Genomic DNA, 57,671 nt, shown 5'->3' with positions numbered 1-57,671 from the left:
GAAAAAACAGAAGAAAAGCAAGCTGAATCAGAGCAAAAGCAGCAAGAAGAGCAGAAAGAGAAACAAGAACAAAAAGTAGAAGAGAAGCCGAAAGAGGAAAAGCCGCAGGCACAACCAGAGGTAAAGAAAGAAGAGAAACAACAGGAACAACCGAAAGAACAGCCGGCTGTAAATAAGCAACCAGAGCAGCAACAAGCACAAGAAGAGAAACAACAACCGAAAGCACCAGAAGTAAAAGAAGAAGCAAAGGTTGTGAATCAGCCGAAAGAAACACCGAAGCAGGAGCAAAAGAAAAAGTCAGAGGAGAACAATAGTGTACCAGCTCCACCAACACCGGTACCACCACCAAATCCAGTGCCACCACCAGTACCACCAGTACCTAAAGCAAAACAAGTAACAATCTCGGTAAAAGGAAATAACGGATATATAATGGGTGCGAAAAAGATGGATGTACAAGATGGCGATACTGTGTATAAAGTATTACAACGTACAGGATTAGATGTTGATGCAAGCGGATCTAGAGATAGTATTTATGTAAAAGGTATTAATGATTTATATGAAAAAGATATTGCGGATACTAGTGGATGGAAATATCGTGTGAACGGTGCTTTTCCAAACCATAGTGCTGGTGTAGCTACGGTAAAACCAGGAGATACAATTGAGTGGGTATACGTATTACAATAAGAAAGGCATTCGGTAAAGGGCTATGAAAATAAGTTTTTCTTCTTTACATCCTTTTGTGAATTTTTTCTATTATATCGGGGTGATGATACTATGTATGATGTGTCTTCATCCTCTTTTTTTAATTGGAGCAATAGTATTAATTATTATGTTAAATGTGATGCAAGGAAATAGCGAAAAGATAAGAAAGATGTTACCGAGCACAATTGTTTTCTTTTTTATGGTAATTTTATTTAATTCGTTATTAACGCATAGAGGTCGAACTACGTTGTTTTGGTTAGGTGATAGCCGTATTAAGCTTGAGGCGATTATGTTTGGAATAGTAATGGGGTTATTACTAGTTGCAGTTATGTTTACGTTTGCGTCATACAATGATATTATTTCCAGTCATAAATTTTTATATTTGTTTTCAAGAATTTCACCGAAAGTTGCATTGTTAACGATGATTACAGTGAGATTTGTTCCTTTGTTTATAAGGCGATTAAAGAAAATCACACTTGTTCAAAAGACGAAAGGTGTGCAGGTAGATTCAGGTTCGATAATTGAACGCGTCAAAAATGGTATGCAATTGCTGCAAGTATTATTAATTTGTTCATTGGAAGATGCACTGCAAACGGCAGATTCTATGCAAGCTCGTGGATTTGGTGTAACGAAACGTACGACATATATTCGCTATAGAATGGAAAAACGAGATTGGTATACGCTCAGTTATTTAAGTATTCTATTTATAATTGCTATCATATGTAGTACGTATGGCGGAGGAAAGTTAATCATTTATCCGAAAGTCGAATCTATTTTATTTCAGCAATACGATGGGATGATGTTTATCGTATTTACGATGTTTATTAGTTTACCAATTATAATGGAAGGAAGGGAATGGTTATGGTGGCGCATGCAGAAATAAACAATTTATCATTTGTATATGCTGATGAAAACGAAAAAGCGTTACAGCATATTTCTCTTTCTGTTCAAAAAGGAGAGTTTATTGCACTTGCCGGCGGATCAGGATCCGGGAAGACGACTTTATTAAAACATTTTAAAAAAGAATTACTTCCAATTGGTAAGCGTACTGGGGATACATATTATGATGGTACTTTATTAGAAAATGTACCTGATTTGTTATCTGCTCAAGAAATTGGTATGGTATTTCAAAATCCAGAAAATCAACTCGTAATGGATACAGTTATTCAAGAATTAGCATTTTCTTTAGAAAATATTGGGTTACCATCACATATTATTCAAAAACGAATAGCAGAGCTTATTAGCTTTTTAGGATTTCAAGATTTATTGCATCAATCTGTTCACACGTTATCTGGTGGGCAAAAGCAACTTGTTAATTTAGCTGCGGTATTAGTTATGCAGCCAAAGTTATTATTATTAGATGAACCGACAGCACAATTAGATCCAATTGCTGCAAAAGAGTTTTTAGGATTATTAAAACGGATTAATGAAGAACTTGGAATTACGATTATTTTAAGTGAACATCGTTTAGATGAAGTTATCCCGCTTGCAACACGCGTTGTTTGTATGGATAATGGCTGTATTATGTATGATGGTAGTCCTAAAACTGTTATTACGAATATGTGGGGAGTAGAAACATTCCGTCCATTTATTCCGCAAATTCCAAGGCTATTTTTAGAGTGGAATGTGAGAGATATTCCGTTTACGGTGCGAGAGGCGCAAATGAAAATGAATAATTTTTCAGCGATATCATATGTAAATGAGCCAATAGCACAAAGTGAAAAGCAAGAGGTAATTTTAAGCGCAGAGCATATTTCATTCCAGTACGAAAAAAATAGTCCGCTTATTTTACGTGATTTATCAGTTTCGATTGAAAAAGGAAAATGGGTAGCGCTCGTTGGGAAGAACGGTACAGGTAAGTCTACACTGTTAACAATTTTAGCAGGATTACAAAAAGCGAGAAGAGGGAAAGTAAAGTGGAACGGGAAAGTGATACATAAAATCGATTCGAAAGAACGGTTTAAAAGTATTGGGTATGTATCGCAGCATCCATATTATCATTTTACATTTGATACAGTGTGGGATGAGGTGTATGAACGTGCACGTGAATTATATGGAGAACAAGGAAAAGAAATAGCAGAAGATACGCTAAAACAGTTTTGGTTGTATTCGCTTAAAGAACGCCATCCGCATGATTGTAGCGGAGGAGAGCAACAACTTCTTGCATTATGTACAACGTTATTATCAAAGCCAACGCTATTATTACTTGATGAACCGACAAAGGGGTTAGATCCATGGAAGAAAGAAAGAGTAGGAGAACTATTTAGGGAGCTGCAAAAAGAAGGTACAACAATTGTAATGGCAACGCATGATATTGAGTTTGCAGCGAAATACGTGGATCAATGTATGATGTTATTTGATGGAGCAGTTATTATGAATGATGCACCGAAAGAATTTTTTAGTGGTAACTTCTTTTATACAACATCTATTAATCGATTCATTCGAAAAGAATTGCCATATGCATTAACGTGGGAGGATGTGTACGAAGCGTGTCCAAACGATATGTTGCATTCATAATAGGTATTTTTGCAGTAATAATAGGCACATTACTCTTTACTACACTTATTATGGACGGTTATTACATGTTAAGTAGTTTGTTTTTATTAGTTGTTATTATGTTACCTTTCTATATCCGTTTTGAAAGGAAGGCGTTTGTTTCACGTGAAATTGTTCTCGTTGCTGTATTAGCGGCAATTGCAGCAGTTAGCCGCGTACCATTTTCTATTTTACCGAGTGTACAACCAACTTCTTTTGTTATTATCGTTTCTGCAATTGTGTTTGGAAGTGAAGCGGGTTTTATGATCGGTGCAACAGCAGCGATTGTGTCTAACATCTTTTTAGGGCAAGGTCCGTGGACGCCGTGGCAAATGTTTTCATGGGGTATGATTGGTTTTATAGCTGGATTATTGCGCAATACATTTTTAATGAAAAAGCTATGGGGAAGACTCCTGTACGGATTGTTTGTTGGATTTTTATTTGGCTGGATTATGAATTTCTGGGGACTTCTCGGTTTTATACGAGAGGCAACGTGGGAAACAGTCATTTCGTATTACATCGCAAGTTTTTATTTCGATTTGAGCCATGCAATTTCGAATGTTGTCTTCTTACTATTATTTAGTACTTCTTGGATTACGATTCTCACAAGATTTAAAAAGAAATACGGTATATTAGATAAGCATAACATAGCATAGAAAAGCATACTCATATAAGGTAGGGTCGCGACTTACATATTCGTTTGCCTCTTTCATGCTTCTTACATATTGTAAGGAGCATTTTTTATTGTCAAAAAATAGTCCAATATATATCCGTTACTATATAAAATTATTCGTATAATAATAGGTGAGAACTACTTTCAAAAGGGAGGTGTATAGTTAATGAAGTTAGTTATTCCGAAGCAACATGGTGCATGGGCGATGCTTGCTATACCATTTCTATTAAGTGTCATACTTGGAAAACCTACTATATATCACATTCCATTGTTTATAGCTTGGTTCTTTATCTATTTAGCTACGTATCCATTCCTTATGTACATAAAACAAAAACGAAAAAAAGAGTATTTACATGCTTCAATTGTATATTTTATTATTGCGTTCGTATTTGGGATGATTTCTCTATTATATGAATGGCGCATTCTTTTATTCGTAATAGTCATGATTCCACTATTTATAGTAAATATGCATTATGCTCGTCAAAAAAATGAAAGGGCACTATTAAATGATATTTGTGCGATCATTGTGTTTTGTGTTGGTGGGTTAATTAGTTATTATTTTTCAATGAAACAAATCGATCATACAGCATTATTCATTGCACTTATTTCATTCTTATACTTTTTAGGTAGTACGTTTTATGTGAAAACGATGATACGTGAGAAAAATAATCCGAAGTATCGTTTTATATCTTGGGGTTATCATATTCTATTAACAATCATTGTATTTGCAATTAATCCGTGGTGCTCCCTTATTTTTATACCAAGTGTCATTCGAGCCATTATATTGTATGGCAAAAAAATTTCTATTATAAAAGTAGGGGTTTTAGAAATTGTGAATTCTGTATATTTTTTAATCATAACGGCAATAATTATGAAGTATGCCATTTGAAAAAACTTCCCACCTTATGATGGGAAGTTTTTTCAATCTTGTTCTAAAATGTGAACGGTGTAATCGCAGCGTTGAATAGCTTGTTCGATCGCATAAAGGGATTGCTCAATACGAGCGCGATTAAAATCTTTTTCAACAGTCTGTAGTGCTTCTTCTAAACAATGTTTTGCTTCTTGTAATGATTGAAAAGAATCTTGTACATATCCGCGAGCATTTTGATGCATTTCATAATCCTCCTTGCATATTCATATATGTATAGTATGAACAGTAAAGAAGAAAATATTATTTGTTATATTTGTTTGACAATTAAAATGAAATTACGTATAGTAAGAATTAAGTGAATATTTTCTTATCCAGAGAGGTGGAGGGACTGGCCCGATGAAACCCAGCAACCGCGATGCAGGTGCTAATTCCAGCAGAACATATTTGTTCTGGGAGATAAGACGAAGATATATACGTAACTTCTTCTTATCGGAGAGGTTTTTTTGTTGCAAAAAAACCGATTACGAAAATTTATATTAAGAAGAAAGGGGTTGCGCATTGCTGTGACACTCGAAAAATACGTAAAACTGCGTAGTACAGTTTATGAATATATGATAGAGCAAGATAAGCCAATATCATTGTTAGATATTCAAGAACATATCGTTTCGCATCATGAAGGAAAATTCACGAAAAAGATGTTACATCAATTTTATTTATCAAGACTATTAGATGAACTGAAACTGGATGGGAAAATTACATTAGCTGATGAATATCTCTATACTGAAAAAGGGGTATTTTATAAGGCGAGAAAAGGGAGCTAAGCTCTCTTTTTTTTAAAATAACGGAGTATGTAGAGTAAAAGACTGCTTAAGCAGCCTGATACAGGGAATGGTGTTGAGTGTGTAGTGTCAAAAATTGAATGTGCCTGAAAGAGGCAATTCGTATCGGCTGCAAATGAAAAGAGACACCTTCGCCGAATAGGTGTCAGTCGTTTTGCAAAATAGACTTGCTATTTAACAGTTCTTAGAATAACATGCAGGGTTTTGGAAGTCAAAAGGGAATTAAAGGAAGGGGTACAATTATGTACGCTTACTTATTAAAAGATATAACGAAATGGATCCCAAAGTACGTTGTAGATAAGGGATATGAATATTATGAAGATGGACATGTAGAAGATGTTGAAATACAAGATAACAAAGTGTTTGCTTTCGTTACTGGAAATGCAGGGAATTATGAAGTAGTTATCAATCTCGAAGATTTTTCAAAAAGTAGTTGCGAATGTCCTTATGAAAATTATTGTAAACATATGGCGGCAGTTGTTTATGATATTCAAGGTGCTGGTGAGAGTGCAGTTAAAGAGAAACTGAAAGATTTAGAAAAAGAAGAGTTACTTACTGTATTAAATCGACTGTTGCAAAGTTCGAAAAACGTACAAATTGTAGAGAAGTTATTAAAGAAGGGGTAATTTTAACGATAGAGGGAGTTGTTTTGTAGTGAACGTACTGATTATATACGCTCATCCTAGTCCTTCAAGTTTTAACGGGGCAATTTTAGAGCATGTGCAAAAAGGGCTACAGGAAACAAATCATTCGGTTACGTTGCTTGATTTATACAAGGAACAATTTGATCCGGTACTTGTATTCAATGAAGAGAAGAAAAGACGTGATTTAATAAATGAAGAAGAGACAGCGCGGTATAGAAAATTAGTGGAAGAAGCAGATACACTTCTCTTTATATATCCGATATGGTGGTGGGGGATGCCAGCTATTTTAAAAGGTTTTATTGACCGTATTTTCGTAGCTGGATTTGCTTATAAATATGAAGGGGCTCTGCCGAAAGGATTATTGCAAGGGAAAAAAGCGTGGGTTATTAATACGTTAGACTCACCTCTATGGTACGTCGCATTGTTATATCGATCAGCAGATTGGATTATGATGAAGAGAGGTGTTTTACGTTTTTGTGGCATTCGTGATATAAAACGGTCAGTGTTTCAATCTGTGAAAACGAGTAAAGTATCAAAGCGTGAAAAATGGTTATTACAAATAGAAGAAAAGGCTCGTACATTATGAATGAAGTCGATCGTATTATAAACTGTTGTCAGTATGATAACGAACTTTTTCGAAAGTATATTACGTGTTTACTTCAATTGAAAAAATGCAGCGATACATTTCAACAAATTCAAATAGAGTTAAGAAATGATTATTTAATAAGAGGGATTTGTGAAAGAGAAGTTGATGAGGTAGTACGGGGAAGTAAAGAATATGAAATGCATTTTCTTCCTAAAGTATTACAGTGGAATTTCTTGAGGGAAAATCCACATTTAATTGAAAGAGTGTGTGAAGATTTTTTTGCGTTTGAGTCATTACATCTTACGGACATAGAGTGGAAGATAGTTATAAATTGCATGGGAAATGAATGATTTATTATGTAAAAAAGCTAGTATAAAACTAGCTTTTCGTTTAAATAAATAAAAAGCATAGACTAATGATGAAACCTGCATATAGTAAGTTAATAACGCAAAATCCCATAATGTCACGAGCACCTAAACCAGCTATCGCTAATGCTGGTAATGCCCAGAAAGGTTGAATTAAATTCGTCCAAGCATCGCCCCACGCAATGGCCATTGCAGTTTTTGCAGCAGGTACACCAAGTTCAGCGCCAGCTGGAATCATAATTGGTGCTTGCACGGCCCATTGACCGCCACCAGATGGAACGAAAATATTAACGATACCAGCACTTAAAAAAGTAAAGAGCGGGAAAGTTGATTCGTTTGAAATGCTAATAAAGAAATTAGAAATAGCTCCTCCAAGTGAAAGTCCTTCACTATTTGCTCCAATCATCATGCCCATAATTCCTGCGTAAAACGGAAATTGAAGTAAAATGCCAGAGGCACTTTTCGTAGAGTCTGAAAAAGCGCGAATATACTGAATCGGAGTGCGGTGGAAAATAAGTCCAGCAATTAATAACATAAAAATCACGATATCGAGAGTAAGATTAAATCCTTTCGTATAAAAGTAATTGAAAATATAAATGAGACCTAACAATCCAACACAAAGTGTAATAATGATGCTATTTTCCATTTTTTCAGCGAATGTATTTTTTTCTACTTCTTGAGCAGCAGCTTCTTCATGGAACACGCTAGGATCTACAGTTATCGTATGTTTTTCATCTGGATGCATCGCTTTATTAATGAGAGGCATCGTAACGAGAAAAATAATAACTGGAACGAGAGCGTATGGTGAGAATAACGTTTCTGTTATCGGAATTGCCTCTTTAATACTTCCAGCAGTCGTTTTAATTAACGTTTCACCGCCTGTTGCTAACGTAAGAGGGATAGAGGCAGAAAGACCGGCATGCCAAATGAGAAATCCAGAGTAAGAAGAGGCAATTGCTAGTCTATAATCTAATCCGTCCAGTTGCCTTGCCACTTCTTTTGCGTATAAAACAGATACAACAATTCCAAAGCCCCAGTTTATGTATGCACCAAGTAAACTTACAATGGAAATGGCAATAATACCTTGTCCATTCGTTTTCGGTAGTCTGGCAGCTTTCGTTAATCCTTTTTTAATAAGAGGAGCATTTGCTAAAGCAGATCCAGTCACGAGTACAAGTGCCATTTGCATAGAAAAGGCGAGGAGTCCCCAAATTCCATTACCCCAGTGATTAATCATTTCTACAGGTGTTTGGTGAGTCGCAAACATACCAAAGAAGATAACGAAAACAGTTAGTAAACATGATAAAATAAACGGTTCTGGCAAGAAGCGCTGCACTAAGGCGACGCAACCATTTGTAAAGGAACGAAACAAAATAGATCAACCTCCTTATGTATATGTATTACAATTATTCGAGGTTGTTTCGTTCATAACCTTTTAGAATCGGAAAATTCAGATATTTTAAAAGGGATTGAAATATTTTCAATAAGAGTAGTACCATCATCACCCTGACAAAAAAATGATGGTAGCGGCATATAAGTAAATATTCTATACCGTAAGTGCTGAGCTACCTAACAATCCATCCAATCTGTTTGATAATAGTGTTTACTTTTGATGAGTTAACTCGTAAAGGAGTAAGTCATTCAGCTCCACCTGTTATGGTTTCAAATGTAGCTTATGGTAGAACGATTTATGTAAAATTAGAAACAACATCTAAGAGCAAAGATGTACAAGCTGTTTTTAAATCCTTACTTAAGGATAACAGCGTTGAAACAAGTGGACAGTATAAAGATATTTTTGAAGAAAGTACCTTTACTGCTGTAGTATTCATATTTCTTATGGCTGTATCAATGTTTTTAATGATTGCATTTCCCATTATTAAATCCCCATAAATATAGTCTATCTTAGGTTGATAGTGATGCATGGTGCCTCCATGTATGTAAATGCATCTTGTCGAAATTATTAAAAAGGGGAATCTTTCTATTTGAAGAACTAATAATTGATTGTCAATATGTATTAGAAATCTCAATCTAAACTAAAGGAGAACAAAATGGGACAAAACAATAAGGGCTTTTCTGAAACAGGATTGCGCAAAATGCGCAATATATTGGCGCGGCATGTCGATTCTGGAAAGATTCCTGGGCTCGTCGCCTTAGTCAGCCGAAACGGCGAGACGCACGTTGAAGCACTTGGAACAATGAGGCATGATGGTGGTGCACCAATGCGTCGGGACACGATTTTTCGATTGGCGTCCACTAGCAAGCCAATCGCAGTTTCACCAGTAATGGTTTTGCTCGATGAGTGCAAACTGCATTTAGACGACCCAGTAGACAAATGGCTACCGGAACTCGCCGACCGGCAAGTGTTGAAACGACCCGATGGCCCGCTAGAAGAGACCGTCCCAGCACGGCGTCCTATCACTGTACGAGACTTGTTGACCTCCACATTCGGGCTCGGAGTGGATCTCACGTTGATGGGTTCTCCAATCATGAACTCGTTCTTCGAGAGTGGGATATTCGACACGCCAGGGCAGGATATGCCCGATCCAGATGAGTTTATGCGTCGCCTAGGTGCACTTCCGCTAAGCTATCAGCCCGGAGAGCGGTGGCAGTATCATATCAGTATAGAAGTAATCGGCGTTCTTGTTGCCAGGGTCACGGGTCAGACGTTCGAGTCGTTCTTGCACGAACGCATATTCGATCCGCTAGGAATGAAGGACACTGGATTCTACGTACCTCAGCTCAAGATTGATCGGCTTCCACCAGCCTTCACCCCCAATCCGGAGACAGGTGAATTCATCGTGTGGGATGAGGGGGCGGGTGGACGTTACAGCAAACCTCCAGCATTCCAAGCAGGCGGTGGTGGACTGCTTGGAACCGTCGACGATTATCACGCGTATTTGCAGATGCTTTTGAATAAAGGGATGCACGGCACTAAACGGATCCTGTCTAGGCCCGCAGTACAGCTGATGACCACCAACCGTCTTACTCCGGAACAACAAGTATACCGAGACGATTTGGCCAAAAATAACGTCCATTTGTCGTTCGGACAAGGGATCCAAGGTGGCTGGGGCTTTGGGATGGCGGTGCGTACCTATCTTGGAGACTACGCGTCTATCGGTCAATTCGGCTGGGATGGTGGAACCGGTACTTCAGCTTACGCTGATCCAGATAAACAGTTTATTGGAATTCTGTTCACCCAGGTTGGGATGTCGACTCCGGCCCCATCGCATCTTATCCAAGACTTCTGGACCACGGCCTATCAAGCGATCGAAGACTAGGGTATCGTTTAAAGGAAAACGCCAAAACGGATAGATAATCATAGGCTTGATGGGCATGATCACCACCATGGTTAAAAGTGAAGTACTGCGGTAACAGTTAGGCATTATTAATAATAGCACAACAAAAACTCCTCTTGAATGCAAGAGGAGTTTTTTATTGGGAATAGTAAGGATGAGGGGAGGTGCATTACATATGGGAAAAGGTAGAAGTAATAATGCAGGTAAAAAGCAACCAAATTTCGATGATTCATCTAATTTCGCTAAACAAAGCCAACCGACAGAAAAGAAGAAGAAATAAAAAAAGGATCTCTCTATATCAAGAGAGATCCTTTTTTATTATATTGACGTTTTAGCACAACAGATTGAGTGTTCAATTAAATAGCCATAACTGTGCAAGGTTTAAACTCCTGCTTCCACTACCGTGGAAGCTTCTCTAAATGATGTGCAATATCAATATACATATTTGAGTAAACTGAATGTATTTCATTACTTGGCGTAGCGTTAGAAGAGAAGTGGACAATTACCATATTTGCTTTCGGATCGATGTAAAGTGTTTGTCCGTAACTACCTAACACTTCAAAAGCACCTTGTTCATTGTGCGGAATCCACCATTGATTATGATAAGAAATGGAAGCTCCAGGGCTAATTGCAAGTTCACCTTCTTGGACATTTTTTATATCTTCAGTAATAGAAGAAGGGAGAATTTGTTTTCCGTTATATTCCCCGTTGTTTAATAGTAATTGCCCGAATCTCGCCATATCTCTAGCAGTTGCATTTAAGCCAGCGCTTGCTTGTTCTATTTTCGTTTCATCTGTAACGTAATACGCGTTTTCTTCCATACCAATTTGAGACCAAATTCGTTCGCTAACATTTTCAGCTAATGATTTACCAGTGATAGTTCGAATAACCCAAGCGAGCGTTTCTGTTGATCCGTTATTGTAAGAAAAGGCAGAACCAGGCGGTGCAGTTTCTTCGGCTTCTCGTAACATATCATAAATTTTCATCGGACCATCGTAATTTTTGCCGCGGGGTAAAATATTGCTAGCTAAATATAATTGTGCATCTTGATTTTCTAGCCCAGGTTGCTCATATCCATGAGTAGGATATTCAGCTGAAACTTGCATGTCCATTAATTGCTGAAGTGTGGCATTACCGAACGGTGTATTTTTTAATTCTTTTATATATGTGTCAGCTGTTTTTTCTAAGTCAATACGTTTTTCTTCAGCGAGAGATTGTATAATTGCCCCGGTAAAGACTTTTGCTAATGATGCCATACCATGAGGTTCATTCTGTTTATACCCATTGAAATATCGTTCATATACAAGTTGTCCATTATGTACAACGACAAAAGCATCTGTTTTGTTATCGTCTAAAAGTTTTTTTAGAGGAGTTGTATTTCCGAATCTACGCTCCACAGCAAAATCGTCTAAGTTTTGCAATGCGAAAGGGAAGTGAGCAATTTGGTCAGGCTTGTTTTTTACGTCATTAACTAAAGTGAATTCTTTCATATGGGTATACGACCAACGTAAGTAAGGGTCATTTAACCAGTTTTCTTTTGTCACATTATGTTTTGATGGGGTCGTTTTATTTTGTTTGAAGTAAGTAAACCCAAGCCCTGTAATTACAAATATGAATGTTAGTAAAAGTAAGAGTAGGGGAGATTTTTTTAGTTTCATATATGGCCCTCCTTTTTATTTCTACTATAAGTATACGCTCGTCTTGAAGGAAATACAAAATAAGGAAAGTAAACGGGGAAGTTTACTTTCCTTATTAACGTTAAGCGGAAATTTTTCCGTCTGTAGGTTGTTTTTTGAATTTTTGTTTTCGTCCGTGTAATCCATAATATAAAAGTAAAGTGAAAGCAACGATAATAGCTGCGATAAAATACATATTATGATAACTAGATTTCGCTGCGACAATACCTAAAATGAAAGAACCAAAGCCAATACCACTATCAAAGAATGAGAAATACGTAGCTGTCGCAGAACCACGTCTATGGTTTGGAGCAGCAGAAATCGCAATCGTTTGGAAACTCGGAATTAATGTTCCGTAACCTAAACCGATTAGCATACCTGCGCCAAGGAACCAAAATGAAGTTTGTGCTTGGCTTAATATGAACATTCCGATTGTGAAAATAATGATAGCAGGGTAAACAAGTACATTTTCACCGAAGCGATCAAAAATCTTTCCTGTAAATGGACGAGAAATGACAACGACAAGTGCATATACAATGAAGAAATAACTTGCAATTTCACTTAAACCGAGTTCTTTCGCATAAATAGGAATAAAGGATAAAATACCACTATAAGAAAAGGCTAAAACAAATCCTGTAAGTGCAATCGGAATAGAAGATGGTTCGATTAAGTCTTTCCATTTCATTTTTTCACGTTTTTGTTTGCTCACAGGTGCTTCATGCGGAATATTTACAAGTAGTCCTAATAAAAATGCAAGTAATGAAAATACGGAACAAACGATAAATAACACAGTAAACGAAAAATGAGAAATAATTGTTAAACCTAAAAAAGGACCAATTACCATCGGCAGACTCATAAATACGCCGAAATATGCAAGTGCTTCGCCTCGTCTATGAGCTGGCGCAACATCAGTTACAATCGTACCAGTAGCTGTCGTTGCCATCCCGAACCCAATACCGTGCAAGAAGCGAAGGGCAAGTAATAAGAATAAACTTTGCGCACCGAAATACATAACAGTAGCGGCTAAAAATAATGAAAGTGAAATAAATAATATTTTCTTTCTTCCTAAATCATCGAGCCATTTTCCTGTGAATGGTCTACATAAAACAGAAGAAATAAGAAACACAGTTGCAACTAAACCAATTTCCTCAGGTTTTCCTTTTAGGCCGTCTATGACATAGACAGGCAGAGTAGTCATAAGCATGTAAAATGTTAAGAAGAGAAATAGACTACTAAAACAAGTTCCGAGGAAATCCTTCGTCCAAAGTTTCTCACTTTGCATCGTCATCCCTCCAATTTAATCTAAATTTTTAATAATTTGTTGTAACACTTGAAATGCTTGATGTAAATCATCTTCATTAATACCTTCTAGCGTTTTTTCTTCGAAAGTATCAACTTCTTCTTGCCATACTGGAATCATCTTTATCGCTGTTTCGGATAAAGAAATGAGCTTCTCGCGGCGATCTTTACCTTCTGTACGAATAATCCATCCCATCGTTTCCATACGTGTTAACGTACGAGTCATCGTTGGTGATTCAACATTTAAATATTGGCATAATTCTGTTTGCGTACAAGAACCAGTTTGATTAATGCGGAAAATAACAGCCCACTGCGCACTAAATAACCCAGTTGGAGATACACGTTCATTAAATTTCTTCGTAAACTTTCGAGAAGTCTGGCTGACGATATGAAAAAAATGTTGTTTTTCGTCCATGTATTTTGATCCTTTCAAATTAGTTACCTAGCTAACTATATACTTTTTTATAATAATTGTCTAGTAATAGACATGTTGATTTATGTAAAAAATTCTTATAGGTTTTATGTTGCGAACGTATATTCTACGTGCTATTCTTTAATTAAGTAAAGAATTTTCTTTCTATTAAATAGAATGGGGGAACTTGTGATGATTAAGCCTGCAACAATGGAGTTTGTTTCACTATCGAACGGAGAAACGATTGCATATCAGGAAGTTGGAAGGCGAAATACAGATATTCTGGTACTCATTCACGGGAACATGACATCGTCACAACATTGGGATTTAGTTATTGAAAAGTTGCAAGATCAATACCATATTTACGCTCTTGATTTAAGAGGGTTTGGACAATCAACGTATAATCAGTCGATAGATTCACTACAAGACTTTGCAGAAGATGTAAAATTATTTATCGACGAGTTAAAGTTAGAGAAATTCTCATTAATGGGCTGGTCAATGGGCGGTGGTGTTGCGATGCAATTTACAGCGAATCACCCAACTTTTGTAGAAAAGTTAATTTTAGTAGAATCAGTAGGAATGAAAGGATACCCAATCTTTAAAAAAGATACGAATGGGCAGCCAATCGTATCAAGTTTAGTAAAGACGAAAGAAGAAATTGCGCAAGATCCAGTACAAATCGCTCCAGTATTAGACGCGATAAAAAATATGAACAAACTATATTACCGTACAGTATGGAATCTATTAATCTATACACATAATCAACCTGAACCGGACCGTTATGAAAAGTATTTAGATGATATGTTAACGCAACGTAATTTCGTAGATGTGAATTATGCGCTCATTACATTTAATATTTCAGATGAACATAATGGGGTTGTAGAGGGAAGTAAGCAAATTCATCATATTAAAGCTCCAACGCTTGTCATACAAGGTGATAGAGATTATGTCGTACCGCAAGTAGTCGGTGAGGAATTAGCGAAACATTTGCCAAATGCAGAGTTGAAGGTGTTAGAAGATTGCGGACACTCACCGTTTATTGATTGTTTAGATGTATTTATAAAACATGTAGAAGATTGGCTAGAATAGAAAGAATCCCCAAAATGAAAAGTTTTGCATATACTATAACATTTGTATGTATAAGGGGAGATTATCAATGCATAAACCATCCTTAATCGCTTATTCGCCATATGATCATCATATCTATACAAAAATAATGATAGATCCGATGTATATGCAAGTTTCACCAGCTGTAGTCCCTTTACAAATGCAACAGCCACTAACAGCTCATATGCAACATTACTTATATGGATCTTCATTTTATGAAAATCCATATTTTAAACACTTTCATTACAATGTGAAAGCGCAAGTTTGGGAAGGGTAGGAAGCTAAAAGGTTCATTCTTTTAGCTTCTTTTTTATTGTGAATATTCGTACACGCATTTGAAAAAACAGTTTATAATGAAAAGTGGAAGCGTGAGAAGGAGAGGGACAAAGGATGTCAATGCGTTTTACATTTTGGATTATGGTTGGGATTGTAGCAATTTCTGGTTTATCACAAGGAATGCTCTTACCTGCCATTGCAATGATTTTTGAACAAGAAGGGGTTAGTTCAAGTATTAACGGTATTCATGCGACGGCATTGTACATCGGGATATTAGTTATTTCGCCGTTTCTTGAAAAACCGATGCAAAGGTTTGGAATGAAGCCAATTATTGTTATAGGTGGGTTTCTCGTTATTATTTCATTATTCTTTTTTACACAAACATTTTCGTTTTGGGTATGGTTTATCCTTAGATTTCTAGTTGGAGTCGGAGATCATATGCTTCATGTCGGAACACAAACGTGGATCACGACAACATCAGACCCAAGTAAAATAGGGAGACAAGTATCGATATACGGTGTATTCTTCGGAATTGGTTTTGCTGTTGGTCCGTATTTAGCAAGCACTGTGCAGTACGGTCTTGCGACACCATTTATTATATCTACTATACTTTGTTTAATAGGTTGGCTTTTACTACTTCCAACAAAAAATGCATTCCCAGCGCAAGATGAAAGAGAAGTGAAGAGTGAATCATCATTTTCTCGTTATAAACAAGTTGTTGGATTAGGGTGGATTGCGTTACTAGGACCACTTGCATACGGTGTACTTGAGGCGATGTTAAATAGTAACTTACCAGTATACGCACTTCGTAAAGGGTGGTCTGTTTCAGATGTATCCTTCTTATTACCAGCATTTGCAGTTGGGGGTATTATTACACAGATTCCGCTCGGTATATTGAGTGATAAATACGGAAGGGATCGTATATTAACGTGGACGTTTAGCATAAGTACGGGCATTTTTCTACTTGCCGCCGTATTTGATCAATATTACTGGATCGTCTTTGCCTGCATGCTTTTAGCGGGTATGGTTATTGGATCGTGTTTCTCTTTAGGGCTTGGATTTATGACTGATTTATTACCGAGACATTTACTACCGGCAGGTAATATATTATCCGGAATCGCTTTTAGTTTAGGAAGTATTATGGGGCCTGTATTAGGCGGCGTATTTATAGAGAAAATACAGTATACAAGCTTTTTTATTGCGGTTATGATTATAATGGGAATTCTAGCAATGTTATATATGGTCTACATGAAGAATCAATTCGCATCAAGAAAAATAGAAAGTAGGTTAGGGCATGACAAAACAACCTAATAAAAAGAAATTTGAAGTACTAGAAAATGAAACAATTACAGACTGCTTAACACGTATGGAGCAAGAAGGCTACGCTCCGTCTCGTCGTATGGAAGAGCCGATCTTTCATGAAGTAAAGAAAGACGGCAAAACAGTAGTTGAGCCGTGCGGTAGGAAGATTGTTTTTGAAGGGAAATTGAAGTAATCCAATAACAAATTCTCTTTATCGTATAGAGCCATCCAATAGCTGGGTGGCTTGTTTTTTTATTAATCAATGAAGGAAGGAATTAATTAATTAAAATGAATCTCCCTTTCATTTCTCCTAATTGGCTTCTTTATATGGGTCAAAAGATTGCTACTTTTTTTGTATATTGGTAAAATAAGTTCTTGGGTCTTACTTATTGTTATCGGTATAATGTTTGTCGCTTAACGTAAAGAAATTAGTTACAATGATTCCATAATATTTAAAGGGGGTACAGCAACGATCCCCTCTTTTTGGAGCCACTCACAAACGTAAAGCAAGAGAAGAGGCTATATGAACTATTCTTCTATCTTGTTTAGATTAAACGAGTTACTGCAATTGGAACAGGTATATGAAACTAGTCGACATCCTGATGGATCATGTTTCTCTAGCAATCTATCAATTCTGATGGAATTGATAGATTGCTAGAGAATGGAAAATGATTATCTGTATATTCCGAAGCAGATGTAACAGAGTGTCCTTCCATAATTAAGGGCAAAACCAAAATACGTTGTTTTAAAGAATGATTTGTTAGAACTGGTTATAAGTAATAAAACAGAAAAGAGGATCACATGTTAGATACTTTACAGAGAAGTAAAAAGTTTTTTTTATTATGTCTTATTTTTTTAGTGCTTTTAACTGCTTGTGGTAATACAGATGTTAAGACATCTAAAGCTTCATTACCACCGGCTGAATCTAATATAGATACATCATTAAAAGCACCAAATTGGGTAGAGAAGAGTCCTATCCAACAGTCTCCTAATTTTACGGAAGATAAAAAAGTAAAATCGGTTGTGAATTTACTAGCAACGGGTGATAATTTATATCATGACGCAGTAATTAAAGATGGCAAACAAAAAGACGGTTCATATGATTATAACTATATTTATGAAAATATCAAAAAAGCTGTTAAATCAAGTGATCTTGCTATCGTGAACCAGGAGACTCCAATTGCAGGAAATAATCTAAAAGTACAGGGATATCCGACTTTCAATACACCTGAAGAAGTAGGCCAATCTTTAGTGGACACTGGATTCAATATAGTGACTCAAGCGACAAATCATGCTATGGATATGGGTATTAAAGGTGTTGCGAATACAAGAGAATACTGGAAGAAATATCCGGATGTTATCCCAGTAGGCATTAATGAGAGTCAAAACGAGCGTAATGAAATAAAAACGATTACAAAAAATGGTATTCGCTTTGCGTTACTAAATTATACATATGGTACGAATGGAATTAAAATTCCGGCTGATAAGTCTTGGGCTTTAAATTTAATTGATAAAAAAGCGATACAAAATGATGTGGAAAAGGCAAAGAGTAGCTCTGATATGGTGATTGTTATGGTGCATTGGGGAGTAGAATATACATCTACACCTTCAAAGCAACAAAAAGAAGTTGCTCAATATTTAACAGATTTAGGTGTAGATGTAGTAATTGGAAATCATCCACATGTAATTCAACCAATTGAGTGGAAACAAAATAAAGATGGACATGAAACGCTAATCTATTATTCTCTTGGAAATCTTATTTCTGCGCAAGAAAAATTAGAAACATTGGTTGGAGGATTATCTTATGTACAATTTGTTGAGTATGAAGATAAAACTTTTGGTATACGACAAGCGGCAATCGTACCGACAGTAACCGACTACGCTGATGGTAAGAAACAATTTAAAATTCAATTTTTAAAAGATTATTCGGATGAAGAGTCTAAAAAACATGGAATTAAAAAATTTGTCGGCCCCGTTTCTTTGAAGGATTTCAAGGAGATTCCTAGAGACGTGTTGGGAAATTGGTATAAAGACTAATAAACAAAAAGGGAATGAGATACAATTAAAAAATTTATAATTTTAGCATTGGTATTGGCAATGGGATGGAGTCTTGCTGCTTGTAGTGGAAAGCAAACATCTCAGGAAACTACTAATAATAACGATAAAAATAAAAAAGAGATACATGCGAATAAAAAAGATGTTTTACCTATCTCTGATCCTAATGATTGGAGAATTATTCTTGTAAATAGAGAGCATATGTTATCAAAGGAACTAGGAATTGAATTAACAAGTATTACCCAAAATGCTAAGCCGAATATGAAAATAGATAGTAGAATTGCAACTTCCTATCAGGATATGGTAGCAGCTGCAAAAAAAGAGGGAATCAATCTTTATTTAAGATCAGGTTATCGAGCTATAAAATTACAACAAACGTATTATGATGCTTCAGTTAAAAGCTATAAATCTCAAGGTTTGTCGGACAAAGAAGCTAGTGCTAAAGCATTGGAATATCTTCAGTATCCTGGTGCAAGTGAACATCATACTGGATTAGCGTTAGACATTATTTCAGTTGAATGGCAGAATACTGTAGAAGATTTAAATGCAAAATTTGAAACTACCGATGCATTCAAATGGTTAGATAAGAATGCTGCAGAGTATGGATTTACTCTCCGCTATCCAAAAGATAAAGAGAATATTACTGGCATTAAGTATGAGCCATGGCACTATCGTTATGTAGGAAAAGAAGTTGCTGTTTATCTAAAAGAAAAAGGGTTAACTTTAGAAGAATATAACGAAAAAATTAAGTCTGGTAAGTAAAAATACACTTTGATTCTATTAAAAAGTCAGATTTGGAGGGTGTGTTAATCTTCCTCCTAGAATTGCGAAAACAGTGTATGATAATGTAAGCACGTATGAACCAGTTATCGTGTGAAACGATGTATGTATAAAAAAGTTACATTTATAAAAGAAGCAATGAAAAAGGATCTGATATTCATATCAGATCCTTTTTCATTCACAACATAGAATACTTACTTAACTAAGCCTTAAAGACTGCCTGCTTTTCAGGTACTACAATAGTAACCTCGCTTTTTTATTTTGGATGTTCGTTTTTCTTAGCTTGATAGACATGTGGAAGTAGTTCAAACAATGCGATTAGCATTTTTTTGTTTGCATGATTTGTGCACCGGATATTCACTATTGATTTCAGTTCAGTAATAACGAATTCTACAATAGATGACAGAACGTATATTTGGTATAATGGAAATATACTACTTAAAATAATGTACATGAGTTATAAAATCTATGTAAAGAGGTAAGGACTACATAACAATAACTAAATGTAAAAGTTCTAGTACATATAGGGTTCAGTTCATGTTAAGCAAATTCGTTATGAGAAAGGAAAAGATGTAATGAATCAAATTTCATTTGAAGATTTATTTGAAGACGAAAAAGAAGATAAAAAAGAAAAGGTAGAGGTAGCCGAAATACCTGCACCTTTATCAGCATTGCAAAAAGATATATTGGAATTAATGGATTCTGAAGAAATAAGTGCACTGGAGTTATGCGAACAATTAATACGATCTGGTAAAATATCAGATGAAAGATTTACAACGAATAAGCCAAAAGCATATGGACAAGTATGCTTAGCATTGGAAGGTTTTGTTACAGAAGGAAAGCTTACTTTTGTTAAAAACGATGAGAAAAGAGATAGGGTGTATAAAGTGAAAGAAGAAATTTCTAACATATAAGTTGTAAAGAGGGAAATGAATTATTTTTAGGGAGGTAGTTCATTTTCTACTTCTACATTAAAAAAGGTGCCAATCTTTCTTGATTGACACCTTTTTTAATAATCTAACATCTAACGTATTTACGTTTGAAACCAACTCTTCCTCTATCGACTTCTTTCTGAATACTTTCGGAAGCATTTAACAAACTGCTTTTTTTATTATCACGTTTTACTTCAACTATACCAACTTCTTTTGCAGTCTCGATTGCTTTTTCGTGTAGTGGCACATATGAAATTGCTACAGTATTTATAAAATTATTCATAGCAGATTTTGTTCGTTCTGGCGCAGCATGAATTGTATTTTTTACAATTTCAAGCATATCGGAAATTTTGCTTTCGACAAATTCATTGTCTTTGCGATTTCCTAAAAGCCAGCAGTAGCAACTCCAGCCCGCTGACATTCGTAGCTCATCCCCACTTGCAATCCATTTATCCGCAACGTCTTGGGCGATAGTTGACTCCGATAAAGTTACTGCTACCACATAATCAGATAGCATATAAAAATATGCCCCGTCCATCCAGAGATCAAAATCAGACTCATTCATAGCTTTTGGATCTGCAATAATGCCTGCAAAGTACATAGCATCGTAGTTACCTGTAGCATAAAGTTCCTCAGCTAACTCTTGATTTACTTTTATTTTCTTAGCGATTGGTTTCATAGCACCTGTAGCTACGCCAAAAACTGGCTCGTGTGCACCGTTAGAGATGTATGTTTTTTTCGTTCTTTCCTTACCAAGGGCTTCAAGCTCTTGCATGACTGTTTTAAAATCCATAGCTGTGCACTTCCTTCCTTAATATAAGTAATCATCTAGCTTATATATTTTCAATTCTAATACTAATCGTATGTGAGTAGGATGTCTACTTTCTATAATATTCCCGTATTAATTTTGAAAGCCTAGCTATTCATACTTATGAGGATACTATATTAATGTAAAGGGAGGGACAATACGGATGTAAATAATATTTTATCTTTGGCTCTTTCTCTGTATTATCATGTTATTTTATAATAAGGAAATAAATAGCATTTTAAATTAAGTATGTGAGGTTAGTTATAAATGATAAAGAAATTTACTAGAGTAGTATTAACTATGGTTATGCCAATCAGTCTTATTACAGGTTGTGGAGCTGCTGAAAAAACTGAAGCACAAAAGCCGAAAGGGGTACAAAAGGAGAAAAAGGACTATACGGATTACTCATATGGTAGCAAAGGTATACTAGTAAGCGGAAAAGCGAAAGAACGGCAACAATACGAGATTGGATATATAGATGATAACAAGTTAATTGGGATTGATGAAAATATTGAAGACTGCATTATTTTAGATAATAAAGATGAAGTAGGTCTCATTTGGAAACAAATAGAGCGTGGATCTATTATTGAAGTGCAATACGGTAAGGATCGCAATGATATTGTAGGCGTGCAATTCGTAGGAGATCGTGAGCCATACGAAATTAGTGATAAGTTTGATCGAAATACGATAAACGAAATTGTCGGACAAGTTAAAGGTAATTTGTAATAGTATATAATGTGAAAGAAATAGCATTTACTATAGCTATTAAAGTGTGGATCGTTGAAAATGCTTTTGACGGTATTGGTAATTAGTTGTAAAATAATTTTTGTTGACGGATTTTGTAAAAAGTATGTTAGATGAAATTCATTTGTAGGGATGACATATAAATATTTTCTTAATGGGCATAAAATAATATAATTTAAATATATAAATAAAAAGAAAATATATTAGAAGTACATAGTAGATTCGTATTTTTAAAATTAATATGACAACAAAAGGAGGTTGAGATATATACACGGCGAAAATGTGTGTATATCTATTTATAATAATGAATAAGACAATCAAACAACAAGTAATCGCACTATCAACAAGTCTAGTGATTTTAGGGAGTGTACCTTTATCAGCATCAGCAGAAGAGATAAACAAATCTCAAACTGATCAACTAAATATTGCCCAAGGAGAACATGGAACGAGCGGATTAAATTATTCTAATTTCAAGTTGGAAGTTCCTGATCATGTACAAGTTAACGAAGCAGAAGTATCTGAAAATGAAAAAATGCTTTTAGAAGAATATAAGCATAAACATGATGAAACAGAAGAATTAAACAAAATGAAAGATGCAAAGAAGGGGCAAGTAGCAGAAAAGGAAGCTATTTCAAATATTGAAAAGGCATTTGAATCTGTAGATGGTCGAAATGATGGATCTGATCGTCAAATGAAACCTGTTGCAAAGCCAAGAGGTATTCAATATAGTGCACCGAGTACGAAGAAATATGGAACACTTGCAGGAGTTCCATTTGTAGAGTGGATTGTTCCAGCAGGAAACTCTGATATTCGTCCTGCAAATACGATGAAAGCACGTTACATTACAATCCATGAGACGGCAAATACGGCCGCTGGTGCTAATGCTGAAAATCATGCGAAATATCTATATAAGCAAGCAACGGAAGGCACTTTCCGAACAGCTTCATGGCATTTTACTGTAGACGATAAACAAATTTATCAACACTTACCAACAAACGAAAACGGTTGGCATGCAGGAGATGGAGATGGATCAGGAAACAGGGAGTCTATCGGTATCGAGATTGCGGTTAACCAAGACGGTGATTACAATAAAGCGTTAGAAAATGCAAAACGACTTGCAGGTTATTTAATGAACAAAGAAGGAATTGGTGCAGATCATATTTACAAGCATCAACAATGGAGCGGGAAAAAATGTCCTGACATTTTAATTTCACGTGGTAATTGGGCTGGTTTCGTACAAGGAATTCAGTGGTATGCAAATATAAATGCGCAGATTGATACGCCTTTACAAGATAAAAATGAATCATTTGATCCAAATGAAAATAATCCAGCTGAACCTAGCATGGAACTAGTGGTAAATGGTAGTGGCATCAATGTACGTAGTGATGCGGGTATTGAACATCGTGTTGTACGTAAAGCTTCAAACGGAGATCGTTACAAAGTATTAGCGGTTAAAAATGGTTGGTATAAAGTAGGTAATGGAGAATGGATTTTCTATGACCCAAGTTGGATTAAAATTAACTACAATGTACCAAAGGAAGAAGTACAAAAGCCTAAGGAAGAAGTACAAAAACCAAAAGATGATATTACAGGTGGCTGGTTTGAAGGGCATATTCGTAAATTAAACAGTCTAGGTATTATGCAAGGTGAAGGCAATGGTGTATTTGCGCCATATCGAAATGTAACGAGAGCGGAGTTTGCGAAATTAATCTCGAATGCTCTTAAACTACCAGAGGGAAATAAGTCATTTGTAGATATTAATGAGGCACATCCATCACTTCATGACGGTATTAAACGTTGTGCAAGTGCAGGAATTATTAATGGTCGTGGTGAAGGGATTTTTGATCCTAACTCACCAATTACTCGTGAAGAAGTATCTATTATGATTGACAAATCATTACGATACAAAGGAATTACAGGTGAGTTAGTAGCATTACCATTTACAGATAAGCATTTAATAACATACAAAGAATCGGTTCAACGATTATACAGCTTAAAGGTAGTTAATGGTGTTGGAAATAATGAGTTTGATCCCCAAGGTACAGCAACTCGTGGTCAGGCAGCTGCCTTTATTGTGAAGATGTTAGATTCAATGCAAAAATAAAATAAAACTTTAATCAGTGGGGCCACTCGCGTTGCAATCGAGCAGTTTATTCACCGAATTTTGAAATGAGAGTTTTACTGCCTGCAAATAGCAGAATAAATTGTATGTAGAAGCTGACATTGGTAGAAGTAAAAAATAGGAAGAATTTGAAAGGAGCTATCCAAAATAATAATTTGGAATAGCTCCTATTTAGTAGGAAGAACAAATTGTATTTCATAGATTGTAATGCAGAATGCCCTTCCAAGCCCCTCATAAGCCCCTACCAAGTAATAAATCACTAAGAAAAAACAAAAACAACTACAAGAACAAAACAAGCACGAAAAAATGAAACCGGCGTTGTAGTAGTAAAAAAAATTGTAATTCGAATGCCAAAACCATTCCCGCATTCCTATTTTTATAATGAAGGATTAAAATCTTCTTATTTACTAGCAAAGAGTGGAGGGAAACATATGGCGGTATACCGTAATGTGCAGGTGAACTTTTGGCAAGATGAATTCATATTAGATTTAACGCCAGAGGAGCGTTATTTTTATATATATTTGTTAACTGGTACGAAAACGAAGCAATGTGGTATTTACATATTACCGAAGCGTGTGGCAGAGCTTTCATTTAGCGGAGCGCCGATTGGTTATGAAGATGAAGAAGATGTATGTGTATTTGACATTCAATTTTATAAAGCAGGTACGGTAAATCGTGGTTCATATGAATACGATGAAATTGATGATGAAAGACGCATTGTACCAAAAGAAGTAGATAAACGCTTCTTTAGTGAAATGTTATATGATGTGCAAGTAGCGACAGGTGCAAATCTTGGGCATAATGAAAGTTGGCGTAGCAAACGATAAGAAAGACCCCCTTCATTGGTAGGAAAATGAAGGGGGTTTTTTAATGTTTTTAAAAGGTTCATTCTCAAAAAGAAGCGAATAGTGTGAGAAAGGGGTGGTTATATGGAGGTAGTTATAAAGAAGAAACGAAAAAGGGGAAGAAGAATTTTTATTTGGGCTAGTAGTATCGTTCTCTTGTTAGTTATTTCCGCTGCGATTTTTTTGAACATATATACGCTGAAATCTATGCCAAAGATAGATGGAACGATAAAGCTAGAGGATTTACAACAGGCTGTTACGGTGAAGCGTGATAGTAAAGGTGTACCGCATATTAAATCGGAAAATGCACATGATTTATATTTTTCACAAGGATATGTGCAAGCGCAAGATCGTTTGTTTCAAATGGATTTAAGTAGAAGACAAGCGTCTGGTATGTTAAGTGAAGTTGTTGGGGAAGCAGCTGTTGACCGAGATAAATTGTTTCGAACACTCGGTTTACGGCGAGCGGCCGAAGCTTCAGTTAGTCAATATAATGGAGAAGCGAAAGATGCCCTGCAGTCATTTGCTGATGGGGTGAACGCTTTTATACGTGAGGCGAAAAAGGAAAAGAAATTACCAGTTGAGTTTACTATATTAGGTTATGAACCTGCTGAGTGGTCAATTGTTGATACTTTAACGATTGGGAAGTATATGGCATTTGACTTAGGAGGACATTGGCACGGACAGGCATTTCGATATTGGGCGCTGAAAAATCTTCCGAAAGAGCAAGCGAATGAGCTATTTCCTGCATATCCGAAAGATGCTCCTAGATTGCTAGCTGAACTGAAAAATACAAATGTGGACGTAGCACAAAGTTTTTCAAAAACGATAATTCCGCCGGAGTTTAACGGTAGTAATAACTGGGTTGTGAGCGGTGAGAAGAGTGCGTCAGGTAAGCCAATTTTAGCAGATGATCCTCATTTATCTCTTGCGACGCCTTCTATTTGGTATCAAACGAGACTTGAAATGAAAGGTTTAAATGTGAGTGGCGTTATTTTCGCTGGAGTACCAGGTGTTATATTAGGCCACAATGACAAAATAGCGTGGGGCGTTACGAATACGGGGCCTGATGTGCAAGATTTATATATTGAGAAGAGAAATCCTAATAATGAAAATGAATTTCTGTATAACGATAAATGGGAGAAAGCTACGGTAGTTGATGAATCGATTAAAGTAAAAGGCGGGAAGACAATTCCTTATAACGTTACGATTACGAGGCATGGGCCAGTAATTTCAGAGTTTGCGGATAAGGGGAAGGAAACAGTATTCTCTTTAAAGTGGACTGCTTTAGAACCGTCAGCTGAGCTAAAAGCTGTATTAAATATGAACAAAGCAAAAGACTGGACGGAGTTTGAAACCGCTCTTCAAGATTTCCATACACCAACGCAAAACTTTGTGTTTGCATCAAACGATGGCACGATTGCTTATAAAGCGAATGGAAATATACCAGTGCGTAAAAAAGGCGATGGTAGCTTGCCTGTTCCAGGATGGACAGATGAATATGAATGGGAAGGATATATTCCATTTGATCAGCTGCCGAAAGTTATAAATCCGAAAGAAGGTTTTATTTCAACTGCGAATAATAAAATTGTTGATGATGATTATCCGTACCATATTAGCAATACGTGGGCACAGCCATATAGGCAAATGCGTATTCAAGAATTTTTGCAAGAGAAGGAAAAGTATACGGTGAAAGATTTAGAAGAGTTACAGATGGATCAAAAGAATTTATACGGGAAAGAGTTTACTCCTATATTTTTAAAAGAGTTAAATAAAGCATCTTTAAATGAGGTAGAGAAAGAAGGTGTAAACCAATTAACAAAGTGGAATTTTTACGATAGTAAAGATGAAGCGGCACCATTAATATTCCATTTATTAATGAAAGAGATTTCAAATACGTTATTTTCAAAAGAAATACCGAAAGATGTAATGGAGTTATTTAAAGGGAAGTCACAAGTTGTGGATGAATTAATCCGGAAACAAGTAGCAGGAGAAAATAGTGCATGGTTTTCTAAGTACGGAGGTTTCACAAAAGTTGTGCATACATCGTACGAGAATGTAATGAAGAAATTGCAGAAGGAATATGGACCCGATGTTGGGGCCTGGAAGTGGGGCGATTATCATCAACTCGCTTTTACACATCCAATTTCGAAATCATCTAGTATGTTAGCGTTACTCGCTTTTAATCGTGAGAAACCAGTTCCAATTGGCGGAAGTCAAGTTACCGTTCAAGCAGCGAGTTACGGCGATAACGGCATTGTAAATCACGGGGCTTCTTGGCGATTTGTTATTGATACGAAAGATATGTCAAATGGTTATCATATCGTAGGGCCAGGACAGTCGGGACATTTTAGAAGCGATTGGTATCATGATCAAATAGATGATTGGGTAAGTGGAACGTATCATACGACTACATTGAATACGGAGGGAATAGAGGGTAAGGTGCTAAATTTAGAACCGAAGTGATAGGGTGTTTTTGTTTGTGGAGGGACTAGTAATAATCTTTTTGATAATGAAAGCTTATCATTTAGAACATAACCCAGTTCTTAAATAATTTTAACAGCCAGCCTACTATCATTTAATTTGATAGTAGGCTGTTTCCATCTTCGAAATACGCTGTAGCAACTTCTTCAGGATTACGATTATTTCCACATGCTGCAAGTGCTGTAACAAATAAAGCCATTACAACTATTAACATGATTATTTCAGTTTTGAGGGGAATTAGTTAACAAAGACCAGGTATTATTTGCAACAGAACGGTCCCTCTGTACCCCTTGTTTCGTCATTTTTCTAGGCCATCCAACTTGACAAATGTTTTTTTATCAAACTACAATGAAAACCATTATCAATAATATAGGGAGGATACTTTTGTCAATAAATGAAAAACAATATATTTATAGGTTAATAACCAGATCTTGTTAAGTCGTATGTACTATTTTTAGTTTAGCGTTGCCCAGAATGTACACCAATTAATCTCGCGAATTACAAGAAAACTATTATTGAAATGAGGCGTGCATTGTGAAGTTGGACGTGAATGAGTTAGCAGAGTATCTTGCCAATAATCCTTTCCGAGTAGAAGGAGTATATCGTTATGCTAAAAATCCAGGTGTGCCTTGTGCTGAGTCTACAGATTCTTTCCCAGGATTTGTATTTCCACTTACAGGGAAGACGCAATTTAAATTTAATGGTACGCCGTATATCCTTTCCCCAGGAAAAGTTATACATGGGGGTGCAAAAATGACATTAGCCCATAAAATGCTTGGTGAAATAAACTGGGAATATATTCTTGTTTTATATCAGATAAGCAATTCAGAACGAGAAGACTCTTGCTTTACTCATCAGCATTTTGAATTATTAACAGGACAATCTCCTCGTCTTGTCGAATTACTTATGCGTCTTTGGGATGTGTATAATCAGCGTGGAGGCATTTCGATGCTTCAGACCGAAATGCTGTTTCGCGAAGCGTTGAATGAAGCTTTATTAAGTGTTGTCAATAGAGAAAACAACTATGAGTCGCATACTTTATTCGAACGAATATCTAGTTACGTTCGTAAATACTATTATAAAGATATTACAATTCATACACTTACAGAACAAAATAATGTTAATCGAAATCGTCTTTCTTACGTGTTTAGAAAGCATGCAGGTATGGGGGCAGCAGAATATTTATTGAACTATCGTATAAAGATGGCTCAAAAAATGTTATGTACAAGTGATGTGCCTGTACAACAAATTGCGCAGGCTGTTGGAATCGCAGACCCTTTTTATTTTAGTAGAGTTTTCAAGAAGCGAGTTGGCATTTCGCCTACTAAATATCGCGAGAAGTTCATCAATAATCCATACTAATGTCAACAGGGGTCCATTCTTATTTGAAAATCACTGTTCTATACTTATGGAGAGTTAAAGGAAACATTGGATTGAAAGTACTTTCATTGAAATCACTCCTTTGTACGATCTGAATGAAAAGTTCTGGCCGGAGCATTTTCTTTTTAAGCGTAATAACGACTTTTTTACTTATATTACTGTAATATAGTGGAATTTGAAAGTGAGGAGGGATTATTATCCATTACCAACCTATTAAACTAAATGACGAGTTATCTAAAATTAACGATTATTGGTATCCACAAGTGATTGGTGAAATGAATGACGATCAAATTCAGCTTTTTAAAGCTAATGGAGATTTTATATGGCATGAGCATCCTAATACAGATAAGCTATTTATTGTGCTTGAAGGGGAGATGTTCATCGATTTTCGTGATGGACAGGTGAAAATTTCTAAAGGCGAGATGTTTATTGTCCCGAGAGGCGTTGAGCATAAACCTTTCACTGAAAAGGAATCCCATATCATGTTGGTAGAGCCTAAAAGGGAAATGGATTGATAATTGTAAAAAGATAAAAAAGGAGCGGAAATCCGTTCCTTTTTTATTTATCTTACTATTTTTAGGAGCTTAGTATGAGTAAGATGTGAATAAAGGATGAATAGCATTTTTATCAATAAAAATTTATTGGATTTTTTGTGGAATATATATGAAACGTTGTATAAAATAATCAAGAAAGCCAAAAATTATAGGGGGAAAGTTGTGAAGAAAAATAAGAGTTTAATAAGTTTTTTAGGAGTGTTTCTTATGTTGTTTTCTTTTTGTTTTCAAGGAAATGTACAGGCAGATGTAAATACTGTTCAATCTGGAAAAATCAAATCAGGAAACGTAACAGTATGGGAAGTTGGAAATGTAGCGAAAGTGTTAGCTGATGTAGAGCGCTTAAATTTAAATACAGTAAATGTACCGATTCAAGTAGATATCCCAAATGTGACTTCTACGAACATGGTAATTAATCAAGCGCAAAAGCAACAAGCTATTATTTTAATTCAAGAATTATTAAAGCGTAATATTCAAGTTATAGTGGAACCGTTCCCGTATATTCAGCAGGGGAATGTTGGAGAGACAGAATGGAACCCAAGTAACATTAATGATTTCTTCTGGAATTGGAAGACGGTTATTCTGCAAGATATTTTTAATTCCATTACAAGTAAATACAATGTGTATGGACTAAAGATTGCTTCTAATTTCGTGAATATGGAGTATGCAGAAGGATACTGGAGCGATACAATTGATTTTGTTCGTAATCAGTATAAAGGAAATGTTTTGTATCAAATGAACTGGTGGTTAACAGCAAGCTGGGACCCTTCTTATGAAGCGAAGTTTAAAGAAAAAATCAATCGCCCGTATTTAAAAAAGGTGGATATTGTTAGCATAGACAGTTGGTTTGAAGTTTCAGGAAAAAGAAATCCAACATATGAAGAAGTGAAGCAAAGTTTATTTGCGACAACAGTATATAATCGTGGGCAAAATGTTGTTCAGCAATTGGAACAATTACATAATGCAACAGGAAAGCCAGTTTACTTCGGTGGATTTAACGTTCCAGCACGTGAACTTGGATTACAAAATCCATGGAATCCAGATGTTTCAAATGTGTTTTCGAAGGATGTGCAATTAAATGGATGGCGTGCTTACCGCGATGTATTAGAACCGAAACCATATTTTAAAGGTTTTTCAATTTGGTTTATTGGCTCTAATGATAGTACACATGCGTATCAAATACATAGTAAAGAAGCAGAGGCAGTTATTAACGGGTGGTACAGAAAATAAATTTTATAAAATAGGTAAGTTTTAAAGTTTACTACATATATTTCTAGTGAAAGGCCTTTCACCATCTTATCACCTAGGGGGCAATCATAATGAAATTTTTGTCTTACCTTACAGTAATTTTGGTGATTCTTGGCGGTTTGAATTGGTTATTTGTAGCGTTAGATTACAATGTAGTTGAGAAATGGTTTGGTTCTATGCCGGCGCTTGTGGACACTATTTATTGGCTCATTGGTCTCTCTGCTATTTATCAAATTTTTGATCGGTTCTTTACGAACGATTAGCTATTATTCTTTCATTATTAGAGTGTTAAGTACGATTATGTACTTAACACTTTTTTATATGTCCATAAAAAAGTCTGCACTTGCAAGCGATTCCATCGCGTCTTGCGCCCTAATAATAGAAAACAAATTGACCACATATTATATTTTAGGTTATAATTCAGAAAGTTTAAAAAATAATCCGATGAGAAATAGGGAGGTTATGAGGGTAATGGAGAGAGTCTATAATTTTTCAGCAGGACCATCAATACTCCCTTTGCCAGTTTTAGAGAAAGTGCAAAAGGAGCTATTAAATTATAACGGGACAGGCATGTCTATTATGGAAATGAGTCATCGATCTTCTTATTTTCAAAGTATTATAGAGGAAGCGAGTAACTTACTTCGTGAATTAATGAGCATCCCTGATGAGTATGAAGTTTTATTTTTACAAGGCGGTGCGTCATTACAATTCTCTATGATACCGTTGAACTTAATGAATACGTATAAAAAAGCTGGATACGTACTAACTGGCTCATGGTCTAAAAAGGCATTGCAAGAAGCCGAAAAAGTTGGGGAAGTACAAGTGATTGCTTCTTCCGAGCAAGAGAAGTTTACTACGATTCCTAAACTGGACGGTTTATTAAGTGATGAAAAACTAGATTATGTACATATTACAACGAATAATACAATTGAGGGGACAAAATATGTGGACATTCCACATGTAGAAAAAGTGCCGCTCGTTGCGGATATGTCCTCAAATATTTTATCAGAGCGATATGATGTTTCGAAGTTTGGTCTTATATATGCGGGGGCGCAAAAGAATTTAGGACCTGCGGGCTTAACGATTGCTATTATAAAAAGAGATTTAATTGGGGGAGCAGATCGCTCTTGTCCGACAATGTTAAATTATGAAACTTACAGTAAAAATAACTCCTTATATAATACACCGCCGTCCTTTAGTATTTACGTAACGAAACTTGTACTAGAGTGGTTGAAAGAGCAAGGCGGAGTATCTGCGATTGAAGAACAAAATAGAATGAAATCTTCACTTCTTTATCATTTTTTAGATGAATCTAAATTGTTTACTTCACCAGTTGATCCTACGTATCGATCACTTATGAACATTCCGTTTACAACACCGTCAGAAGAGCTGAACAGTGAGTTTTTACAAAAAGCGAAAGAACGAGGACTTGTTACGTTAAAAGGGCATCGATCAGTCGGTGGTATGCGCGCTAGTATTTACAATGCGATGCCAGTACAAGGCGTACAGCAATTAGTAAATTATATGAAGGAATTTGAGCTTGAGAATAGATAGGGAGATGGGGATATGTTTCGTGTTCAAACGTTAAATCAAATTGCAGAAAAAGGTTTGCAAGTTTTTACTGAAGAACGTTATGAAGTAGGAGATAGAATCAAGCATCCAGATGGAATTTTGCTTCGTAGCTATTCTTTACATCAAGAAGAGTTTTCAAAAGATTTAAAGGCGATTGCAAGAGCTGGCGCTGGTGTAAATAATATTCCTGTCGAGCGATGTACAGAAAAAGGAATTGTAGTATTTAACACGCCGGGGGCAAATGCAAACGCTGTAAAGGAACTCATTATTGCCAGTCTTATTATGTCTTCACGTAACATTATTAATGGTGTAAGTTGGACGAAAAACTTAGAGGGTGAAGAAGTACCACAGCTTGTTGAATCAGGAAAAAAACAATTTGTTGGATCAGAAATTGCAGGGAAACGTCTAGGTGTTATCGGACTTGGCGCAATCGGTGCTTTAGTTGCGAACGATGCGTTAGCGTTAGGGATGGATGTTATCGGATATGACCCTTACATTTCAGTTGAAACAGCTTGGCGTCTTTCTACACATGTGCAAAGAGCATTTAGCCTAGATGAAATTTTTGCAACATGTGATTATATTACATTGCATATTCCTCTTACGAATCAAACGAAGGGGATTATTGGGGAACACGCTGTAGAGAAGATGAAAAGAGGGATGCGTCTATTTAATTTCTCTAGAGGAGAACTTGTAGATGAAAAGGTTCTTCAAAAAGCATTAGAAGAAGATATTATTACACATTACGTAACGGACTTCCCGAATGAAAACGTAATAAAGATGAAAAATGTAACAGCGACGCCTCACCTTGGTGCATCTACGTCTGAATCAGAAGAAAATTGTGCAGTAATGGCAGCACGTCAATTACGTGAATATTTAGAGACAGGAAATATTCGTAATTCAGTAAACTATCCAAACGTAGAGCTACCGTATATCGGAAAGAAACGAATTACAATTATGCATCAAAACGTCCCGAATATGGTAGGGCAAATTACAGGATGCTTAGCGGAACATCATATTAATATTGCCGATATGATTAATCGTAGTAAACATTCTTGGGCATACACAATGATTGATATCGATAACGGAATTGATGATATAATAAAAGAGAATATTGTAGAAAATATAAGCAAAATTACAGGTGTTGTAGCCGTTCGAATGATTGTGTAAAGGAGAGAGGAATGTGGCAAAAATACGACCGTTTCGGGCCATTCGTCCAGTAGAGGAAAAAGCGGCACAAGTGGCAGCTTTACCGTATGACGTATTAAATAGTGAAGAGGCAAGGGAAGTTGTAAAAGGGAATCCATATTCTTTCTTGCATGTTGATAAAGCAGAAATTGATTTAGATCCTGAACTGTCACCGTATGATGATCGCGTGTATGAAAAAGCGGGAGACAATTTAAAGCAATTTATACGAGAAGAAGTGTTCATACAAGATGAAGAGCCAGCGCTATATATTTATGAACTGACGATGCAAGGAAGAACGCAGTCAGGCCTTGTCGTTTGTACATCTATTGATGAGTATGAAGATGATACAATTAAAAAACATGAAAGAACACGTCATGAAAAAGAGCTAGATCGTATTCGCCACGTAGATGTGTGTGACGCAAATACAGGTCCTATCTTTTTAACGTACCGTACAAAAGATGAAGTAAAGCATTTAATTAGAAGCTGGAAAGAAGAGCATGCGCCAATTTATACATTTACAGCAGAAGACGGTGTTAAGCATGTTGCGTGGAAGATTGCAGATGAAGATGTAATTACGACTTTAGTAAACGCATTTGAAGATATTCCTAATCTTTATATTGCAGATGGGCATCACCGTTCTGCATCAGCTGCAAAAGTAGGACTTATGCGAAGAGAACAATATCCAAATTACACAGGAGAAGAGGAATTTAATTTCTTCTTATCGGTTCTATTCCCTCATGATGAATTATCGATTTGGGATTATAACCGAGTTGTGAAAGATTTAAATGGCTTATCAGAGGAACAGTTTTTAAATCAAATTACGCAGTACTTTTATGTAGAAGGAGCAACTGTTTCTCCGTATAAACCAAATGAGCCCAAATCATTTGGTATGTATGTAAATGAGAAGTGGTATAAGCTTACTGTGAAAGAGGAAACATTTGATGCAAATGATCTTGTTAGAGGTTTAGATGTATCTATCCTGCAAGATCATTTATTAAGCCAAGTGCTTGAAATACATGATCCGCGTTCTGATTCACGCATTGATTTTGTTGGCGGAATACGGGGGCTAGAAGAACTAGAACGCCTTGTGAACAGCGGCGAATACAAAGCAGCATTCGCATTATATCCGACATCTATGGAAGATTTATTAGCAATCGCAGATGCCGGAGAAGTCATGCCGCCGAAATCAACGTGGTTTGAACCGAAACTTCGCAGCGGGTTGTTTGTTCATTCTTTAAAATAAATAGACTTCTTTAGTTAGAAAAACCGAAATGATTTTTAGTTTCGGTTTTTCTTATTTTACAAGTGTTTTTGAGGAGGGGTATGAATGAAATTGCAAGTAGGCGAAAAAATCACCTTTGAACGAACTTTTACGAAAGGGGATGTTGCGTTATTTACAGAAGTATCGAAAGATGAAGGCGTTCATCATGTTACACCAGATGAGCAGGGAAGATTTGTTGTACAAGGGCTGTTAACATCAACATTGCCTACAAAAATTGGCGGTGATTATAACGTACTAGCTCGCAAAATGGATTTTGAATTTTTACGTCCTGTTTTTAGCGGCGATACGATTCGTTGTGACGTAACTATTGAACAATTTGAGCCTGATGAAAAAAATCGTACAAAAATTATTGCGACGTTTATATGTAGGAATCAACTTGAAAAGGAAGTTATGAAGGGGAGTTTTTCGGGGATTATTCTTTAATTAGTAAGAAAAGAAATGAATAGGTGGGGGCATGATGTCTCTAGGGCGTAGATTTTTAATTCCCCCATGAAGAAAATTTTATGCATTGCTGAATACTGATAATATACTCTGTTCATTTTTAACTTGAATAAACTCGTCAACAAAAAGGACATTCCTAGTATTACAAGAAATGTCCTTTCCACTAAATTATAAGGTATTTTGCTGAAATTCAAACTCTAAAATTAGTTTACTAGTTTGACCTGTAAACTGATAATTATAGGATCCTCTCAGGTTTTCTAAGTTACCGGTAGCTTTAATAATTGTTCCTGGGGAATCTAAATTTCCTTTATCAAATATTCCTTGCTCTAGAGCTGTAAATGTCCCTTGTTGCCCCTTATAAATCCCTTCAAAGTGTAAAAATCCAGAAATTTTAGCAGTAGCTAAGTGACCATCATTTATATTTGAGTCTAAATAATATAATAAGTATTCAACAAAAGCCGTTCCTTTTAATTCCCCATCAATATCATATTCGACATGAGCAATATTAATAGGGAAATCTTTTTTATTATCATCGATTGGTTTTTCATCCCACTTACTTACTGTAAATGTTACTTCCATACACGTAATCTCCCTCCAATTATATACTTTTAAAAAGTACCAATTCACAGACATATCTCATAGGAGTGTTTTTATTCATTCCACGCCACTTTCCAAAATAGAGAAAGATCCATTTTCACAATTAATTTCTGCCATTGCACCGTAAGGTAAAATAAACTTCGGTTCAGTATGGCCAAAATTTAAATTATAAAGAATCGGCAAATCTTCTAAGTTATGTTCCTTCATAACCTGTAATATTTCCTGTTTATATTCTTCATAGTATTGTTCATCTTTCGGTTTACCAAAAATGATTCCTTTTGCTTTTTGCAGAATACCTTGTGCTGCATAATTTCGTAACCAATATTTTATATAACTTGGTTCTGGATGATCTTCAGAAGTTTCAAAGAAGAGAATACTATTCTCCCAATGTTTTTTCTCAGGCCAAAGTTCCGTTCCTTTTGCAAATTCCAATACTTCAATACAACCACCAATTAAGCGCCCCTGTACAGTGGTAGAGCCTTGAAGTAGCTCATATCCATTGTTTTGCTGCATCGTACGTCTTGTATCCTTATTTATTTCAATCCATTCTAAATGCTCACTTGTCCATTCATGAGCTGGTTGAATCTCGCCAATCGTTTCATTTGAAAAGAGGGTACGATTTACCATTTCAATTGTGTATGGATCCATCTCTACATTTTCGGCAAAATCGGTCAAAATTGCTGGACCGTATAAAGAGGAAAGGCCTGCTTTATGACAAAATAAATGTGAAATAGTAACGTCAGAGTACCCCATAAAAATTTTCGGGTTTTCGCGTATCACATTAAAATCTATATAGGGAAGTAACCGGATGCTATCTTCACCGCCAATATTCGCGATAATTGCTTTCACGCGTGTATCTTTAAATGCTGTCATTATATCTTCCGCACGATCCTCTGGATTGTTATAAAGGTATTCGCTACCTTTTAAGCTATTTGGCATTGGGATAACCGTAAGACTAAAAACTTCTTCTAATCTTTTTACTCCTTGTTCATATCGCCATCTTATTTCAGAATCACCTGCACCGCCCCATGAAGGACTTACTGTTGCTACGATATCTCCTGCTTGTAACCTCTTTGGTTTTATTAACATGTTAACCCCGCTCCTACATAATGTAATAGACTACGATTATACAAACTGTATCATTGAAAAAATATGATGCATGACATTAGTTTCTTCATCGTCAATTCGTTTACCTGCTGGGATTTAAGAATTCAATCTTAGTGTTGAATTGTATTTGAAAATTACAGTATGCAACATTGTATGAGAAAGAAAGTTGCTATTTTCTGCAATCTGTAACTGTAATGATTATAAGTTGATCGTATTCAATCCGAAAAATAAAATCATCATGAATGGAGAGGTTACAGCTTTTCCTGAACAAGAAAGCTAGCGCCTTTAGGCATGGGAGAGGTAAGGGAAGTTGGATACGGAGTGTCACTAAAAATCGCAACGTTCGTGGTACTTTAAGTGTCCGAAGTATAGATAATTTCTTCGTTTTTTTGTTGGGATTTTTAGGGGATTATTCTTTGAGTAGTAGATAGAGAGGTGAAAAAATACACCTAATTAATAGGTGTATTTTTTAGACTTGAAAACCACATATGTATTGAAGATTTCTCTGGGGTACAGCGTATCATTACAGAAATCATGCGTATACATAATAGGTGCTATATTGAATGGTTTCCGAATAAATATGGAAATTGAAAACTAAATAAATCTCAATATTGGTAAATTAAATACCTGTACTATGTTAAGAATTAGTAGGAGCACCGCCAGTATTGCCATGAGATTCAACTTTCGGAGCAGGGAAATGTGCATACCCTTCTTGTTTAGGAGCTCCACCAGTGTCACCGATGTTTAATGCAGGAGCGCCGCCAGTGTGGCCCTCAGAAAAAGAAGGAGCTGGTGGAGACGGGAAGTGAGTATGTCCAGCTTGATTTGTGAAACCTGCGTTTAAACCAAATGCAGCAATACCCGTAAATGCAATACCTACAGCGATTTTACCAATTGTTTTTTTCATTTCTTTAACCCTCTTTCATTTGATTTTTTTGCTACTGTACTATTAAAGAAGTATAAACTTGCTTTCTCATGTTGTTGTTTGTTATAAAACGCAAGAGCTAGTTTTTCAAGATACTCAGAAACATAGATATATAAAGATTCTTTATTGAAGTATTCAATTCCTTCTAAAACAATCGGTTCAATTTTGTCTAATTCAGTTTGATTTGTGAAAGCTTCTAATATAGCAAAGTGATGTTTGTGCTCTTCATTACCAAGTTCAGCAATAAGTTGTTTCCCTATTTTAATGTAGTGGTTTGCTTTGTCTATAAGTCCTAATTTTTCATGTTCTTGAGCAAGTAAGAATATAGCTTTGTAGTGAGAGGGGATCTTTTCAACAACTTGTGTCAAGTGACGAATTGCCTCTTCAGAAAGATTCTGGCTAGCATATAGATGACCTAGATTACCGCGTACATACAGTTGTAATGATTCTTCATTTAATTTTTGGAGAATATCTAACGCTTTGTTATAGCTTTCTTCAGCTTGTTCAAAGTGTCCTACGTCTACATAAGAAGCACCAAGTACACTTAAACAGGATGAAATATTTCTTTCACATCCGTGTTGCGATTCGAAAATTTCTAATGCTTTAGAAGCATTTACAATGGCAAAACTTGGTTGTTGTTGGTGACAATGATAAGCAGCGTATCGGTAATAGAAATCAGCTTGTTCAATTTGACTGTGTCCAGATAAAAGTGCATGTGCTTTTAAGAAATATTCTTCTGCTTCTTGATAATGATTAATTGCTGCAAAATAAATCGCTTTATAATAATGATATAGATAAGATAGGTGTTTATCTTCTGGTTTTTCTTGGTCTTCTATGATTTGAAAACTATCTTTCGAGATTGATAGTCCATCTGTCAGAGCTGTATGTCGGAACTGCAGTAATGCGTAATATAACTGATAAAGTGGAATCGTTTCTGTTTCTTTCAAAAGTATTTCTTCATGTTCTTTTTTAGCTTCTTGAAACTGAATTTGTGCTTCCTTAACGTTTTGCGTTAAGATTGCATGGTACCAAGCTTCTAAATGTTTTGTTGTATATGTATGTCCCTTCAATGAAATGTTCATATTAGCCCCCTTGTATATTTTTTTATATAATTGTAACTATAATGGTAACACAATTAAAAGTAATTATATGGAATTTATTTTTGATAAAAAATATTCAGAATTATATAAGTCGGTAAAACCTGTCAGTCCATGTGTTTTTATGAAGAAAAGGACACAATTGACTATAGAATCTTAATAAAATGATGCCACATGTACAATGCTAAAATAAAAGTTGAGAAAGTATGCATGAGGTGTGAATAGGGTAAGAAGGTAAAAATCCTAGCTACAATAGCTAGGATTTTTGTGTTAAATAGTCTCACCGTGAGCTTCTTGTTTAGGAGCAGGGAAATGTTCGTGCCCTTCAAGCTTCGGAGCAGGAGTATCGCCATGTCCTTCAAGTTTAGGAGCAGGAGTATCGCCATGAGCATCTAATTTTGGAGCAGGAAAATCACCATGTCCTTCAAGCTTCGGAGCAGGAGTATCGCCATGTCCTTCAAGCTTCGGAGCAGGAGTATCAGCATGGCTCTCAAGTTTAGGAGTCGGCGTATCACCAACATTTAAAGCAGGAGCGCCAGTATTACCATGCGCTTCTAACGTAGGAGCAAAGAAGTCAGCGTGACTCTCTTGTTTAGGAGCCATTCCTTCTCCATGAGTATTCGTGTAGGCAGGGGAACCCCCACCATCGCCTTTATTATAAGCAGGAGCCCATGAATCTCCATGTGAATCTAATTTCGAGCTTAAATCAGCATGTGTCTCTTGTTTCGGAGTCCAAGTATCCCCTTTATTATATGATGAAATAGGGGGTCTTCCATGATCATAAGCAGGAGCGCCACCGTAGTCACCATGATTTTCTAATTTCGGAGCAAAAGTTTCACCGTGCTCAGCTTTTACAACGCCGCCATCCCCAATATTTACACCAAAAAGACCAAGGCTAAACACTGATAACCCTACAACAGCTGTACTAATTTTTCTTTTCAATCTATCTCTCTCCTTTTTATTGTTTTATTTCATTTTGTCTAAACGTGGTAGATAAAATGAAACGAATCGTAAAAAATTCCAAATATATTACGATATACGAATAATTCTGTGTAATATTTTGTAAAACCTCCTTGAAATTTGAATTTTATGAAAAAAAATTCGACATGGTTCATTATTCAACTAGTTGAATAAATTTTGATTGAGTTTTTATAAAGCTATTCGTTAACCTTAGGACCGAAAGTGGTTCTTAATTTCTTTATACCGTGGTCATAAGGTTATTTTAGCTTTGAATTAAATTAAAGCCCACTTGCTGTATATTTAAAAATTACAGTATGCAACATTGCATAAGAAAGGGGGTTGCTATTTTTTATAACCTGTAACTATAATGATTACAGGTTGGTCGATACCAATCAAAAAAATAAAATCATCATGAATGGAGATGTTACATATGGGTATGAAAAAAATAATTTTAGCAGGTGCTTTAGGGATCGCAGCATTATCAGGAACAAATGTACCAGGATTAGAACTAACAAAAGCGAGTGCAGCTTCTATTGAATCGAATTTCTCAACGTTAGAAGGACGAGTAGTAGAAGTAGATAACGGTGTGATTGTTGTAAAATCTAAGCAATATGAGGAACCTGTTAGTGTGTATATTGATTCACTTTCAAACGTGAAAGTAGGAGATGAAGTAAAAGCTACTGGATCTATGATGCGTAATTTTACAGAATATATGGTTGCAACTGCAGTTGAAAATACAACAAACAAGTTAGGTATGCACATGAAAGAAGATGGCTCACCTAATTATGTAATTGGAGAAGTATCAAAAGTAGGAACGATGGAAGATGAGGGAGACGGTGCTACTAAATATGTTGTAGTTGAGTATCCATCGCTAAATGGGAAGAAAGATATTATTGATGTTTTCTTAACAAAGGGACAAGTATTTAATGTGGGTGAGAAAGTAAAAATTGATATGAAGTATGTAGGCTGGGGCGGTATTTCTATTAACTGGAACACAGTTGATCATATTGAAAAAGTTCATGAAGCAAAGACGAACGCTGAAAATAATGATGATGTATGGATTTGGTCTTAATAAGGCGAGTATAGGTCGTTATTTGCAATTTTCTCCAAACAATACATGTAAAAACTAAATGTATCATGCAGTACCCATCAAATTATTATGTGTATAACAATTTGATGGGTACTTTTTGTTTTGTGTTTTTTGAGAATAACGGATTTCCAATAAGAATATGATGTTAACACTAGAGCGAAGGTGAAAAAATACAAGATTGAAAGAGGTGTTTAAGGGTGGAACAAGATGAGGTTTATTTACGAGCTAAAAAAAGGGTAGAGAATTTAAAAGCTTTTTACATTCATTTAACGGTTTATATACTAGTGAACTTAATGCTTTTTATTATAAATATAAGTTCTGATTCAAGTAAATTATGGTTTTTATATCCACTTGCAGGCTGGGGGATAGGTATCGTTATACACGGTTTGACAACTTTTCCAGTTGGGATATTTGGGAAAGAGTGGGAAGAACGAAAGATTAAAGAATATATGGAGAAAGATAAGTGAATTTATTTCTGAAACGTATGAATATAAAATCCCATATGAATTTCTATGATCACACGCTTGATGCGAAGTCTATTCTATAGCTTCGCTTATTTGCTTTGTATTTGAAGTTTGTGCGAGTGAGAGTGTTTATATTCATTTTTTAGGCTGAATTGCATGTGAAATCAAAACTTTAGTTGTAGTACATAATAAATACAGTTATTTTACTTTCTTAATTACAAGTGGATATAGGATAAAGTTGACTTATCATCCTATATTAAAATAAAAATAAACCACTGTTCGATTTGAATATTCCACGATATAATGGTGAGAGTTTATGACAGAATAAATATTTACATAAGAAGTGAGGTACTGTATGAAAAAAAGAACGACAGACATTATTTTTATTATTATCGGTGCATTTCTTTTTGCGTTAGGTGTCAATTTATTTGTTATCCCGAACGAGTTTGGTGAGGGTGGAGTAACAGGTATCACGATTATTACGTACTATTTATTTGAATGGTCACCGGGTTTAGTTAACTTAATTTTAAATGCGATTTTGTTAATAGCCGGTTATAAATTTTTAAATAAGATTACAACAATTTATACAATCATTGCTGTAGTTACAAACTCACTATTTCTTCATTTGACAGAAGGTTGGACGATCGCTTCGGATGAAATGCTCGTAAATGCCATTTTCGGAGGAATATTTATTGGATGCGGGATTGGTCTAATCATTCGTGTTGGCGGAACAACTGCAGGTACTACCATCTTAGCAAGGATGACACATAAATATTTAGGATGGAGCATTAGCTACGGTCTACTGTTCTTCGATTTAATCGTTGCGTTTTCATCGTATTTCATCATTGGTGCAGAAAAACTGATGATAACAATTATTATGTTATATGTAGCAACGAAAGTGATGGAGTTTGTAATTGAAGGTTTAAATCCGAAGAAAGCCATTACGATTATTTCTGATAATCCCAATGAAATTGCCGGGAAGGTAACTACCTTAATGGGCAGAGGGGTTACTGTGTACTCAGGTCATGGCTATTACACGAAAACTCCGAAGGAAATTCTTTATGTTGTTATTAATAAGCAAGAAGTAGTGAAGCTAAAGCGGATTGTTCAAACTACGGATCCGGCGGCGTTCATCGCTATACACGATGTTCGTGATGTGTTCGGAGAAGGATTTGTTGATATTTCGAAGGCTTAAAAATTGTTTTTGATTAAAATAATCTTAATACTAAAACGTGAGAATCTATTTTGAATAATCTTTTTTCAAAATAGATTCTTTTTCTTTTTCTTGCAAAAAATCTAATTGTTTCTTAATGTAGTGATGTAGAAGGATGAACGAGAGAGGGTTTAATGAAGATGATACATATTTTATTAGCTGATGACGATAAACATATTAGAGAGTTGTTGCATTATCATTTACAAAAAGAGGGATTTCAAGTTTTTGAGGCGGAAGATGGAAAGGTAGCGCAAGACGTATTAGAGAAGGAAAATATTCATCTTGCGATTGTAGACATTATGATGCCATTTGTTGATGGCTATACGTTATGTGAAGAAATACGGAAGTATCATGATATTCCTGTTATTTTATTAACTGCGAAAGACCAGTTAGTGGATAAAGAAAAAGGCTTCATTTCTGGTACAGACGATTATATTGTGAAACCATTTGAACCAGCTGAAGTGATTTTCCGTATGAAAGCTTTATTACGTCGTTATCAAATGCTGAGTGCAGATATTATTACGTTGCACGGAACGACAATTGATCGAAAAGGTGTGGAAGTAAAGTGTAACGGTCAAACAATTTTGCTTCCTTTAAAGGAATTTGAGCTATTATCACAACTTGCTAGTTATCCTGGAAGAACATTTTCAAGAGAAGAATTAATTGAATTAGTATGGGGAATGGATTTTGAAGGAGATGAACGAACAGTTGATGTTCATGTGAAGCGACTACGAGATCGTTTCTCAAAACGAACGGATGATTTTCAAATTACGACAGTGCGCGGCCTCGGGTATAAGTTGGAGTTGAAATAAGATGAAATCACTATATTCTAGATTTGTATTTATGACGGTCGGCATTATGCTACTTAGTAGTATTATCGGCTTTTTATTAACGAACGTATATTATCAAGTGAAGTTAAAACCGTATAACAGTGAAAAGATTTTAAAGTATGCTGAAGAAGTTAAATCGTTATATGAAAAGCAAAGTGAAGAAAATCAAGAGGCGTACTTACATTCTATCGCAAAGTTAGGGTATGAAATTTATATTGTCGATGATCAAAAGAATGGAAAGCGTATTGGCAATGCGTTTCGTAAGACGTCTATTAGCGATGCTACTGTTCATAAAGTATTGCAAGGAGAAACGTTTAATGGTGTTTCCACCTATCCAACTCGTCTCTTTATTACAGGGTTTTTCGATAATGAATTAATTAATAGCGTCGGTGTACCAGTGCAACACGGTGATAAACAGTACGCTTTATTTATTCGTCCTGACATTCAGAACCAATTTGGCGAAATGCGAATTTTCTTAGCGGTATTACTTGGGTTTATCGTACTAATAAGTATTATTTTTATAGCGATTGCAGCAGGTTATATCGTTCGCCCAATCCGTAAATTTACGAAGGCTACGCAAAAAATTGCGAGTGGGGAATATAAAATTGAATTAGACGTAAAACGAAAAGATGAAATAGGAACGTTATCTACAAGCTTCCAAAAGATGACGAAAAGTATAAAAGAACTAGATGAAATGAGACAAGAATTCGTTTCGAACGTTTCACATGAATTTCAGTCGCCGCTTTCTTCCATACAAGGTTTTTCGAAGACATTGCAAACAGAAAAGATGAGCGTGGAAGAAAGAAACCATTACTTACAAATTATTGAGGGCGAAAGTAAGCGAATGTCTAGTTTATGTAAACAGTTACTTACGCTCGCTTCATTAGATAAGGAGGAAAAGGTTTTACAAATAAAAGACTTTTCCTTACAAAAACAAATTAAAGACGTCATTTTTATGCTTGAATGGAAATGGCGGGAAAAAGATATCGCCGTTGAATTTGATGTGCCAGATATCACTATAAAAGGTGATGAAAACTTACTTCATCAAGTATGGAGTAACATTTTTACGAATAGCATTAAGTTTTCGAACGATGGTGGAACGATTGAGTTTTTCGTGGAAGAGTTAGAGTCTAACGTTATAATTTCTATATCAGACAACGGAATCGGTATGGAGCAAGAAGAAATGGATCGTATTTTTGATCGTTTTTACAAGGTAGATACAGCAAGGGCAAGAAACGTAGAAGGTAGCGGTTTAGGATTGTCGATTGTGCAGAAGATTGTTGAACTGCATAAAGGGACCGTTTTGGTATATAGCACGAAAGGGGAAGGGACGACTGTTCGGGTGGAGCTTCCTAAATAGATGAAAGAGGCTGTTTCGGAACGGCCTCTTTTTTGTTCGTTAGTCTATGTGTAAAGTGAAAAGAGTTGTTTTAAAGATGTGAGTAATCCTAATCCATAATTGGACTTGTTTGTAGAATAAGATTAGGAGGAAGTTTATTTGAAAATGTAGAATCTCTACAGAGTTATAAGGATTTTATTGAAAATTTAGCTATTTAGGGAGGAAATTACTTTGAAACGAATTGACTTGTTATTAAACGTACTAGATTCAACATTCGATAAAGAGAGTTGGTATGCACCGTTTAAACATGCTATAGAAGGACTTACAGCTGAACAGGCTATGTGGAAACCAGCTGGAGAGACAACAAATACTATTTGGGAGAATGTTAATCATCTCACTTATTACAAAGAAAGACTTGCTGCAAACTTGGAAGGACGTGAATGGACACATAATCTTGACGGTAATGACACCTTTTATCTTACTAAGCAATCTAATAATGATACGGAATGGAAGGAAGTCGTTGAACGCTCTGAAAATGCTCAGCGTAATTTAAGACAGGTATTAAGTGCAATTTCTGAAAGAGAGCTTGAACAAAATTCACTTGAAGGTAAATTACTAGACATCATGCTTCATGATGCTTATCATACAGGCCAAATTATTCAATTAAGGAAAATGCAGGGGGCATGGCCATCAAAGCGTTAACGGCACCTTTTAGTTGGTGCTATTGTTGAATAAATTTTAGATATTCAAACGACTTTATTGTTATATTTTAGTGAAGTATTTTACATCCAAAATGAAATAACTATATTTTTAACCCCGTCCCCAATTTAGAACGGGGTTATGTTTGGTTGCTATAAAGCCGCACCTTTCCCGCGTTCTTCCTTAAACCGAAGCTCAAAAGTATCCGCTGTAATTTCATCAGCTTTTGGAAAAGCCCGTAATTTCGGATGAAGTAGCCATACGAGGGAAATGAATAAAATCCCAATGCTAGCAAGCGCGAAAATGAGTTGGCTACTATATACATTCGCAGTGTATCCGCCAATTAAAGAGCCGAGTGGCATAGCAATTGTGCCCATGCTTCGTGTGACTGAATTGATACGCCCAAGATATTGGTTTGGAATTACAATTTGACCAATAGTCGCAAATAATATGTTGGTCGCACCAATTGGTATCCAAGCTAAGCCGAATAAAAAAATGGATAGCCATTGAAACGGTACAACCGTTGAGAGAAACCAAAAGAAAGCGCCAGTCGCAAAGCTAATAATGGAGACACGGCCAACATTATGTTTACCAACCCATGAACTGAATAGTGCTCCAATTAAACAACCGGCGGATATAGCGGCTAAAAAGAAACCATATAATTTTACACCGCCTAAAGAATCAGCGAAAGAAGGGAGTATTGCCATCGTCATACCGATTGAAAAATTAGCGACAACGGAACCAATTAAGAAGACGCCCATTAAGGAACGAAATACGATTGAAAACCCTTCTTTTAAATCAGTAAAATATTGTTTAGTTGAAAGTGTTGTGTCTGCTTCAGTTTGTTTTGGCATTTTTAATGAAAAGAACAAAAGGGCAGTAATCGCGAATGTAAAGGAGTCGATTACATATAAAGTAATGGCGCCAAATAGTGCTACTAATATTCCAGAAAGAGTCGTACAAATTAAATCAATGCCTTGATATGCAAATGAGAAGAGTGAATTTCCTTTTAATAATTGTGTTTTATGCAGTAGAAGTGGTAAAGCTTTTGATTGTGCGGGATAGGCGAATTGTTCAATAAAGGCTACGATTGGCATGATGATGAGTAGTAGGTGGACTGTTAGTAGGTCGAAGTAGTGTGTAATAGGAATGATTAAAATAAGAATGGATTGCAAAACTTGTGTGATGACGAGGGTGTTTTTTATTGACCATCTATCAACGAATGGACCAGTAAGAAATTGTAATGCAGAAGGTAATAACGTAAGGGAACCAGCCAATCCAGAATAAAAAGGATTACCACTTAATTTGTATACGAGCCACATCGCGGCTACATAATACAAACTATCTCCTATGTTGGTGAAAATTCTTCCTAAAAATAATAAGAGGAAATTCCGGTTTTTTAATATGTCCACTTTATCTACTCCTTTATAATAAATTTATTCGGTAAAATAAATTTGACCGTTTATGTAAAAAAAATCGTATTACGATTTTTCTTCTTTTTTAATAAATTGCTGCATTGTTCTCTCAGCGATTTGAAGTGCAGTAGTAGAAATATAATAAGGTTTACTATTCGGATCTTTATCTGCACCTTTTGTGATTTCGTTTAATTCAGCCATTAATTCATAAAACTTTTTTACCCACACTTGAAATTGTTCTGGCGTAGCATCAAATTCCCAGCAGGATGAAACGTAATTCCACTTAGCTGGATCTTCACTTGCATTTCGTAATGTAAAAGCTTCTTCTGGTGCAGCGAGAATTTGGCTTTTCGTTCTTTCTATCATTTGTAAAAAGATTTGGCGACCTGATTCGCTTAATATTTCTAAATGAGGTAATAGATCTGCAGCAGGGGTGAAGCCTTTCGCGACAGATTGATAAAACTTTTGAATAATCCCATTCTTTTCTTCTGTATAAACGATCTCTATAAGACCATTCTTTTCTAATTCTTTTAAATGATAATGAATTTTCGCCCTTGAAATGCCGAATTTCTCAGATAGTAATTGTCCAGTATAAGGACGTTCGCATAGACGTATCATCATTTCGGCACGTAGTGGATCGCTTAATGCTTTTAGTTGGCTATAAGTAGTTAGTGTTAATACGGGCTTCAACATGATCAACTCCTTGAATTAAATTACTCGGTCAATATTATTTGACTGAATTGTATCAAGGATTCTATTTATTTTCAATACTTTCAGAAAATTTATTTTTTTGCTCTGTAATCTTCTGTTCATATTCCGTTCATATTTCTTTTTTATGATTAGTGCATAGAAAGAAAGAGGAAGGAGCGAGCGAAATGTTTTTAGCTCTGCGTGAATTGAAACAATCAAAATTAAGATACGGATTAATCGGACTCATTATGGTGTTACTATCATTTTTAGTCCTTGTTATTTCAGGATTAGCAAATGGATTATCATATGATAATGCTTCATCGATTCAAAATATGGAGGCAAATAAGTTCGTTTTAGCAGATGATGCGGAAAATAAATTACTTCGTTCACAAATTAAGAAAGACGATGTAGATAACGTAGTAAATCAAGTGGGCGAGAAAGAGGCAGTTCCATTTCGGGTGAAAGTTTCAACGTATGAAAAGAAAGATAGTTCGAAAAAGGTTGATATCGCTATTTTCTCAAGTGAACGCGATACATTTTTAGAACCGAACATTGTAAAAGGTGAGAAGTTAGGTACAGCAAACAACGAAATGGTTGCTGATGAATCAATTAAAGAAAAAGGAATCGATATTGGGGATACAATTATCGATCCTGTTTCAAAGAAAGAATTTAAAATCGTCGGATTTACGAAAGATCAAATGTTTAGCCATACACCAGTCGTTTATGTAAATGAAGACGTATGGGGCGCTATTTCACAACCAAACCAAAAAGATTATAGTGCAATCGCACTTAATACAGATAAAGAAGTAAAAAATGCACACGTAATTGACAAAAAAGAAGTGCTGCAAAGTATTCCAGGATTTAAAGAAGAGCAAGGAACGTTAACGATGATTATTGCGTTCTTACTTGTAATCGCTGCATTACTAATTGGTGTATTCTTCTACGTCATTACACTGCAAAAAACACAGCAATTAGGTGTATTAAAAGCAATTGGTACGAAGAACTCGTATTTAGCAAATAGCTTAGTCGTGCAAGCGTTATTCTTATCAGTCGTTGCGATGGTAATTAGTATCGTTCTTGTACAAGGATTAGAACAAATTTTACCAGCAGGTATGCCGTTCTTATTAACAACACCGATGATTGCACAATATGGAGCAATCTTTATCGTAATTAGTATTTTAGGAACACTTATTTCGTTATACCAAGTATTAAAAGTTGATGCGCTAGAGGCAATTGGAGGCGGGATGTAATGACTTCATTATTAAAATTAGACAAAGTAAGTAAAGTGTACGGAGAAGGGAATACGGAAGTAACAGCCCTTCATCCGATGTCGCTTGATGTGAAAGCTGGAGAATTTATCGGAATCGTTGGTCCTTCTGGATCAGGGAAAAGTACGTTATTATCGATCGCGGGTGCTTTATTATCACCGTCAAAAGGAGATATTTACATTCGTGAGCAAAATATTACACAGTTATCGGAAAAGGAAATGACAGACATTCGTTTGAAAAAAATCGGTTTCATCTTCCAGTTTGCAAACCTTGTTCCATATTTAAATGTAAAAGAACAATTGCTTTATATTGCAAAGCTAAAAAAGGAAAGTAAACAAGAATCCGAAAAGCGTGCAGATCATTTATTAGCGGCATTTGGATTAGGAGAAAGAAAAAATCATTATCCAAATCAACTATCTGGTGGGGAAAAACAAAGGGTAGCAATCGCTCGTGCGTTCATGAACAATCCGGATTTAATATTAGCGGATGAGCCAACGGCGAGCTTAGACTCAAAACGTGCACGTGAAGTCGTAGAAATGATGAAACGTGAAGTGAAAGAGAGCCAAAAAGCAGCAATTATGATTACACATGATGAAAGAATGCTTGATGTATGTGATCGTATATTGACGCTGAGAGATGGGAAATTGGTATGATGAAAAAAAGAACTCTTACAATTGTAAGAGTTCTTTTTTTGTTTTTTCAAGCATTAACAAGAGGAAGAGGGAGGTATACTTTGTGGGAAACGGAAAAGATTTTCGGGGTCATATTTTGCTTTTACTTTCCGCAGCTTATCAAAGTTTGCTCCGTAATATTCTTGTCCGAAATTTTCGATGTTTTGATCTGGAACATTAACATAAGAACCAGTTACATACGGCTTTATTAATTGACGAACTCTTTCAACTGATGCTAGATTGGCAGCTTCTTCAGACTTGTCTTTCCAGCTAGCAGTCCATTCTGTATAAAATAACGGGCTACGCCAAAAGAACGCTGTTTTACTGCTAGGTACTTTACTAATAGCACCTCCCCAATTAATAAAAAAGAAATTAGCTTCTGTTCCAGTAGCTTCTTCTAAAAATCGTTTCATAATGGAAATAGGTTCTTCCGGCCAAAGGTTAAGTGCCCAGGCAGAAGAGAATTTCACACTTTGATCAGATCGACCAGGGATTGGCTCATCTGGATCTAAGAAATCGATAGCGGCTGGGTAAGGTAATTCTTCTATAACAATTTGTGTTGGAGTTCCAGCATTTGTTAAAGGTTCTAATAGTTTGATGAGTTCACTTTTGAAACCTAAAAAAATACCTTCTGCATGGCAAAGTCCATTTATTTTGCTGTAAATTTCAAGAAGGCAGCCCAATCGTGAGTCTACAAAAGGTGCCCATTCTTGCCAAACTTTGAAAACAGTTTCTAACTGATCCCATGGCCAAATGATATTAAAGACTGTGGCAGTATTAGGGGCACGATGAAGCTTCAATGTATATTCAGTGTTGTATCCGAAGTTTCCACCACCACCACCTCTAGAAGCCCATAATAAATCTTTATTGCAACATTGATCTGCTTGAATGATTCGGCCTGTCGCATCTACTGTTTCTAAAGCAATAAGGTTATCACTTATTAGACCGATTGTTCGTGAGACTACTCCAAAACCACCGCCCATTGTAATGCCACCGATTCCAACTGTAGGACTATCTCCAAACGGTGACATAAAACCTTCTCTAGCTAGTCCCTTTACAAGTGGCCCGACGTGAATTCCAGTTTGAACGGTTGCGATACCATTCTTTTTATCTAAACTTACTTTGTTCATATCACTTACATCGATAACGATGCCGCTATTTACTACAGAAAGGTTTTTATCTAGTGCATGTCGACCACTTCTAACACGTAACGGAACATGATTTTCGCGAGCCCATTTAATGGCGTTACTAACATCATATGAATTTTGTGCAAAAACAAAGACGAGGGGGAAGACATCAACGTAAGGATTCCAATTCTTAATAGCTTCTAAATAACCGGGATCTCCTTTGTAAATTACTCGTCCTGTAAGTTTTGTTGAACCCATGTATTTCACTCCTTATCAATATTTATAGATGTCGTTCTAATGTAGCAATGGAACATGGTCATGTAGTAATTAGAAGAATAAGAACTTTATGAGAGGGGGATGAAAATATCATGTAGGTACGAGTAGAGGTTAAATATATGGTGATTTAGATGATTTGGAAAATTTTATTGCTACACAAGTTCTATTAGTAGTGTATGAATTAAGAGTTAGTATTGTTAAAGAATTGTACACTTTCCTATTAGTATGACTTAGGGGAATGACAGTTTTTCAGTTTTGTTAAAGTATAAGGAACTAATCTAAGTTTGAAATTTGATAATTATATTTATTTTTGAGGTATTATCATAATGAAAAAGTGAAAGGTTGGGCTCTGCAACAAATGATATGTGGATAGAAATAGAATCTAACTGTAGAGGGATAACTAGTTTGTAAACGTACTTATATTTGGTCTCTTCCTTAAGAAGCCTATACATAGGCTTCTTAGAGAAGGGACAGTAGATTATATAATCAAAATGATAGCTGTTTTATAAATACTTTTTAATTTTATTACGAGTAAGTAATAAAACACCGCCTAATACAGATAGCATTCCTAGAGCCATATTGTTTGATTGCTCGCTACCAGCGTTAGGAAGTTCTTTAGCGTTATTGTTTTTAGTACCATTATCTGCTTGCGTTTGTTTAGACTGTGATACTTCATTAATCTTGTTATCAACATTTTGCTTCGTTGTATGTAACTCAGCTAATTTGTCGTCAATTTTTTTCTCAGTATGCTTAAAGTCGTTGATTTTAATATCTAAGTCTTGTTTTTTCTTTGTTAAATCGTCTGAAACAGTTTGTTTCGATTGTTTAATTTCGTTAATTTTATTTAGTAAATCTTCTCTAGCCTTTTGTAATTCAGCTAGTTTGTTTTTTACATCTTGTTTAGCTAGTTCTAAGTTAGCGGAAAGACTGTCTAAATTGCCTTTAATTTTCTTAAGTTCCTCTAACGTGTTACCAGTATTCGGCTTGTTTTCTTTTAGTTCAGCGAGTTTGTCTTCAGCAGTTTGTTTCGCTTTCTTTAACTCAGCTAATTTTTCATCTACTTGTTTTTTTACTTCCTTAAGTTCATTAACCTTTTGATCAATGTTCTCTTTATGTTGCTTCATTTCATTCACTTTTTCATCGACAGTTTGTTTATGTTCTTTAATCTCATTCACTTTGTTATCGATATTTTGTTTATGCTCTTTTACTTCAGCAACTTTATCTTCTACTTGTTTTTTATGCTCTTTAATTTCAGCGATTTTATCTTCGGCGATTTGTTTGTCTTGCTGAAGTTTTGCATCTAACTCTTGTTTATGTTGTTTAATCTCGTTAATTTTTTCATCAGCAACTTGTTTACGTTCATGTAGTTCATTCACCTTAGTATCAACATTTTCCTTAACTTTGTTAAGTTCATTTAATGTTTGATCCACGTTTTCTTTGTGTTGCTGTAATTTCGCATCTAACTCTTGTTTATGTTGCTTAATTTCAGCTAATCGATCTCCCGTACTTTGCTGAGGAGTAGCATCATTTACTTCCGCATGAGCAGAGTTCGCGCCAGCAATCATTGCTAAAGCTAGTGTAGACGCAGCAATTGTTTGTTTTGTTTTCATATTTTTGTACCTCTTTTCTTTCATATGCATGAGCTGTTTTGTGTAAAATTGAGCATATAGAAGTAGATTCTTCCATCATTATATACCATCTGCGCCGTCTAGAGGAAGTATTTGCATAATAATCTATGATTATGTAATTTTTATAGTCTCTTATTTTGGAGTAGGGGAGAACTCTTTAGCAAGATGGACAATTTTTAATATAGTAGAGTTTACATCCTTACTGTTACGAATAACAAACAAATAATCAGCTTCATTTTCTATAGGATCTACTACGTCTTCATGTAGTGATTCAACTTGTTGGCGGTGGAGGACTTCTTTGAAACTGGAATAGTTTCCCCTAAAAATATTTGTACTTCGTTTACTAAGGGCCACTCTTTCATAAAGTACATCATCTGGGATGTCAAAGTGAACTAATACGCGTATATATTCCTCCTTCTTAAACAATTCATTTAGCAAATACATTCGTCCGTTTAGGCTTCTATTTGAGTTACAAATAATAAGGTGTAAATTTGTATGTTCTTTCGCATAATCAACAATGAATTTTGAAAGACTGTGCTTTAGTGTATTTGATCCTTCTGTCGGCTGTAATTTTTCATAATGTGTGTTAATAAATTCAGCTTGGTTGTCTTGGTCCATAATAAAAGAATTAGGTAACTCTTTTTCTAGCTCTTTTGCAAATGTAGTTTTTCCACTGTGTGTTTTTCCTACTGTAATGATGACTAATCTTTTCATGACGCCCTCCATTTGTATTGTTATGAACTGGAATATTCGGTGTAGATCGAAATCTTCCTGCTAGAGATTACACAAATTGTTGGAGCGTAGTAGGCTGAAAACTTGACAAAAAAACTTATTTATGCTATAATTTACCAATATAAAAATAAGGTGTATAATAGGGTTCTCCTGGCCAGGGGAACCCTATTTTTGTTGTGAACATGAAGGAGAGTGTATGTGCGTGAAACAAGGTGAAGCAAGTGTAACGTCGTTAGTATCAGCTTTCGGAAGGGCGTATCATAGTGAATTTGATAATCCTAAAATCTTTGATGATTATGTAGCTAAAGATTTCATTTCACAAAAAGAACGTAACAATATTGAAACGAACATGGTTCAAGGGATTCACTTTTTCAATAAAGAAATTGCAGAGCAGTTTCAAGACAATCCAAAAGAAATATTAAAATGGATTACGCAAGTTCAGTTATCACCAACACCTTTAGCACGTGCTGCATATTGTGAAAGAGTATTACTACATGAAATTACATTAGGAGCGAAACAATACGTCGTACTCGGTGCAGGCTTAGATACGTTCAGTTTTAGACACCGAGAATTAGAAAATAAAATAGAAATATTTGAAGTGGATCATCCTTCTACGCAGGTGTTTAAGAAGGAAAGAATAAAAGAAACAGAACTTGAAGTTCCAAAAAACCTTCATTTTGTTTCAATGGATTTTACGAAAGGATTTTCCTATGAACAGTTACGCAATGAAGGGTTTGAACATAAAAAGACTTTCTTTAGCCTTTTAGGTGTTACGTACTATTTAACGAAAGAGGAACTTGCTAGTTTATTAGAATGTTTATTCGAGATGGTTCCGGCAGGTAGTTCTATTGTTTTTGATTATCCTGATGAAAACTTGTTTACAGAAAAGGGACTGTCCAATCGAGTTGAAAATATGGTGAAAATGGCTGCGGTAGGCGGAGAACCGATGAAATCATGTTATTCTTATGCTGAAATGGAAGCACTGTTAGAGAAGGCGGGCTTACTCATTTATGAGCATTTATCACCAGAGGATATTGATGTATTATATTTTGAAGGACGAAACGATTATTTAGAAGCTTTTGAGACAGTGCATTATGTACATGCGGTGAAAAGGTAGGAAATTAGTAGGCATAGGGAGGAATCTCTGTGTCTTTTTTTATAAAAAAGGAAATGAGCTGTAGTGGTGGGAAATATATTTATATAATATGTATGAATTGATTTTTTGTAGAAACTAAAGGAAAGGGGAAATAGAAGATGTTGAAATTACAAGGGAAATACAATGAAGCGAAAGTGTTTACTACGAATGTAGAAAAAACTGCAGCAGGTCAAATTATTGATCTTTGTAACCAAGAATTCGTAAAGGATAGCAAGATTCGTATTATGCCAGATACACATGCGGGTGCAGGTTGTACGATTGGGACAACAATGACAATTCAAGATAAGATTGTTCCTAATTTAGTCGGGGTTAACTAATCGGCTCAGACTTTAAACTACTCACTCAATTGACTGGGAACCCTAACGATAAAAGGCGAGGGCAATCAGCAGCCAGTGGTTATGGTGACATAATCGAATGGTTCAGAGACTTGTACCATGTTAGCAGACTAAGGTACAGAATTATTCCTCATCCATTTTGAATTGAAGAGGAATAATTAATACGGTGAGCCTACAGTAGAGACTGCATATCTCGATGACTGTAGAGAAGGTATAGTCCACTCTTTCAGGAAACTGAGAGGTAAGTACGATATTGGTTGTGGCATGGAAGTTGTTATGATTAATAAGAAAAAAGAGGAAATCAACTTCGATCACTTAGACGAAACGATACGTAAATTTGTCCCAAGTGGTTTTCGTATTCGAGATAAGGAACATAGATTTTCAAAAATGATTGATTTTGATAGTGTAAGAGCCCCGTTTACATTGCAACGTGCTCAAAAAAGTATTGGTACACTTGGCGGGGGCAATCATTTTGTCGAACTGAATGAGGATGATAAAGGAAATGTATACATTGTCATTCATAGTGGTTCGCGTAATTTAGGGAAACAAGTAGCAGAGTATTATCAAAACTTTGCTTACGAGCAACTTATAAACGTTAAATCTATTAAAGAAGAAATTATTGAGCGTTTAACGAAAGAAGGTAGACAACAAGAAATACATGAAGCTTTACGTGAAATTAAGAAACCGGTGATTCGCAAAGAATTAGCTTATTTAGAAGGACAAGGATTTAAAGATTACATGAATGATATGAAAATTGCTCAAAAATATGCGGAGTTAAATCGTAAAGCAATGATTGATGAAATCGTCACTAAAATGGATTGGAAAGTAACCGATCAATTCACTACAATTCATAACTACATCGATATGGAAAATATGATTCTACGAAAAGGTGCCATTTCAGCTCAGAAAGATGAACGAGTAATCATTCCAATTAATATGAGAGACGGTTCTATCATTGCATTTGGTAAAGGGAATCCAGATTGGAACTTTTCTGGCCCTCATGGAGCAGGACGTATTATGAGCCGTAAGAAGGCGAAAGAAGTACTTAACTTAGAGGATTTTCAAAATACAATGACAGAGGTTTGGACTACATCTGTTGCAGAAAGTACTTTAGATGAAGCACCAATGGTATATAAGCCAATGGATGAAATTATTAAGAATACAAAAGAAACAATTGATATTAAACATATTATTAAGCCACTTTACAATTTTAAGGCTAATTAAAAGAGGAGTAATGTTTTTGTTGGCATTAGGCTTTTAAATACGAGACTATCAAATTTCAACCAAATGGGATGCGATGTTTTTAGCGTTATAAGGTGAAGTTACGAGAGAAAAACAAACTAGATGGAGTGTCATGAAAGATGAAAAAAATTCTTGCTATATTTGTCCTATCTGTCAGTTTACTTGTAGCTGGTATCGTATTGGTTGATATAAAAAAGACAGTAAATCAGTCGAATGTTTCTAAAAAAGAAAAGGAGTCTAAGTTTAAGGAAGTAAACGATCCTATTATATTAAAAGACAACTTTCAATCTGGATTAGAAAAATGGAAAATAGCTATCAACGACCCGGAAAATCGCATGAAACTAGATACCGATACAATCTCGCAGCGTGCACGTGTAGTAGATGCCCCTGATATGACGGAGGCTTATAAAGCAGTACAGTTCGTTGTTCCACATTCTCAAGGCCAATTCCGTTCAGAAATTGCACAGCCATACGAAGAAGGATTTCACGAACGTTGGTATTCAGCACGGATGTATATCCCGCAAGATTGGGTGTTTGATAAGGACAGTGGTAACGATATTGTCATGCAATGGCACGCTGTACTCGGCAGTGAGCGAATAGATCGGGATTTTCCAGAATTGGCTATTGCAGTGGAAGGTGACAGATGGAATATACAACGAGCATTTGGTTCTCCTGCAAATATAGAGCGCGATTTTAAGAAATTGGATGAACATGTGCAAAAAGGAGTCTGGTCTTCTTGGGTAATTTATGCAAGGTGGTCAGCAGAAAGTGATGGATTACTACAAATATGGAAAGATGGAAAAGTTGTATGGAAAGTGCAAGGGCCTAATGCCTATGCTACACGTGCGCGTACGCCCTACCTCAAGTTAGGGCTTTACCACCCACAGTGGAAACCGAAGTATGGTGAAGTGAAACCTAGTCCGGTAAAAGAACGAAAGATTTTCATCACCGATGTCAAGATTGGAAATGAAAAGGCGACCTACCAGGATATAGTGAGTAAAAGTGATTCCTAGTGTTTGGAATTTATGTATTTTATTTCTAAAGGAATATTGATTAGGAAAGATGGGAAATTTGTTTCACCAGAATTATTCGGATTAAATGAAGAGAACTTAAAAAAGTAGAGTATTTTGTTGTGTTTATGTAACGGAAACTAAAAGATTCATTATTTAAATTTACATTTATGTAATGTTAAAGATTAGAAAGCTAGATTGGCGCGAATTACTAATTGTGGAGTGTGAAAAAAAGACAAAATCTCTTAAAAAACACTTAATTTTTTATTCCATTAATCTTTACAATCGCCCCCTATAATGTGAATTGGACAAGCACCTAAGAGAAAGCAGAACATGTCAGTTTGTACATTCTATTATTAGGGGGAGAATTTGTATGAAAAAGACAGTTGCTTCGTTAGCAGTTATGGCGGCATTATTACCGACGTTTTCAGTGCATGCGGAAGGGAAAGAGCAAGCCCGAAAATCAGCTACAACTTTTAATGTTATTAGTGATATTCAAGGTGATTTAGGGGATTTTGATCATGTGCTAAAAGATATGAACAAAGTGACGCCACTTTCTAGAGCGCTTATTATGAATGGGGATATAACGCCGACTGGACAACAGTCACAATATGATGATGTAAAGCGTGTGTTAAATAAAAATAAGCATCCAGAAAATGTATGGTCTACTGTTGGGAATCATGAGTTTTATGCTGGTAAATGGACAGCGGATGGGAAACTCTCTCAAAGTACATGGCCAAATGGTGTAACGGAAGAAACACTATTTGGTCGCTACTTACAATTTA

At 35.7% G+C, this 57,671-nt stretch carries 57 protein-coding genes, 2 pseudogenes and 1 riboswitch (2 of these 60 only partly in view); of the genes and pseudogenes, 43 read left to right on the top strand and 16 right to left on the bottom strand.

Going from position 1 to position 57,671, the window contains the following annotated elements; translation table 11 throughout:
* From N2V79_RS15760 to N2V79_RS15740, 5 genes are all read left to right on the top strand, one after another.
* Positions 1-684, top strand: the 3' portion of a protein-coding gene (locus N2V79_RS15760) for a DUF4430 domain-containing protein (RefSeq protein ID WP_048564584.1). It extends 153 nt beyond the left edge of the window; 684 of the gene's 837 nt are visible here — the last part of the coding sequence; its start codon lies beyond the left edge, outside the window; its stop codon occupies positions 682-684.
* A 22-nt stretch (positions 685-706) separates the two neighbouring features.
* Entirely contained in the window at positions 707-1,585 is an 879-nt protein-coding gene (locus N2V79_RS15755) for an energy-coupling factor transporter transmembrane component T (RefSeq protein ID WP_015055161.1), read from the top strand.
* The gene (locus N2V79_RS15750; RefSeq protein ID WP_015055160.1) at positions 1,558-3,219 is read left to right on the top strand and encodes an ABC transporter ATP-binding protein; all 1,662 of its coding nucleotides are present in this window, start codon (positions 1,558-1,560) and stop codon (positions 3,217-3,219) included. Before N2V79_RS15755 ends, N2V79_RS15750 begins: the two co-directional genes overlap by 28 nt.
* A complete protein-coding gene (locus N2V79_RS15745) occupies positions 3,192-3,893 on the top strand; it encodes an ECF transporter S component (RefSeq protein WP_000044913.1) in 702 nt (233 codons plus the stop codon). Before N2V79_RS15750 ends, N2V79_RS15745 begins: the two co-directional genes overlap by 28 nt.
* Positions 3,894-4,076: 183 nt before the next feature.
* Positions 4,077-4,799 carry a YwiC-like family protein gene (locus tag N2V79_RS15740; RefSeq protein WP_000779946.1) on the top strand — a complete coding sequence of 241 codons (723 nt, stop codon included), beginning with the start codon at positions 4,077-4,079 and terminating at the stop codon, positions 4,797-4,799.
* A gap of 32 nt (positions 4,800-4,831) precedes the next feature.
* Here N2V79_RS15740 and N2V79_RS15735 read toward each other — a convergent pair whose 3' ends face one another.
* Positions 4,832-5,023 (bottom strand): hypothetical protein, encoded by a 192-nt coding sequence (locus N2V79_RS15735; RefSeq protein ID WP_000554029.1) that lies wholly within the window; start codon positions 5,021-5,023, stop codon positions 4,832-4,834.
* Between the two features lie 122 nt (positions 5,024-5,145).
* Positions 5,146-5,244: riboswitch (SAM riboswitch) on the top strand.
* A 40-nt stretch (positions 5,245-5,284) separates the two neighbouring features.
* Between N2V79_RS15735 and N2V79_RS15730 the strand changes: the two genes are divergently transcribed.
* From N2V79_RS15730 to N2V79_RS15715, 4 genes are all read left to right on the top strand, one after another.
* Positions 5,285-5,602 (top strand): hypothetical protein, encoded by a 318-nt coding sequence (locus N2V79_RS15730; RefSeq protein ID WP_002094089.1) that lies wholly within the window; start codon positions 5,285-5,287, stop codon positions 5,600-5,602.
* A 260-nt stretch (positions 5,603-5,862) separates the two neighbouring features.
* The gene (locus N2V79_RS15725) at positions 5,863-6,246 is read left to right on the top strand and encodes an SWIM zinc finger family protein (RefSeq protein ID WP_340720047.1); all 384 of its coding nucleotides are present in this window, start codon (positions 5,863-5,865) and stop codon (positions 6,244-6,246) included.
* Positions 6,247-6,274: 28 nt separating this feature from the next.
* The gene (locus N2V79_RS15720) at positions 6,275-6,850 is read left to right on the top strand and encodes an NAD(P)H-dependent oxidoreductase (protein WP_001101585.1); all 576 of its coding nucleotides are present in this window, start codon (positions 6,275-6,277) and stop codon (positions 6,848-6,850) included.
* Positions 6,847-7,200, top strand: a complete 354-nt coding sequence (locus tag N2V79_RS15715; RefSeq protein WP_200458150.1) for a group-specific protein — start codon at positions 6,847-6,849, stop codon at positions 7,198-7,200. Before N2V79_RS15720 ends, N2V79_RS15715 begins: the two co-directional genes overlap by 4 nt.
* 40 nt (positions 7,201-7,240) lie before the next feature.
* Here N2V79_RS15715 and N2V79_RS15710 read toward each other — a convergent pair whose 3' ends face one another.
* Positions 7,241-8,587 (bottom strand): short-chain fatty acid transporter, encoded by a 1,347-nt coding sequence (locus tag N2V79_RS15710; protein WP_053563982.1) that lies wholly within the window; start codon positions 8,585-8,587, stop codon positions 7,241-7,243.
* A 136-nt stretch (positions 8,588-8,723) separates the two neighbouring features.
* On the opposite strand from N2V79_RS15710, the pseudogene N2V79_RS15705 reads away from it, so the two are divergent.
* Positions 8,724-9,039: pseudogene (locus tag N2V79_RS15705) on the top strand (thiol-activated cytolysin family protein); the annotation flags it as partial.
* Between the two features lie 224 nt (positions 9,040-9,263).
* Positions 9,264-10,493, top strand: coding sequence for a serine hydrolase domain-containing protein (locus tag N2V79_RS15700; RefSeq protein WP_063547985.1), 1,230 nt, complete (start codon positions 9,264-9,266; stop codon positions 10,491-10,493).
* A 416-nt stretch (positions 10,494-10,909) separates the two neighbouring features.
* Here N2V79_RS15700 and N2V79_RS15695 read toward each other — a convergent pair whose 3' ends face one another.
* The 3 genes from N2V79_RS15695 to N2V79_RS15685 all read right to left on the bottom strand — a co-directional run bounded on the left by N2V79_RS15695 (position 10,910) and on the right by N2V79_RS15685 (position 13,901).
* Positions 10,910-12,169, bottom strand: a complete 1,260-nt coding sequence (locus tag N2V79_RS15695) for a serine hydrolase domain-containing protein (RefSeq protein ID WP_098679683.1) — start codon at positions 12,167-12,169, stop codon at positions 10,910-10,912.
* Positions 12,170-12,269: 100 nt separating this feature from the next.
* Complete coding sequence (locus N2V79_RS15690; protein ID WP_001190333.1) at positions 12,270-13,469, bottom strand: MFS transporter; 1,200 nt, start codon at positions 13,467-13,469, stop codon at positions 12,270-12,272.
* 15 nt (positions 13,470-13,484) lie between these two features.
* On the bottom strand, positions 13,485-13,901 hold the full coding sequence (locus N2V79_RS15685; protein ID WP_000343680.1) for a MarR family winged helix-turn-helix transcriptional regulator: 417 nt from the start codon (positions 13,899-13,901) through the stop codon (positions 13,485-13,487).
* 189 nt (positions 13,902-14,090) lie between these two features.
* Here N2V79_RS15685 and phaZ point away from each other — a divergent pair, with 189 nt between their 5' ends.
* The 7 genes from phaZ to N2V79_RS15650 all read left to right on the top strand — a co-directional run bounded on the left by phaZ (position 14,091) and on the right by N2V79_RS15650 (position 20,332).
* The gene (gene phaZ, locus N2V79_RS15680) at positions 14,091-14,987 is read left to right on the top strand and encodes an intracellular short-chain-length polyhydroxyalkanoate depolymerase (protein ID WP_000594880.1); all 897 of its coding nucleotides are present in this window, start codon (positions 14,091-14,093) and stop codon (positions 14,985-14,987) included.
* A gap of 67 nt (positions 14,988-15,054) precedes the next feature.
* Positions 15,055-15,282 (top strand): hypothetical protein, encoded by a 228-nt coding sequence (locus N2V79_RS15675; RefSeq protein ID WP_000549497.1) that lies wholly within the window; start codon positions 15,055-15,057, stop codon positions 15,280-15,282.
* A 113-nt stretch (positions 15,283-15,395) separates the two neighbouring features.
* On the top strand, positions 15,396-16,592 hold the full coding sequence (locus N2V79_RS15670) for an MFS transporter (protein ID WP_000062798.1): 1,197 nt from the start codon (positions 15,396-15,398) through the stop codon (positions 16,590-16,592).
* A complete protein-coding gene (locus N2V79_RS15665) occupies positions 16,576-16,776 on the top strand; it encodes an NETI motif-containing protein (RefSeq protein WP_000166307.1) in 201 nt (66 codons plus the stop codon). The genes N2V79_RS15670 and N2V79_RS15665 overlap by 17 nt, the downstream gene beginning before the upstream one ends.
* A gap of 608 nt (positions 16,777-17,384) precedes the next feature.
* Positions 17,385-18,620: a CapA family protein gene (locus N2V79_RS15660; protein ID WP_000887596.1), complete on the top strand. Its 1,236-nt coding sequence runs from the start codon at positions 17,385-17,387 to the stop codon at positions 18,618-18,620.
* Between the two features lie 48 nt (positions 18,621-18,668).
* Entirely contained in the window at positions 18,669-19,400 is a 732-nt protein-coding gene (locus N2V79_RS15655; RefSeq protein ID WP_000241993.1) for a M15 family metallopeptidase, read from the top strand.
* A 593-nt stretch (positions 19,401-19,993) separates the two neighbouring features.
* Positions 19,994-20,332 carry a DUF3895 domain-containing protein gene (locus N2V79_RS15650; RefSeq protein WP_001071898.1) on the top strand — a complete coding sequence of 113 codons (339 nt, stop codon included), beginning with the start codon at positions 19,994-19,996 and terminating at the stop codon, positions 20,330-20,332.
* Positions 20,333-20,435: 103 nt separating this feature from the next.
* Here the strand turns inward: N2V79_RS15650 and N2V79_RS15645 are convergent, their stop codons facing one another.
* Complete coding sequence (locus N2V79_RS15645; protein WP_340720046.1) at positions 20,436-21,143, bottom strand: DNA alkylation repair protein; 708 nt, start codon at positions 21,141-21,143, stop codon at positions 20,436-20,438.
* Positions 21,144-21,425: 282 nt separating this feature from the next.
* On the opposite strand from N2V79_RS15645, the gene N2V79_RS15640 reads away from it, so the two are divergent.
* From N2V79_RS15640 to N2V79_RS15585, 12 genes and pseudogenes are all read left to right on the top strand, one after another.
* Positions 21,426-21,884 (top strand): hypothetical protein, encoded by a 459-nt coding sequence (locus N2V79_RS15640; RefSeq protein WP_000591650.1) that lies wholly within the window; start codon positions 21,426-21,428, stop codon positions 21,882-21,884.
* Between the two features lie 322 nt (positions 21,885-22,206).
* The gene (locus N2V79_RS15635) at positions 22,207-24,006 is read left to right on the top strand and encodes an S-layer homology domain-containing protein (RefSeq protein WP_340720045.1); all 1,800 of its coding nucleotides are present in this window, start codon (positions 22,207-22,209) and stop codon (positions 24,004-24,006) included.
* Between the two features lie 599 nt (positions 24,007-24,605).
* Positions 24,606-24,851, top strand: a pseudogene (locus N2V79_RS15630) (MolR family transcriptional regulator); the annotation flags it as partial.
* A 102-nt stretch (positions 24,852-24,953) separates the two neighbouring features.
* The gene (locus N2V79_RS15625; protein ID WP_000454334.1) at positions 24,954-27,335 is read left to right on the top strand and encodes a penicillin acylase family protein; all 2,382 of its coding nucleotides are present in this window, start codon (positions 24,954-24,956) and stop codon (positions 27,333-27,335) included.
* Positions 27,336-27,887: 552 nt separating this feature from the next.
* Positions 27,888-28,715, top strand: coding sequence for a helix-turn-helix transcriptional regulator (locus N2V79_RS15620; protein WP_340720044.1), 828 nt, complete (start codon positions 27,888-27,890; stop codon positions 28,713-28,715).
* A 293-nt stretch (positions 28,716-29,008) separates the two neighbouring features.
* A complete protein-coding gene (locus tag N2V79_RS15615; RefSeq protein WP_000997182.1) occupies positions 29,009-29,248 on the top strand; it encodes a cupin domain-containing protein in 240 nt (79 codons plus the stop codon).
* A 201-nt stretch (positions 29,249-29,449) separates the two neighbouring features.
* The gene (locus tag N2V79_RS15610; protein ID WP_000739788.1) at positions 29,450-30,517 is read left to right on the top strand and encodes a glycoside hydrolase family 113; all 1,068 of its coding nucleotides are present in this window, start codon (positions 29,450-29,452) and stop codon (positions 30,515-30,517) included.
* Positions 30,518-30,606: 89 nt separating this feature from the next.
* Positions 30,607-30,798 carry a DUF378 domain-containing protein gene (locus tag N2V79_RS15605; protein WP_000670804.1) on the top strand — a complete coding sequence of 64 codons (192 nt, stop codon included), beginning with the start codon at positions 30,607-30,609 and terminating at the stop codon, positions 30,796-30,798.
* A gap of 208 nt (positions 30,799-31,006) precedes the next feature.
* Positions 31,007-32,089 (top strand): 3-phosphoserine/phosphohydroxythreonine transaminase, encoded by a 1,083-nt coding sequence (gene serC, locus N2V79_RS15600; RefSeq protein WP_340720043.1) that lies wholly within the window; start codon positions 31,007-31,009, stop codon positions 32,087-32,089.
* A gap of 12 nt (positions 32,090-32,101) precedes the next feature.
* Positions 32,102-33,274, top strand: coding sequence for a 3-phosphoglycerate dehydrogenase family protein (locus N2V79_RS15595; protein WP_025686842.1), 1,173 nt, complete (start codon positions 32,102-32,104; stop codon positions 33,272-33,274).
* A gap of 13 nt (positions 33,275-33,287) precedes the next feature.
* The gene (locus N2V79_RS15590; protein WP_340720042.1) at positions 33,288-34,535 is read left to right on the top strand and encodes a DUF1015 domain-containing protein; all 1,248 of its coding nucleotides are present in this window, start codon (positions 33,288-33,290) and stop codon (positions 34,533-34,535) included.
* Between the two features lie 84 nt (positions 34,536-34,619).
* Entirely contained in the window at positions 34,620-34,997 is a 378-nt protein-coding gene (locus N2V79_RS15585; protein ID WP_098679676.1) for an enoyl-CoA hydratase, read from the top strand.
* A 186-nt stretch (positions 34,998-35,183) separates the two neighbouring features.
* Here N2V79_RS15585 and N2V79_RS15580 read toward each other — a convergent pair whose 3' ends face one another.
* From N2V79_RS15580 to N2V79_RS15560, 5 genes are all read right to left on the bottom strand, one after another.
* Positions 35,184-35,594: a DUF3224 domain-containing protein gene (locus N2V79_RS15580; protein WP_340720041.1), complete on the bottom strand. Its 411-nt coding sequence runs from the start codon at positions 35,592-35,594 to the stop codon at positions 35,184-35,186.
* A gap of 75 nt (positions 35,595-35,669) precedes the next feature.
* Complete coding sequence (locus N2V79_RS15575) at positions 35,670-36,701, bottom strand: S66 family peptidase (RefSeq protein ID WP_200458158.1); 1,032 nt, start codon at positions 36,699-36,701, stop codon at positions 35,670-35,672.
* A gap of 655 nt (positions 36,702-37,356) precedes the next feature.
* Complete coding sequence (locus N2V79_RS15570; protein ID WP_088024506.1) at positions 37,357-37,626, bottom strand: hypothetical protein; 270 nt, start codon at positions 37,624-37,626, stop codon at positions 37,357-37,359.
* Entirely contained in the window at positions 37,623-38,726 is a 1,104-nt protein-coding gene (locus N2V79_RS15565; RefSeq protein ID WP_001027120.1) for a tetratricopeptide repeat protein, read from the bottom strand. The genes N2V79_RS15570 and N2V79_RS15565 overlap by 4 nt, the downstream gene beginning before the upstream one ends.
* Positions 38,727-39,011: 285 nt before the next feature.
* Positions 39,012-39,683, bottom strand: coding sequence for a hypothetical protein (locus tag N2V79_RS15560; protein WP_340720040.1), 672 nt, complete (start codon positions 39,681-39,683; stop codon positions 39,012-39,014).
* Positions 39,684-40,131: 448 nt separating this feature from the next.
* Here N2V79_RS15560 and N2V79_RS15555 point away from each other — a divergent pair, with 448 nt between their 5' ends.
* The 6 genes from N2V79_RS15555 (at position 40,132) to N2V79_RS15530 (ending at position 45,339) form a co-directional block, all read left to right on the top strand.
* The gene (locus N2V79_RS15555; RefSeq protein WP_000525484.1) at positions 40,132-40,773 is read left to right on the top strand and encodes a F0F1 ATP synthase subunit alpha; all 642 of its coding nucleotides are present in this window, start codon (positions 40,132-40,134) and stop codon (positions 40,771-40,773) included.
* 215 nt (positions 40,774-40,988) lie between these two features.
* Positions 40,989-41,258 carry a 2TM domain-containing protein gene (locus tag N2V79_RS15550; protein WP_000434263.1) on the top strand — a complete coding sequence of 90 codons (270 nt, stop codon included), beginning with the start codon at positions 40,989-40,991 and terminating at the stop codon, positions 41,256-41,258.
* 352 nt (positions 41,259-41,610) lie between these two features.
* On the top strand, positions 41,611-42,450 hold the full coding sequence (locus tag N2V79_RS15545; RefSeq protein WP_000747488.1) for a YitT family protein: 840 nt from the start codon (positions 41,611-41,613) through the stop codon (positions 42,448-42,450).
* Between the two features lie 152 nt (positions 42,451-42,602).
* Positions 42,603-43,280 (top strand): response regulator transcription factor, encoded by a 678-nt coding sequence (locus tag N2V79_RS15540; protein ID WP_000781973.1) that lies wholly within the window; start codon positions 42,603-42,605, stop codon positions 43,278-43,280.
* Position 43,281: 1 nt separating this feature from the next.
* Positions 43,282-44,658, top strand: coding sequence for a sensor histidine kinase (locus N2V79_RS15535; protein ID WP_340720039.1), 1,377 nt, complete (start codon positions 43,282-43,284; stop codon positions 44,656-44,658).
* Positions 44,659-44,868: 210 nt separating this feature from the next.
* A complete protein-coding gene (locus N2V79_RS15530) occupies positions 44,869-45,339 on the top strand; it encodes a DinB family protein (protein ID WP_000821001.1) in 471 nt (156 codons plus the stop codon).
* A gap of 149 nt (positions 45,340-45,488) precedes the next feature.
* On the opposite strand, the gene N2V79_RS15525 is transcribed toward N2V79_RS15530, so the two are convergent.
* Positions 45,489-46,748, bottom strand: a complete 1,260-nt coding sequence (locus N2V79_RS15525) for an MFS transporter (protein WP_340720038.1) — start codon at positions 46,746-46,748, stop codon at positions 45,489-45,491.
* 69 nt (positions 46,749-46,817) lie between these two features.
* Complete coding sequence (locus N2V79_RS15520; protein ID WP_024927960.1) at positions 46,818-47,441, bottom strand: ArsR/SmtB family transcription factor; 624 nt, start codon at positions 47,439-47,441, stop codon at positions 46,818-46,820.
* Between the two features lie 185 nt (positions 47,442-47,626).
* Here N2V79_RS15520 and N2V79_RS15515 point away from each other — a divergent pair, with 185 nt between their 5' ends.
* Entirely contained in the window at positions 47,627-48,691 is a 1,065-nt protein-coding gene (locus tag N2V79_RS15515; RefSeq protein WP_340720037.1) for an ABC transporter permease, read from the top strand.
* Positions 48,691-49,362: an ABC transporter ATP-binding protein gene (locus tag N2V79_RS15510; RefSeq protein WP_029442791.1), complete on the top strand. Its 672-nt coding sequence runs from the start codon at positions 48,691-48,693 to the stop codon at positions 49,360-49,362. Before N2V79_RS15515 ends, N2V79_RS15510 begins: the two co-directional genes overlap by 1 nt.
* Before the next feature lie 53 nt (positions 49,363-49,415).
* On the opposite strand, the gene N2V79_RS15505 is transcribed toward N2V79_RS15510, so the two are convergent.
* From N2V79_RS15505 to N2V79_RS15495, 3 genes are all read right to left on the bottom strand, one after another.
* Positions 49,416-50,765, bottom strand: a complete 1,350-nt coding sequence (locus N2V79_RS15505; protein ID WP_340720036.1) for an FAD-binding oxidoreductase — start codon at positions 50,763-50,765, stop codon at positions 49,416-49,418.
* A gap of 521 nt (positions 50,766-51,286) precedes the next feature.
* Complete coding sequence (locus tag N2V79_RS15500) at positions 51,287-52,393, bottom strand: LPXTG cell wall anchor domain-containing protein (RefSeq protein WP_340720035.1); 1,107 nt, start codon at positions 52,391-52,393, stop codon at positions 51,287-51,289.
* 150 nt (positions 52,394-52,543) lie between these two features.
* Positions 52,544-53,125 (bottom strand): AAA family ATPase, encoded by a 582-nt coding sequence (locus N2V79_RS15495; RefSeq protein ID WP_088022890.1) that lies wholly within the window; start codon positions 53,123-53,125, stop codon positions 52,544-52,546.
* 214 nt (positions 53,126-53,339) lie between these two features.
* Between N2V79_RS15495 and N2V79_RS15490 the strand changes: the two genes are divergently transcribed.
* From N2V79_RS15490 to N2V79_RS15470, 5 genes are all read left to right on the top strand, one after another.
* Positions 53,340-54,260, top strand: coding sequence for a class I SAM-dependent methyltransferase (locus N2V79_RS15490; protein ID WP_014482074.1), 921 nt, complete (start codon positions 53,340-53,342; stop codon positions 54,258-54,260).
* Positions 54,261-54,397: 137 nt separating this feature from the next.
* Positions 54,398-54,616 (top strand): RtcB family protein, encoded by a 219-nt coding sequence (locus tag N2V79_RS15485; RefSeq protein ID WP_000916240.1) that lies wholly within the window; start codon positions 54,398-54,400, stop codon positions 54,614-54,616.
* 282 nt (positions 54,617-54,898) lie between these two features.
* Positions 54,899-55,858, top strand: a complete 960-nt coding sequence (locus N2V79_RS15480; protein ID WP_340720034.1) for an RtcB family protein — start codon at positions 54,899-54,901, stop codon at positions 55,856-55,858.
* A gap of 137 nt (positions 55,859-55,995) precedes the next feature.
* Entirely contained in the window at positions 55,996-56,889 is an 894-nt protein-coding gene (locus tag N2V79_RS15475) for a polysaccharide lyase (RefSeq protein ID WP_340720033.1), read from the top strand.
* Positions 56,890-57,259: 370 nt separating this feature from the next.
* Positions 57,260-57,671, top strand: partial view of a DUF4073 domain-containing protein gene (locus N2V79_RS15470; RefSeq protein WP_340720032.1) — the 5' portion only. Its footprint extends 821 nt past the window's final position; only the first 412 of its 1,233 coding nucleotides appear in the window; it begins with the start codon at positions 57,260-57,262; its stop codon lies off the right edge, out of view.

This window comes from Bacillus sp. CH_70 (genome assembly GCF_038007045.1).
Taxonomy (GTDB): domain Bacteria; phylum Bacillota; class Bacilli; order Bacillales; family Bacillaceae_G; genus Bacillus_A; species Bacillus_A cereus.
The sequence above is the reverse complement of the archived record's forward strand: the minus strand, read 5'-3'. Positions and strand labels throughout refer to the sequence as shown.

Excerpts from the sequence above, each read along its gene's own strand:
- N2V79_RS15625 (WP_000454334.1), top strand. The coding sequence starts at position 24,954 with ATGGAGGTAGTTATAAAGAAGAAACGAAAAAGGGGAAGAAGAATTTTT.
- N2V79_RS15725 (WP_340720047.1), top strand. The coding sequence starts at position 5,863 with ATGTACGCTTACTTATTAAAAGATATAACGAAATGGATCCCAAAGTAC.
- N2V79_RS15580 (WP_340720041.1), bottom strand. The coding sequence starts at position 35,594 with ATGGAAGTAACATTTACAGTAAGTAAGTGGGATGAAAAACCAATCGAT.
- N2V79_RS15660 (WP_000887596.1), top strand. The coding sequence starts at position 17,385 with ATGTTAGATACTTTACAGAGAAGTAAAAAGTTTTTTTTATTATGTCTT.
- N2V79_RS15670 (WP_000062798.1), top strand. The coding sequence starts at position 15,396 with ATGTCAATGCGTTTTACATTTTGGATTATGGTTGGGATTGTAGCAATT.
- N2V79_RS15480 (WP_340720034.1), top strand. The coding sequence starts at position 54,899 with ATGGAAGTTGTTATGATTAATAAGAAAAAAGAGGAAATCAACTTCGAT.
- N2V79_RS15575 (WP_200458158.1), bottom strand. The coding sequence starts at position 36,701 with ATGTTAATAAAACCAAAGAGGTTACAAGCAGGAGATATCGTAGCAACA.
- N2V79_RS15490 (WP_014482074.1), top strand. The coding sequence starts at position 53,340 with ATGTGCGTGAAACAAGGTGAAGCAAGTGTAACGTCGTTAGTATCAGCT.
- N2V79_RS15545 (WP_000747488.1), top strand. The coding sequence starts at position 41,611 with ATGAAAAAAAGAACGACAGACATTATTTTTATTATTATCGGTGCATTT.
- N2V79_RS15695 (WP_098679683.1), bottom strand. The coding sequence starts at position 12,169 with ATGAAACTAAAAAAATCTCCCCTACTCTTACTTTTACTAACATTCATA.
- N2V79_RS15740 (WP_000779946.1), top strand. The coding sequence starts at position 4,077 with ATGAAGTTAGTTATTCCGAAGCAACATGGTGCATGGGCGATGCTTGCT.
- N2V79_RS15535 (WP_340720039.1), top strand. The coding sequence starts at position 43,282 with ATGAAATCACTATATTCTAGATTTGTATTTATGACGGTCGGCATTATG.
- N2V79_RS15690 (WP_001190333.1), bottom strand. The coding sequence starts at position 13,469 with ATGCAAAGTGAGAAACTTTGGACGAAGGATTTCCTCGGAACTTGTTTT.
- N2V79_RS15675 (WP_000549497.1), top strand. The coding sequence starts at position 15,055 with ATGCATAAACCATCCTTAATCGCTTATTCGCCATATGATCATCATATC.
- N2V79_RS15755 (WP_015055161.1), top strand. The coding sequence starts at position 707 with ATGAAAATAAGTTTTTCTTCTTTACATCCTTTTGTGAATTTTTTCTAT.
- N2V79_RS15635 (WP_340720045.1), top strand. The coding sequence starts at position 22,207 with ATGAATAAGACAATCAAACAACAAGTAATCGCACTATCAACAAGTCTA.
- N2V79_RS15715 (WP_200458150.1), top strand. The coding sequence starts at position 6,847 with ATGAATGAAGTCGATCGTATTATAAACTGTTGTCAGTATGATAACGAA.
- N2V79_RS15605 (WP_000670804.1), top strand. The coding sequence starts at position 30,607 with ATGAAATTTTTGTCTTACCTTACAGTAATTTTGGTGATTCTTGGCGGT.
- N2V79_RS15475 (WP_340720033.1), top strand. The coding sequence starts at position 55,996 with ATGAAAAAAATTCTTGCTATATTTGTCCTATCTGTCAGTTTACTTGTA.
- N2V79_RS15510 (WP_029442791.1), top strand. The coding sequence starts at position 48,691 with ATGACTTCATTATTAAAATTAGACAAAGTAAGTAAAGTGTACGGAGAA.
- N2V79_RS15685 (WP_000343680.1), bottom strand. The coding sequence starts at position 13,901 with ATGGACGAAAAACAACATTTTTTTCATATCGTCAGCCAGACTTCTCGA.
- N2V79_RS15540 (WP_000781973.1), top strand. The coding sequence starts at position 42,603 with ATGAAGATGATACATATTTTATTAGCTGATGACGATAAACATATTAGA.
- N2V79_RS15500 (WP_340720035.1), bottom strand. The coding sequence starts at position 52,393 with ATGAAAACAAAACAAACAATTGCTGCGTCTACACTAGCTTTAGCAATG.
- N2V79_RS15565 (WP_001027120.1), bottom strand. The coding sequence starts at position 38,726 with ATGAACATTTCATTGAAGGGACATACATATACAACAAAACATTTAGAA.
- N2V79_RS15750 (WP_015055160.1), top strand. The coding sequence starts at position 1,558 with ATGGTTATGGTGGCGCATGCAGAAATAAACAATTTATCATTTGTATAT.
- N2V79_RS15650 (WP_001071898.1), top strand. The coding sequence starts at position 19,994 with ATGAATCAAATTTCATTTGAAGATTTATTTGAAGACGAAAAAGAAGAT.
- N2V79_RS15640 (WP_000591650.1), top strand. The coding sequence starts at position 21,426 with ATGATAAAGAAATTTACTAGAGTAGTATTAACTATGGTTATGCCAATC.
- N2V79_RS15615 (WP_000997182.1), top strand. The coding sequence starts at position 29,009 with ATGAATGACGATCAAATTCAGCTTTTTAAAGCTAATGGAGATTTTATA.
- N2V79_RS15505 (WP_340720036.1), bottom strand. The coding sequence starts at position 50,765 with ATGGGTTCAACAAAACTTACAGGACGAGTAATTTACAAAGGAGATCCC.
- N2V79_RS15515 (WP_340720037.1), top strand. The coding sequence starts at position 47,627 with ATGTTTTTAGCTCTGCGTGAATTGAAACAATCAAAATTAAGATACGGA.
- N2V79_RS15645 (WP_340720046.1), bottom strand. The coding sequence starts at position 21,143 with ATGGATTTTAAAACAGTCATGCAAGAGCTTGAAGCCCTTGGTAAGGAA.
- N2V79_RS15735 (WP_000554029.1), bottom strand. The coding sequence starts at position 5,023 with ATGCATCAAAATGCTCGCGGATATGTACAAGATTCTTTTCAATCATTA.
- phaZ (WP_000594880.1), top strand. The coding sequence starts at position 14,091 with ATGATTAAGCCTGCAACAATGGAGTTTGTTTCACTATCGAACGGAGAA.
- N2V79_RS15485 (WP_000916240.1), top strand. The coding sequence starts at position 54,398 with ATGTTGAAATTACAAGGGAAATACAATGAAGCGAAAGTGTTTACTACG.
- N2V79_RS15495 (WP_088022890.1), bottom strand. The coding sequence starts at position 53,125 with ATGAAAAGATTAGTCATCATTACAGTAGGAAAAACACACAGTGGAAAA.
- N2V79_RS15555 (WP_000525484.1), top strand. The coding sequence starts at position 40,132 with ATGGGTATGAAAAAAATAATTTTAGCAGGTGCTTTAGGGATCGCAGCA.
- N2V79_RS15570 (WP_088024506.1), bottom strand. The coding sequence starts at position 37,626 with ATGAAAAAAACAATTGGTAAAATCGCTGTAGGTATTGCATTTACGGGT.
- serC (WP_340720043.1), top strand. The coding sequence starts at position 31,007 with ATGGAGAGAGTCTATAATTTTTCAGCAGGACCATCAATACTCCCTTTG.
- N2V79_RS15595 (WP_025686842.1), top strand. The coding sequence starts at position 32,102 with ATGTTTCGTGTTCAAACGTTAAATCAAATTGCAGAAAAAGGTTTGCAA.
- N2V79_RS15585 (WP_098679676.1), top strand. The coding sequence starts at position 34,620 with ATGAAATTGCAAGTAGGCGAAAAAATCACCTTTGAACGAACTTTTACG.
- N2V79_RS15700 (WP_063547985.1), top strand. The coding sequence starts at position 9,264 with ATGGGACAAAACAATAAGGGCTTTTCTGAAACAGGATTGCGCAAAATG.
- N2V79_RS15665 (WP_000166307.1), top strand. The coding sequence starts at position 16,576 with ATGACAAAACAACCTAATAAAAAGAAATTTGAAGTACTAGAAAATGAA.